The sequence below is a fragment of the Algoriphagus resistens genome, from assembly GCF_001442615.1.
Lineage (GTDB): Bacteria > Bacteroidota > Bacteroidia > Cytophagales > Cyclobacteriaceae > Algoriphagus > Algoriphagus resistens.
Genome location: NZ_LMXN01000007.1, coordinates 1 through 57671 on the forward strand (window position 1 = coordinate 1; position 57671 = coordinate 57671).

The 57671-nt window shown below is 41.2% G+C and carries 46 protein-coding genes (1 of these 46 running past the window's edge); 11 read left to right on the forward strand and 35 right to left on the reverse strand.

The window, feature by feature from the left end:
* Nucleotides 1-242 precede the first annotated feature (242 nt).
* The 5 genes from AS141_RS13620 to rpmH are packed head-to-tail and all read right to left on the reverse strand — an operon-like array spanning nucleotide 243 to nucleotide 3694.
* On the reverse strand, nucleotides 243-752 hold the full coding sequence (locus tag AS141_RS13620; protein ID WP_057938229.1) for a DUF2480 family protein: 510 nt from the start codon (nucleotides 750-752) through the stop codon (nucleotides 243-245).
* Nucleotides 749-1438 carry a tRNA (adenosine(37)-N6)-threonylcarbamoyltransferase complex dimerization subunit type 1 TsaB gene (tsaB, locus tag AS141_RS13625; protein ID WP_057938230.1) on the reverse strand — a complete coding sequence of 230 codons (690 nt, stop codon included), beginning with the start codon at nucleotides 1436-1438 and terminating at the stop codon, nucleotides 749-751. The genes AS141_RS13620 and tsaB overlap by 4 nt, the downstream gene beginning before the upstream one ends.
* A 5-nt stretch (nucleotides 1439-1443) precedes the next feature.
* A complete protein-coding gene (locus AS141_RS13630) occupies nucleotides 1444-3105 on the reverse strand; it encodes a S41 family peptidase (protein ID WP_057938231.1) in 1662 nt (553 codons plus the stop codon).
* Nucleotides 3098-3487: a ribonuclease P protein component gene (gene rnpA, locus AS141_RS13635; protein ID WP_057938232.1), complete on the reverse strand. Its 390-nt coding sequence runs from the start codon at nucleotides 3485-3487 to the stop codon at nucleotides 3098-3100. Before rnpA ends, AS141_RS13630 begins: the two co-directional genes overlap by 8 nt.
* Nucleotides 3488-3535: 48 nt before the next feature.
* Nucleotides 3536-3694: a 50S ribosomal protein L34 gene (gene rpmH / locus AS141_RS13640; RefSeq protein ID WP_057938233.1), complete on the reverse strand. Its 159-nt coding sequence runs from the start codon at nucleotides 3692-3694 to the stop codon at nucleotides 3536-3538.
* 139 nt (nucleotides 3695-3833) lie between these two features.
* Here rpmH and AS141_RS13645 point away from each other — a divergent pair, with 139 nt between their 5' ends.
* On the forward strand, nucleotides 3834-5480 hold the full coding sequence (locus AS141_RS13645) for a M61 family metallopeptidase (RefSeq protein ID WP_057938234.1): 1647 nt from the start codon (nucleotides 3834-3836) through the stop codon (nucleotides 5478-5480).
* A 55-nt stretch (nucleotides 5481-5535) separates the two neighbouring features.
* On the opposite strand, the gene AS141_RS13650 is transcribed toward AS141_RS13645, so the two are convergent.
* From AS141_RS13650 to rimO, 9 genes are all read right to left on the reverse strand, one after another.
* A complete protein-coding gene (locus AS141_RS13650; protein ID WP_087149421.1) occupies nucleotides 5536-6261 on the reverse strand; it encodes a hypothetical protein in 726 nt (241 codons plus the stop codon).
* A gap of 6 nt (nucleotides 6262-6267) precedes the next feature.
* A complete protein-coding gene (locus AS141_RS13655; protein WP_057938235.1) occupies nucleotides 6268-8316 on the reverse strand; it encodes a M16 family metallopeptidase in 2049 nt (682 codons plus the stop codon).
* A gap of 27 nt (nucleotides 8317-8343) precedes the next feature.
* Entirely contained in the window at nucleotides 8344-9672 is a 1329-nt protein-coding gene (locus AS141_RS13660) for a M16 family metallopeptidase (RefSeq protein WP_057938236.1), read from the reverse strand.
* A gap of 201 nt (nucleotides 9673-9873) precedes the next feature.
* On the reverse strand, nucleotides 9874-10869 hold the full coding sequence (locus tag AS141_RS13665) for an adenosine kinase (RefSeq protein ID WP_057938237.1): 996 nt from the start codon (nucleotides 10867-10869) through the stop codon (nucleotides 9874-9876).
* Between the two features lie 244 nt (nucleotides 10870-11113).
* Nucleotides 11114-12277, reverse strand: coding sequence for a hypothetical protein (locus AS141_RS13670; protein WP_057938238.1), 1164 nt, complete (start codon nucleotides 12275-12277; stop codon nucleotides 11114-11116).
* 94 nt (nucleotides 12278-12371) lie between these two features.
* The gene (locus tag AS141_RS13675) at nucleotides 12372-13046 is read right to left on the reverse strand and encodes a LytR/AlgR family response regulator transcription factor (protein WP_057938239.1); all 675 of its coding nucleotides are present in this window, start codon (nucleotides 13044-13046) and stop codon (nucleotides 12372-12374) included.
* Nucleotides 13043-14044, reverse strand: a complete 1002-nt coding sequence (locus AS141_RS13680; RefSeq protein ID WP_057938240.1) for a sensor histidine kinase — start codon at nucleotides 14042-14044, stop codon at nucleotides 13043-13045. The genes AS141_RS13675 and AS141_RS13680 overlap by 4 nt, the downstream gene beginning before the upstream one ends.
* 8 nt (nucleotides 14045-14052) lie before the next feature.
* Nucleotides 14053-14658, reverse strand: coding sequence for a hypothetical protein (locus AS141_RS13685; RefSeq protein WP_057938241.1), 606 nt, complete (start codon nucleotides 14656-14658; stop codon nucleotides 14053-14055).
* A 223-nt stretch (nucleotides 14659-14881) separates the two neighbouring features.
* A complete protein-coding gene (rimO, locus tag AS141_RS13690; RefSeq protein WP_057938242.1) occupies nucleotides 14882-16195 on the reverse strand; it encodes a 30S ribosomal protein S12 methylthiotransferase RimO in 1314 nt (437 codons plus the stop codon).
* 310 nt (nucleotides 16196-16505) lie between these two features.
* On the opposite strand from rimO, the gene AS141_RS13695 reads away from it, so the two are divergent.
* Both AS141_RS13695 and AS141_RS13700 read left to right on the forward strand, forming a co-directional pair.
* The gene (locus tag AS141_RS13695; protein WP_057938243.1) at nucleotides 16506-18506 is read left to right on the forward strand and encodes an alpha-ketoacid dehydrogenase subunit alpha/beta; all 2001 of its coding nucleotides are present in this window, start codon (nucleotides 16506-16508) and stop codon (nucleotides 18504-18506) included.
* A 61-nt stretch (nucleotides 18507-18567) separates the two neighbouring features.
* Nucleotides 18568-19893 (forward strand): DUF5723 family protein, encoded by a 1326-nt coding sequence (locus AS141_RS13700; protein ID WP_057938244.1) that lies wholly within the window; start codon nucleotides 18568-18570, stop codon nucleotides 19891-19893.
* Between the two features lie 14 nt (nucleotides 19894-19907).
* On the opposite strand, the gene AS141_RS13705 is transcribed toward AS141_RS13700, so the two are convergent.
* Entirely contained in the window at nucleotides 19908-21068 is a 1161-nt protein-coding gene (locus AS141_RS13705) for a cellulase family glycosylhydrolase (RefSeq protein WP_057938245.1), read from the reverse strand.
* Nucleotides 21069-21216: 148 nt separating this feature from the next.
* Here AS141_RS13705 and AS141_RS13710 point away from each other — a divergent pair, with 148 nt between their 5' ends.
* Nucleotides 21217-21909, forward strand: a complete 693-nt coding sequence (locus AS141_RS13710; RefSeq protein ID WP_157243477.1) for a hypothetical protein — start codon at nucleotides 21217-21219, stop codon at nucleotides 21907-21909.
* Between the two features lie 16 nt (nucleotides 21910-21925).
* Here AS141_RS13710 and AS141_RS13715 read toward each other — a convergent pair whose 3' ends face one another.
* The 6 genes from AS141_RS13715 to AS141_RS13740 form a co-directional block, all read right to left on the reverse strand.
* A complete protein-coding gene (locus tag AS141_RS13715; RefSeq protein WP_057938247.1) occupies nucleotides 21926-23104 on the reverse strand; it encodes a hypothetical protein in 1179 nt (392 codons plus the stop codon).
* Between the two features lie 317 nt (nucleotides 23105-23421).
* Nucleotides 23422-23874 carry a hypothetical protein gene (locus AS141_RS13720; protein ID WP_057938248.1) on the reverse strand — a complete coding sequence of 151 codons (453 nt, stop codon included), beginning with the start codon at nucleotides 23872-23874 and terminating at the stop codon, nucleotides 23422-23424.
* 115 nt (nucleotides 23875-23989) lie between these two features.
* Nucleotides 23990-27169, reverse strand: a complete 3180-nt coding sequence (locus tag AS141_RS13725) for an efflux RND transporter permease subunit (protein ID WP_057938249.1) — start codon at nucleotides 27167-27169, stop codon at nucleotides 23990-23992.
* 1 nt (nucleotide 27170) lies between these two features.
* Complete coding sequence (locus tag AS141_RS13730; protein WP_057938250.1) at nucleotides 27171-30215, reverse strand: efflux RND transporter permease subunit; 3045 nt, start codon at nucleotides 30213-30215, stop codon at nucleotides 27171-27173.
* Between the two features lie 3 nt (nucleotides 30216-30218).
* Nucleotides 30219-31289 carry an efflux RND transporter periplasmic adaptor subunit gene (locus AS141_RS13735; protein WP_057938251.1) on the reverse strand — a complete coding sequence of 357 codons (1071 nt, stop codon included), beginning with the start codon at nucleotides 31287-31289 and terminating at the stop codon, nucleotides 30219-30221.
* 81 nt (nucleotides 31290-31370) lie between these two features.
* Nucleotides 31371-31976, reverse strand: coding sequence for a septal ring lytic transglycosylase RlpA family protein (locus tag AS141_RS13740; protein WP_232424918.1), 606 nt, complete (start codon nucleotides 31974-31976; stop codon nucleotides 31371-31373).
* A gap of 13 nt (nucleotides 31977-31989) precedes the next feature.
* Here AS141_RS13740 and AS141_RS13745 point away from each other — a divergent pair, with 13 nt between their 5' ends.
* On the forward strand, nucleotides 31990-33219 hold the full coding sequence (locus AS141_RS13745) for a metallophosphoesterase family protein (protein ID WP_198293551.1): 1230 nt from the start codon (nucleotides 31990-31992) through the stop codon (nucleotides 33217-33219).
* Nucleotides 33216-36245: an AAA family ATPase gene (locus tag AS141_RS13750; protein WP_057938253.1), complete on the forward strand. Its 3030-nt coding sequence runs from the start codon at nucleotides 33216-33218 to the stop codon at nucleotides 36243-36245. The genes AS141_RS13745 and AS141_RS13750 overlap by 4 nt, the downstream gene beginning before the upstream one ends.
* Before the next feature lie 186 nt (nucleotides 36246-36431).
* Here the strand turns inward: AS141_RS13750 and AS141_RS13755 are convergent, their stop codons facing one another.
* The 14 genes from AS141_RS13755 to AS141_RS13820 all read right to left on the reverse strand — a co-directional run bounded on the left by AS141_RS13755 (nucleotide 36432) and on the right by AS141_RS13820 (nucleotide 50760).
* A complete protein-coding gene (locus AS141_RS13755; RefSeq protein ID WP_057938254.1) occupies nucleotides 36432-37040 on the reverse strand; it encodes an alpha/beta hydrolase in 609 nt (202 codons plus the stop codon).
* Nucleotides 37033-37983: a ring-cleaving dioxygenase gene (locus tag AS141_RS13760; RefSeq protein ID WP_057938255.1), complete on the reverse strand. Its 951-nt coding sequence runs from the start codon at nucleotides 37981-37983 to the stop codon at nucleotides 37033-37035. The genes AS141_RS13755 and AS141_RS13760 overlap by 8 nt, the downstream gene beginning before the upstream one ends.
* Before the next feature lie 115 nt (nucleotides 37984-38098).
* The gene (locus tag AS141_RS13765; RefSeq protein ID WP_057938256.1) at nucleotides 38099-38626 is read right to left on the reverse strand and encodes a YceI family protein; all 528 of its coding nucleotides are present in this window, start codon (nucleotides 38624-38626) and stop codon (nucleotides 38099-38101) included.
* A gap of 73 nt (nucleotides 38627-38699) precedes the next feature.
* Complete coding sequence (locus tag AS141_RS13770) at nucleotides 38700-39152, reverse strand: MarR family winged helix-turn-helix transcriptional regulator (protein ID WP_057938257.1); 453 nt, start codon at nucleotides 39150-39152, stop codon at nucleotides 38700-38702.
* 127 nt (nucleotides 39153-39279) lie between these two features.
* On the reverse strand, nucleotides 39280-40080 hold the full coding sequence (locus tag AS141_RS13775; protein WP_057938258.1) for an alpha/beta fold hydrolase: 801 nt from the start codon (nucleotides 40078-40080) through the stop codon (nucleotides 39280-39282).
* A 74-nt stretch (nucleotides 40081-40154) separates the two neighbouring features.
* Nucleotides 40155-41744 (reverse strand): amidohydrolase family protein, encoded by a 1590-nt coding sequence (locus AS141_RS13780; RefSeq protein ID WP_057938259.1) that lies wholly within the window; start codon nucleotides 41742-41744, stop codon nucleotides 40155-40157.
* Nucleotides 41745-41878: 134 nt separating this feature from the next.
* Entirely contained in the window at nucleotides 41879-42694 is an 816-nt protein-coding gene (locus AS141_RS13785; protein ID WP_057938422.1) for an enoyl-ACP reductase FabI, read from the reverse strand.
* A gap of 84 nt (nucleotides 42695-42778) precedes the next feature.
* A complete protein-coding gene (gene recN, locus AS141_RS13790) occupies nucleotides 42779-44431 on the reverse strand; it encodes a DNA repair protein RecN (RefSeq protein WP_057938260.1) in 1653 nt (550 codons plus the stop codon).
* Between the two features lie 39 nt (nucleotides 44432-44470).
* Entirely contained in the window at nucleotides 44471-45373 is a 903-nt protein-coding gene (gene porD, locus AS141_RS13795) for a type IX secretion system protein PorD (protein ID WP_057938261.1), read from the reverse strand.
* Nucleotides 45374-45706: 333 nt separating this feature from the next.
* Entirely contained in the window at nucleotides 45707-46915 is a 1209-nt protein-coding gene (gene coaBC, locus AS141_RS13800) for a bifunctional phosphopantothenoylcysteine decarboxylase/phosphopantothenate--cysteine ligase CoaBC (protein WP_057938262.1), read from the reverse strand.
* Nucleotides 46916-46919: 4 nt separating this feature from the next.
* A complete protein-coding gene (locus tag AS141_RS13805; protein WP_057938263.1) occupies nucleotides 46920-47234 on the reverse strand; it encodes a DNA-directed RNA polymerase subunit omega in 315 nt (104 codons plus the stop codon).
* 20 nt (nucleotides 47235-47254) lie between these two features.
* A complete protein-coding gene (locus AS141_RS13810; protein ID WP_057938264.1) occupies nucleotides 47255-48160 on the reverse strand; it encodes an outer membrane protein assembly factor BamD in 906 nt (301 codons plus the stop codon).
* Nucleotides 48161-48234: 74 nt separating this feature from the next.
* Nucleotides 48235-48951 carry a T9SS type A sorting domain-containing protein gene (locus AS141_RS13815; protein WP_057938265.1) on the reverse strand — a complete coding sequence of 239 codons (717 nt, stop codon included), beginning with the start codon at nucleotides 48949-48951 and terminating at the stop codon, nucleotides 48235-48237.
* Between the two features lie 168 nt (nucleotides 48952-49119).
* Entirely contained in the window at nucleotides 49120-50760 is a 1641-nt protein-coding gene (locus tag AS141_RS13820; protein ID WP_057938266.1) for an OstA-like protein, read from the reverse strand.
* A gap of 48 nt (nucleotides 50761-50808) precedes the next feature.
* Here AS141_RS13820 and tilS point away from each other — a divergent pair, with 48 nt between their 5' ends.
* The 5 genes from tilS to AS141_RS13845 form a co-directional block, all read left to right on the forward strand.
* Complete coding sequence (tilS, locus tag AS141_RS13825; protein WP_057938267.1) at nucleotides 50809-52128, forward strand: tRNA lysidine(34) synthetase TilS; 1320 nt, start codon at nucleotides 50809-50811, stop codon at nucleotides 52126-52128.
* A gap of 3 nt (nucleotides 52129-52131) precedes the next feature.
* Nucleotides 52132-52647 carry a Crp/Fnr family transcriptional regulator gene (locus AS141_RS13830; RefSeq protein WP_057938268.1) on the forward strand — a complete coding sequence of 172 codons (516 nt, stop codon included), beginning with the start codon at nucleotides 52132-52134 and terminating at the stop codon, nucleotides 52645-52647.
* Nucleotides 52648-52795: 148 nt separating this feature from the next.
* Nucleotides 52796-53731: a malate dehydrogenase gene (gene mdh / locus AS141_RS13835; RefSeq protein ID WP_057938269.1), complete on the forward strand. Its 936-nt coding sequence runs from the start codon at nucleotides 52796-52798 to the stop codon at nucleotides 53729-53731.
* A 100-nt stretch (nucleotides 53732-53831) separates the two neighbouring features.
* Nucleotides 53832-56537, forward strand: a complete 2706-nt coding sequence (locus tag AS141_RS13840; protein WP_057938270.1) for a hypothetical protein — start codon at nucleotides 53832-53834, stop codon at nucleotides 56535-56537.
* A 68-nt stretch (nucleotides 56538-56605) separates the two neighbouring features.
* Nucleotides 56606-57671, forward strand: the 5' portion of a protein-coding gene (locus tag AS141_RS13845; protein ID WP_057938271.1) for a mechanosensitive ion channel family protein. Its footprint extends 590 nt past the window's final position; only the first 1066 of its 1656 coding nucleotides appear in the window; the start codon lies at nucleotides 56606-56608; its stop codon lies beyond the right edge, outside the window.

The following is a 57671-nucleotide window of genomic DNA, read 5'->3' on the forward strand; positions in this document are numbered from 1 at the left end:
CTTAACCTCTCTGCCTTTACCCCATCCTCAGACAGGTCCGCAAAGGTAGGCAGCATTGCTGACTTCCAAAAACCTAAGCAAAATTAATTCCTTTCAATACTCCTTTGGAGGTTTCCCTCCCGTTCCCACAACACCGTCTGCGTCGTTTGGGAGTGCAAATATCTACCTTTTTTATTTAGAGGCAATAGAGGAAACAAAGAAAATCGCAAAAAAGCAGAAGGATTTTCACAGTTCTTTAATTATCAGGACTTTTGTTTTTTATAGAGCGGCACAGTACTGCATGGTTCTCCATACATAATGGATTTTGCATGACTTTGTACCAAGGAAATTATTTTGCCGTAGGCGAATAATGGAATAGGAAAATCACTGCACCCCTTCACAACCACAGGTCTGTCTACAAACGATTCCAGATCTAACTCTTTCAAACACTGCTCGGAAATCATCACTTCAAGTTCTCTTAAATCTCCGATAGCATACCCCAGAGCAATAGAATCAAGATAAGTTGCTACCAACATAAAAGCCCAGTTCGGTACGATAGCATCTGCAGTGCAGCTAATCGCAACCCATTTATTTTCATATTGGCTCCAATCTATCTCCTTGAGTTTAGCGCGGAAATCCTTTTCACGTAAAACTAACTCCTGAAATAGAAAAGGCTTAAGATCAAAAACCATACGCTCTTCCCTGGGATAAATTTCCTCAAGGTTAATTGTAATAATAGGACTATTCGTAACTCTATTTACTATTTCACTCATAGCAACAACGGATTCTTTTTGGACTTAAGTGCTTTAAACTCTTTTAGGTAATTCGGGGCGAAATAAGCCAGATCAGCAAATTCCTTGTTCTGAAATTTTTCATAGGCTAATGCTCCGATATATTCGGCGGAGATTTCTACATCCAGAAATAGAGCATTGAGATGGTTAACCACTTCCGAAACTTTCTTCACTGCATCACCGACAAAGTAAACCTTACCCTTTTCTAATAATTCGGAATATGAATGTTCATCAATGATTTCTGAGTCAAGTTTTATAACAGAGTTCAAGTCCCGATCAAACACTTCACGATAAACCTCCATTCTACGTGCATCCAACATTGCTACAATCAAGCCAATGCCTTCTACCTGCCTCTTCGTTCCATAAGCAAGTGCCTTCAATGTACTGACAGCTATCAATGGTATATCTAAGGCAAATGCAAGCCCTTTGGCAACTGAAGCACCGATCCTTAATCCTGTATAGGATCCAGGACCCTCAGAAACAGCCACAACACTGATTTCCTTAATGGATAGCTTGCAATCTTTGAGAAGACAATCTATCATATCCATTAATTTCTCAGAATGAGCACCCGGAACGTCCAGAGATTTGCTATTCAGTAAAACGTCATCTTCATGAAGTGCAATGGAACAGACCGGAGTAGATGTCTCTAATGAAAGAATAATTGACATGTCCTTTATTTCGATGAAGCGGTAAGTACCGTTTTCATTTTAACCGGTTCCTTCAGATATTCTTTGGCTAGCATTACATCCTCATCATCCTGTAATCCTGATTCGATCATCCCTTCCTGGAAATAGTACCTTGATACAATTTCCTGTGAAAGAATTTTTTTGATTTCTTCTTTATTGCTCACCAAATCCTGCTCTTTACTATGATTCACTCTTTTCTCAAGAGAATCGATCTGTGCTTTGATTTCATCATAATAATCTACTTTCTCTGCATTTTTACGCATATCTTCAACAGACTTCTCCAAATAGGTAGTATAGTCATAATCCTTGCCTTCAAGCCATTTTACAAATTCATTGTAATCAGCATCAGAAATAGAAAAACTAGATGGACCAGCAATCTCCGAATGTTTATAGAAATATTCAGTGGCAAAATCAAACACGTGATTTCTTGCTACCAAACTATATGAAATAGGCGCATAAGATTTTTGCTCAACCACTTCATCAGGTTCAATCCCTGCACCATCCAATACTTTTCTCCCATTCTTAGTGTGAAACACTTTCCGTAGGGAGTCGGGCACAGTTACCAATTCATGGTTCTCTCTACTCTGTAAATAATCAATAGCTTGGATACAACGTCCACTTGGAATGTAATATTTGGCTGTAGTTACTTTCATTTGAGCATTGTATGTCAATGGCACCGTAGTCTGAACCAAGCCTTTTCCAAAAGATTTTCTGCCTATCAAAACAGCACGATCATAATCCTGTAGAGCACCTGCCACTATTTCAGCTGCTGAGGCACTATGCTCGTTAAGCAACACGACTATAGGAATATCCCTGTCAACCGGGGTCTTGGTAGTCTTATAAGTGTAATTCACATTTTCAAGCTTCCCGATTGTCTTTACCACCTCTCTTCCTTTTGGGACAAAAAGATTGACAATTTCCACAGCTTCATTCACCAATCCTCCGGGATTATCTCTCACATCCAGCACCAAGCGATCTATTCCCTGCCCCTTTAAATCAACCAAAGCGTTCCTAACCTCTGTGGAAGCATTGGTAGTAAACTCAGCCAGCTTAATATAGCCGATGTGCTCATCAAGTTTGCCGTAATAGGGGACATTCTTAATAGCAATTTTCTTTCGGATCACATCAAATTCCAGCGTATCCATATCTCTTTTTACCTGTAAATGAACAGGCGTATTCGCAGGGCCCTTTAATAGTGTAGACACATCGGAAGTCCCCATACCGGTAACATCTGTTGTATCTATTTTCAGGATATAATCAGCGATCTTTAAACCTACAGTCTGGGCAGGAAAGCCGGTATATGGCATAATCACCATACTACCCTCTCCCCGATTACCAATCAATGCTCCAATCCCTGCATATTCGCCGGTAGTCATCATACGATAATCATCAGAATCCTCCTCCGGAATGTAAGTAGTGTATGGATCTAATTCTTCTAGCATCGCATTAATACCGATAGAGACCAATTCATCTGGATCAATATCATCCACATAGTAGGAATCCAACTCTCTGATAAGGGTCGCGAAAATGTCAATATTCTTGGCTATAGCAAATAGCTTGTCATTTTTAGCTTTGAATGCAAAAAATCCTGTGAGTACAAAAGCCCCCAATACAAAGATCAGGAGGGATTTTTTCAATGATTTATTCATGCTGTTTTTGGTTTTCGCTTACGATATTGCCCAGTTTTTTTAAAGCCTGGATGAGTTTAGTTTCAATTACAGAGAATTCCATGAGCTCTGAACTTACATATATTAAGCCAATGGACATAGCAGGCGCAGAAGGTGGAAGCAACGCCTTGTTGAGTCTATAGGCTTCCCGCATTCTCCTTTTTACAAAATTACGTCCTACCGCCTTTTTGATTTTCTTCTTGGAAACGGAGAAAAGTACCTGAGAGGTTCCAGTACATCCATCCTTTTTAACAAAAAACTGGACTTTAAATGGGTACAAAAAAAAAGAGGAACCTTCGTTAAAAAGTTCCTTGATAAGTTTGTCGGCATGAAGCCGCTCACTTTTTGGGAGTCTGTAATTCATCACAAGGACTAAAATCGTACGTGAACATACGAAAAACAGTGCTAAGAATTACTTCTTCAATGTCTTTTCAGAAGAAACAGTCAACTTGTATCTTCCTTTTGCTCTTCTGGCTTTCAGTACCCTTCTACCGTTAGCAGAAGACATTCTTTCTTTAAAGCCGTGCTTATTTTTTCTTTTTCTACGAGAAGGTTGAAATGTTCTTTTCATGATCGAATATCTTTATCTAATTGCTTTCTGATTCTTTGTTCCCTGGGAATCACCCCCAAAAAGGACTGCAAAGATAAGTACCATTTCTTTAAATACAAACACGCAAAAAAACATTTGTTTGAATTCATGCAACTTCCATATGATCAAATACCTCATACAAGCTACTAATCCGCTGTCCCAATTCATCCAAATCACACTATACATCCCTGTAAGGCATCTTTCTCAGGTGAGACTCCAGCTCCCAGCATGGAGAGCAGGACGATACCAGCTTGCAAATTACGTTCAAAATATTCGAAACTTAAAGGTCTTAGCACCCTTCGGTAAGCAAATTCCAATAGGTAAACACACCAAAGATTTATGGGAATTCAGCCCTGATCATGTCGGTGAATATCAAGTACACTATGAATATTACTGTGCTAAGATGGATGCAGGTTCCTGCTGGGTGGATGATAAGCAGATTTACCTGAATTTCGTCAATTGCTGCCTTGAGGTAGAAGGCCAATCTGCGGAGAGAATCCTCGTGCAAGTAACCCACCCTTCCCACTTCCAGTCATGCACTACACTATTGACAGAAAACGATCAATATTTTGCCTCCAACTACCAGCAACTAGCAGATAGCAGTTTTCTAGCATCGCAAAAATTAACACATGAGACATTTGAGATCGATAAGGTCAAATTCCACCTGTGGTTTCAAGGTAAAATACTTTTTAACCTGGCCGAATTTAAAACAAAAGTCGAACAGTTTACCAAGAAGCAAATTAAAGCTTTTGGAGAATTCCCAGTGAATGAATATCATTTTATCTATCAACTACTACCCTACCCTCATTATCATGGAGTGGAGCATCAGCGCGGAACAGTGATCACTTTTGGCCCTGCCGATAGTCTGACGGGGCGAGAACACATGAATGAACTCATGGGAGTGAGTTGTCACGAACTCTACCATGCTTGGAATGTATGCCAGATCAGACCCAAGGAAATATTACCCTACGATTTTTCCAAAGAAGCCTATCATAAAGCGGGATGGATGGTAGAAGGTGTTACCACTTACATGGGAGATCTTTTCCTCTTGAGATCCGGATATTACTCACTCAAGGAATATTGCGAAACTTTTGAAAAAATACTCAACAGGGAATCTGTGAATTTTGGCTGGCAAAATCAATCTATCTTAGAATCCAGTTTTGATCTTTGGATCGATGGATATGTAGCTGGAATACCCGATAAAAAAGTGAGTATTTACACGCACGGAGCTTTGGTTGCTTTTTGTTTGGATGCAATGCTGTTAGATGAAATATCTTCTCTTCATCAGGTAATGAAGATCCTCTGGAAACGATTCGGAAAACCAAAAATAGGTTATACGCTCGAAGAAGTATGGCAAGCAGTACTTTCACAGACCGATCATCCAATTTATTTCAATCAATTTTACGAAGACTATATAGCTGGTACGGAAGATATTTTTCCAGTAGTGGAAAAACATCTTGGTACACTAGGCTTTGAACTGAATACCAAATCAAGAGCGGATCCCTTATCGTCTGATTTTGGTGTCATCACTCAAGAAGATGGGAAAATAACCAAAATCCATCCAGCAAGTGAAGCATACAATAAACTAATGGCGGGAGATATACTGAAGTCACAAGAACTAACTGCTAATCGACTCCGCTTATCAATCGATCGATTTGGAAGAGATATCCAAGTGGAGTTACAAACAACAAGCACGCTTTATTTTAAAGATTATTTCCTCATTGACAAAAAAAATAACCCCAAGCGAATGGACTGGATAGCCGGTTAAGGCCAAAAAGGGCTGTCTGGATAGACAGCCCTTCCTGCTTCAATTAAATTATTGGTTAATTGAACACAGAATCGTCCAAATCCTGATTTAGCTTAACGAAAGTAACCTTTGCTTCTAAAGGCATTGGCAACATAGCATTGGAAATAACCAATGTCATAGGCATCATCAATCCATCCACCTCCTTGTAATCTTTATAGGAAATTGTCCCTGCCGTATTGGACACTGTCTGCACCTTCAATCCAGTCTCAACACTGTAATACTCTGTAGTATTCGCATCTCCTCCAGATTCGAAGGTAAGCTTATGCGCTTCTTCTCCTTCTATCACTTCGGTTCCTTCATAGGTGGCAGTAATTCCTAGTTCGTCCAAAAACAATTCCTGAAAACCGTACATCTGATTTTTAAAGGCTCCAAGCTGCTGTTCTGTCAAGACTTGCTCCTGGCCCATTGCCATCACTTTGCCCGCTCCCTCTTTCACGACAGTTTTGGAGACCACATTTCCATTCATCTCAGTCACATTCAGCAACTTTTGATTTTCCTGATCTACTACGCTATGAATATCCAGATTCATTCCTTGGATCTCAGCAAGCATTTTCATTTCAATGTTACGGACAGACTTCATCTTAGTTTCCCCACCAATGGCTTTGACGTAGTTGTCGATCACTTCTTTCACAGAATTTTCCGTAACTACCTTAATTACCGATTCACTATCACTTGCTCTTGCATGGGACATAAATGGCATTGTCAACAGCCCTAAGGCTAATAGTATTCTGGTCTTCTTCATCGTGTATTAGTTAAAATCCTCTTCTGTCAATTCAGGATTAATTTCGAGATCTGTAATTTTTGCCTCAAGAGGTGCGGGAATCATCGCTGATTTAATCGTTTGGGTCATGGGAATCAAAACTCCATTCTTCTCTTGGTAATCGCTGTAGAATGTATCTCCTGAAACAGGATTTTCATTTTTGATCTTCAGGCCCGATTCCACTGAGTAATAATTATTGACAGATGATCCCAAAGGTGTAGCCACAATAATCTTATACGCAGGAGTACCCTCCACATCTTTAATACCGTCTAGCGTCAGCGTGTATCCCATGGTTTCATACTGCAATTCTGGAATAAAGAATGTCCCCAATTTCGCAGCGTCCACCTGTTCGTCTGTCATCGCCATGGATTGGCCCTGTACGCTGGCAGTACCTTTCCCGTCTTTTACTACCGAGGTCTGCATCACATTCCCCCCCACCAAAGTTTTCTGTGCAAAGCGCATATTGGCATCGTCATGGATCAATTCAATTGTCAGCTGCGTGCCCATCACTTCTGCCTGCATTTTTAGTTTTGCTGATTTGATTGCAGAAGCTTTATTCATGCCCCCGATGGCAGCAATGTAGTTACCTATCACTTTTGCTGAAGTCATTTCCGCATCCACCGCAGCCATTTCTTTGGCTGGAAATCCCATATTGTCATACATTTTGACTTCTCCAAACTGCGTCAACTTATCCTTGATCTCTACACCATTTCCGACTGCAGTAATGTAGAGTTTGTCAGGATCTATCAGATCATCAGCAGTTTGATTAATATCTTCGACGGTCAAAGCATTCATTTTCTGTAAATAAGTCTCGTAGTAATCCTTCGAAAGCCCATACCGTTCAATATTCAAGGCGAAATTCGCAATTGTTGCAGGGCTTTCCAGAGATCTTCCAAATGAGCCTGCAAGGTTTGATTTAGCCTTATCCAATTCTTCCTGAGTTACACCTTCATCTATTAACCTATTGATTTCATAAATGAATTCCACTATCGCCGAATCAGTCACCTCTGTTCGTACTGAAGCACTTGTGGAAAACTCCCCGATCAATTTGTCCGCAGAGAAAGAAGAATATGCACCATAGGTATAGCCTTTATCTTCGCGAAGATTCATGAACAGCCGAGAGGAAGATCCTCCACCAAATATTTGATTCAATACTCTACTAGAGATATAATCCTCGTCCCCAAGTGTCAGGTCAATAGGCTGAGCAATATCAATCACCGTTTGCACAGAAGAACTACGATCCACCAATCCAACTATATTTTTACTGGCTGGTGATGGAGAATCATAGGTAAACTTTGGTACATCTTCAGGTTTCCAATCGCTAAAATATGTATTCACCACTTCCTCAGCTTCTGACTTACTCATGTCTCCCACAATAGCTAAATAGGCAATATTTGGTTTGAAGAAAGTATTGTAATATTCTTTCACATCCTCCACAGTCACATTGCTAAGAGTAACCTCAGTTTCTACCTCACCATAAGGATGATCCTTGCCATATACCATGGCTCGGGTTAATCTACTAGAGATAGCATTAGGTTCATCCTTACTGGTAGCTAAAGCTGTGAGGGATTGCTTTTTCAATTTCTCCAATTCTTCCTCAGGAAAAACAGGATTATAAAGTACATCTGCCATTAAATCAAGGATTTTATCCTGATGCTTTTTTAGCGAAGAGGCAGAAATCGAGGTTGAAGATACCCCAAGACTAGCACCGATAAAATCCACTTCCTCATCTATCTGATCTTTGGTGCGTGTGGTAGTTCCAGCCATCATCATCTGACCTACATAGCCAGTTAATCCGGCTTTATCCCCTTCAAATAGGGGATCTCTTTCCAGTACAAGCGTAAAGGATACCCGCGGAAGTTTATCATTCTCTACCACAAAGACTTTCAGACCATTGTCAAGTGTAAATGTTTCAGCCTCACCAATTTTTATAATGGGTGCTGGCCCTGCTTTTGGAAACTGGCTTCTGTCCACCTGAGCAAAGCTCACGACAGACACCAAAAGGCTCAATACAAAGGCTATTGTTATTTTTTCCATGTCATTTCGATTGTTAAGGTGAATCAATTACTGAGCTGGTTCAGCTGGTTTTGGCAGATAATACAGGACGACCCGGCCATCTATTGTCAGATACTCTTTGGCTACACGCTGCAAATCAGCCTTCGTAACTTTGCTATAGGCCTCCAGTACTTTATTTACATAGCCAGCTCCGCCAAACATCACGTGAGCTTCGGCTAAATTCTCAGCTACGCCTGCCATAGAGGAATTACCACTTACAATATTATTCTCCATGATATTCTGAAGCTTCTCAAAATCTCTGTCAGAAATCCCTTCTGCTTGAACTTGCTTGATCAGTCGGTCTATTTCCGCTTCAAGATCTTGTGGCTCCACCCCCATATTAGTAATACCATACATGATAAAAATCCCTCCATCTTCCAATTCAAGAGGAATTGCCGCTACGGCAAGTGCCTTTTGCTGCTTATCAACCAGTTCCTTGGTCATCAAAGAAGAATTCCCTCCGGTTAAATAGGTGGAGAGCATAGACAGTGCGTAAGAATCAGCATCATTTTTTGGAGGAAGATTATACGCTTGAATCACTGCCGGAATCTGAATATTGTCATACACAATGTCTCTGACCTCGGCAGTCTTTTTTGGCTCTTTTATATCAGGTCTATAGATTGGCTTTGTTCCTTTTGGGATTTCTGAAAAATATTTTTTCACCCACTCTTCTGTCTGCTTATAATCTATATCTCCTGCGATCGTCAGTGTAGCATTGTTTGGCACATAGAAGTCTTTGTAAAATTGTTGGAATTCCTCGATAGATGCGGCGTTTAGATCTTCCAGCGATCCAATTGGAGCCCAACGGTAAGGATGTTCTGTGTATGCTCTTTTTAGCGTTTCGATCAGGATACTACCATAAGGCCGGTTGTCATAACTCTGACGCTTTTCCTCTTTTACAACTTCACGCTGGGTCTCCACTCCTATTTGGTCCACTTTCGAGTGAAGCATCCGCTCACTTTCCATATAAAGCGCCAACTCAAGCTCATTAGAAGGAAGCGATTCGTAGTAGTAGGTAATATCATTGGAAGTGTAGGCATTCAGAGTCCCTCCATGTGCTTGAATAATATTCATGTACTCACCGCGCTCAATATTCTCAGATCCTTCAAACATCAAGTGTTCAAAAAAGTGTGCAAAGCCAGTTCTGTTAGGCTGCTCATTTTTAGATCCCACGTGATAAAGAACTGAAGTCACCACAATCGGTGTGGTATTATCTTGATGCATGATCACATGCAGCCCATTGTCCAAGTCAAATTCCTTGAATTCAATTTTGGTCTGGGCAAAAGTCGGAATACTTAGCATCCCTGTCATCAATCCCAAAGCAGTAAGTTTTCTCATCATAGTTTATTGGATTTTATTCTGTTAGTTAAAATCATTTAGGTGGTCTACTAAAAAAAGTCCTTAAAAACCTATTCAGACTCTGCCGAATCATTTTATGCAATTTTACCCTAAAAAAATACTAATTATTGTAATCTAAAAATTTAGGATAAAATATTAATAAAAAATAAGGCTCTGAAAAATCAATTCCAGAGCCTTATGTTAGGGGTTTAGCTTCGCCAAAATGTCTTTCGCTTCATGCCACTGTAGCCTTGGACCAAATTGACCTACAATCTTTGAGCTCGCCATGGACGCAAGTTTCCCGCTAGAAGCATAACTGTGACCGTTGGTAATGCCGTACATAAAAGCTCCTGCAAACATATCACCTGCACCATTGGTATCTATCGCGGTAATTGCATAAGGCTCTATGTCTATGAACGTATCTCCATCATAGATTAAAGCGCCGTTTTTCCCTTGGGTAATCACAAAATGCTTTGCCAGTTTTTTCATTTCTTCCCGGGCTTCTGTCAGCGTATCTTTTCCGGTGAAAATCATTGCCTCTTCTTCATTTGCAAAAAGCAGATCCACACTAGCTCCAATTACTTCAGTCATTGGTTCTTTGAAGTACTTCACCATCGCAGGATCTGAGAATGTCAAAGCCACTTTCACACCGTTTTCCTCTGCCACTTCCTTTGCATGCTTCATTGCCTCTTTACCATTCTGCGAAGTGATCAGGTACCCTTCTATATATAGATATTTTGAATCTTTGATTGCAGCTTCGTTGACATCCGCACTAGAGTAGGTCTGCGTGATTCCCAAAAAAGTATTCATTGTTCGCTCTGCATCTTCTGTCACCATCACAAGGCATTTTCCCGTGATCCCTTCAGCCAAATTGGTTTCGCTGAGGTTATGTGAAACACCTGCATCTTTCATGTCATTCATATAAAAATGACCAAGTTCGTCATTGGCTACTTTGCAGGAATAATAGGCCTTGCCGCCAAACTGCGAAACCGCAATTACTGTATTTCCAGCCGATCCCCCGCACTGTTTTTTGGCCTGCTCTGTATTAATTACTTGCATTAGGGCATTTTGACGCTCTTCGTCCACCAGTGTCATCAGCCCTTTTTCGACAGCATTGTCAGCAAAAAACTGATCTGTTACCTTGAATTCAATATCTACTAAGGCATTTCCTATGCCCGTTACATCGTATTTTTTCATATGATTATATTTTGTCTTTTAAAGGCCATATGGAATCTCGCATGGGAGATAATCATCCCAGTGTGTGACGCTGGAGTCATGCTCGATTTCATCTGTTTATTTTTTGTTTCTCAGTGGTCATATGGAATCTCGCATGCATTATAATCATCCCAGTGTGTGACGCTTTCGTCATGCTCGATTTCATCTATATAATTGGAAAGTTAAAATGTTTAAAGGTTGTAAAGTGAAGTTAGACTAGACGAAATCAATCAAATATCCGATGCCGTTCAAAAGGCTTAGTCCGGTCAAATAAGTACCGATAGGTGTGATGAGTCTTATAAATCTCTGCCAAAAGCTGCTCACAAACCCGCATCATCTTGGGATTGAAATCCCCGATCCAATTCATCTCTATAGTTTTGTAAGGGAATGAAGGCTTGCCGCTCATTTTATCATAACTAAGGATCATGGCACTCTCTACTCCCTTCCCCTGATGCTCTGGCACTACACCAAACACCAGTCCGAGCATTTTATTAGGGGGTGAAAAGGTCTTATACCAAAGAAATTTGAGTTTACCGATCAAATCCATTTTTCCATTCACATGTTTGAAGAGCTGGTTGATTTCCGGAATCTGAATGAAAAACGAAACGGGTTCCCCTTTATAAAACCCAAAGTAAATCAGCTTTTCATCAATAATGGGGGCCATTTTGGCAAACATCATTTGGGCTTCCTTGAGTGCAAGAGATTTCCCCATATGACGTGCCCAGGCTTTATTATATACCGTCATAAAATATTCCGGTGCTTTTTCTTTAAGCTCTTTGCCTCTCAGGTAGTGAAAATCGTAATCGGGGTCATCCATAATTACCTTAGCACGAGCTTTCATTTTGTCATCAAAGCCTAGATTCTGCACAGGTCTGGCATAAGTGAATTGTTTAAAATAAATCTGAAAACCGTATTTTTCGAAGAAATCCTGGTAGTAGCCAAAGTTCCAGGGCATATTATAATTCGGCTCAGTAAAGCCGTCCACGAGCAACCCCCACCATTTGTCCCGCTCTCCGAAGTTGATCGGACCGTCCATGGCCTCCATACCTTCGCTTTCCAGCCAGGCTTTTGCTGTATCAAAAAGTAAAAAAGCAGCGGCTTGATCATTGATACACTCAAAGAAACCCAACCCGCCTGTCGGTTGTTTTTCTTTCATCTTTGGATTGATGAAAGCTGCCACACGACCTATGGTTTCTCCGGCTTCATTTTGCAGAAGCCAGCGTTTGGCCTTTGCCCCATTCCGAAAAAGCTTGTTGGTTTCTTTATGAAAAAGCCCCTCGATATCAGCATCAAGAGGCCTGATCCAATTTTTCTCGTTTTTATACAATCTTACTGCCATCTCAATAAACTCCTTCTGATGGGCAGATGTGACAACTTCTATCAACTTCATTCGGGTGATTTTAGATCGCTAAATTAGCTAGATGCAGGGAAACAGCAAAGATTAGCCTCTCAATGAAAAAGCTAATCTCTTTAGCTCTCACTTTTCAATTCAATTGCTTTAACAGACTCTCGCGATACCTCATGCCAATTGGGATCAGCTTGTTTCCAATTTTGGCTTGGTTTCCTTCGATAAATTCAACTTTAGATGTATTTATAATAAAAGACTTGTGTGTCCGCACGAAAAGCTCTTTTGGTAACTCTGCTTCCATTTTCTTCATTGTGGTGGTAATGATCAATACCTGATTTTCCAAATACACTTTGGCATAATCCCCAAAAGCTTCGAAAAATAAAATATCCTCAAAAGCTGTACGATACAACTTTTTATCCACCTTCAACATAATATGCTCAGGTGGTTCATGATGCACTTTTAGCCGCTCTTTGACTTTCTGAATAGCCTGCAAAAAACGGTCAAAAGGAATGGGTTTCATCAGATAATCCACAGCGTTTAGCTCAAATCCCTCCAAAGCAAATTCCGGATACGCCGTTGTGAAAATCACCTGTGGTCTATTTGCAAGAGTTTTATAAAAATTGATTCCGGAGACCTTTGGCAGATTGATATCCAAAAAGAGTAGATCCACAAGATCTGTCTCGATCCCTGCCATTGACTCCAGTGCATCTTTATACTCTCCAGACAAGATGAGATCTGGATGATCTGAAATAAACTGTCTCAAAACATCCCGGCTAAGTGGCTCATCATCTATGATTGCGCATCTTATCATATCAGGGTCAATTTAACTTGAAATTCCGTTTCAGTTTTTAGAATTTGAAAATTGTGAGTGGTTGGATAAATAAGCTCAAGCCTCCTTTTTACATTTTCCAGCCCAATGCCCCCATATTTTCCTTTTTCTATATCATCGATTTGTCCCAAGTTATTTTTGATCGTAAAGGAGATAGTTTTATCAACAATAAGTTGGATAACGATAAACGCTTGTTCGGAATCATTTTTCATCCCGTGCTTAAATGCATTTTCCACCAATGGAAATAACAACAGCGGAGCTATCATTACACCTTCAAGATTACCTTTCACTGTAAAGTCAACCCTGGAACCTTCCTCTAATCGCAGTTTTTGCAATTCTATGTAATTTTCAAGCATTTCAACTTCCTTTACCAAGGGTACTTTATCCTCTTCTACTTCATATAGCATGTATCGAAGCAAATTAGAAAGTTCCAGTACCGTCTCTGGAGTTTGGTCACTTTTGGCCAAAGCCTGAGAATAGATACTATTGAGACTATTAAATAAAAAATGGGGATTAATCTGGGTTTTCAGAGAATTGAGTTCGAGAGACAATTTATCTTTTTCCACTTGCTGAAGTATGTACCAGGATTGTGACAACTTGATAAGCGTAGTCAGGGTCAGATATATCACAAAAATAGTCACCAAGATCTCCCACTCTGTAAATGAAACCATGTAAAACTCCGAATCCATCAGTGGAAACACTACCTCAAAGGTAATTTCATGAACCACATACGTAAGTAGTAAAAGGAGAGGAACGCAGAGAAAATACAGGGGGTACTTGCTCTGATCGAGGAATTTGGGAATGAGAAATCTCAAATTGGCATATACCAGGAAGAACAGTGGAATATGAAAAAGTAAGGCATAAAATACATCTATAAACTTGAATACATTAGAAATAGAAAAATAACTCCCAATGGCATAAATTGACAGCATCCAAAAAATCGGATGCTGAAACCATTTTGAATTAATGAGCTTTACCATAAAAAATATTAGCTAGCCCTTTTATAAATCTCCGTATCTTCAAACACCGATTCGTCATCCGAATATCGATCTATGAATTTCTGGATTTCCTTCGGTTGGGCAGTAATCAGAATTGTACCATCCACATTTTCGTGCCTCAGTCGGATGAGATTGCTTTCGAAAAGCTTATTCAACTTTTCAAGATCAAAGGCAGTAAGTTCTAGTTGATCATTAGCGTACTTCAACTTAATGAAAGTATGGACGGGCAACATATTCGAATATAGGTTCTTAAGATAATAGTCCTCACTCGGGTAAGAATCTCTATCATTCGGATATAGATCGAGAAAAAAATCCTTTCCAATTTCAGCGATATGCCCAACAAAATCCTGTCTTTCACTACCTTCCATGATAACTACATGGTAGTTTTTCGCTTTGGTTAGGTCGGGGGATTCCCCATCTCCTGGGAAATTGATGAACTCTATATATTCTTCATGCCCTTCCCTATCCCAACGACCAATCAATTCTGGAATATATACAAGGGTATCCTCTGTGTAGATTGGGAATAATGAAAACACACAGGAATTCAATAGGACCACTAAAAGTCCAAATGCGAGAATTGATTTTGCTTTTTTCATAATTAGAATATTTGAGTTTTTGACAGGCTCAAATTGCCTAATAAACTAAGGTCGAGAAAAAAATCTCTACGAACGCAGCAAATCTCCAGACGAACAAAGGGATTTAGAGGTTTATCCTTATTCTGCTCTTCAAAATCCGGATCATAAAAAAAATGCCGCTTCTGGAAAAGCAGCATATCCCTATATAAGAGAATACTTCATCAGAAGCTTAACACAATACGTTTTATTCCTCCACCTCCCCATACAGATCAAACTCTGTGGCATCAGTTACTTTCACATTTACAAAATCCCCCACTCGGCAATAATGCTTTGCTGCATCGATCAGCACTTCGTTATCCACTTCAACAGAATCGTACTCCGTACGACCTACGAAGTGACCACCTTCTTTTTTATCAATGAGCACTTTGAAGGTCTTACCGATTTTCTCCTGATTCAGATCGTATGAAATCTGCTCCTGGATCTCCATCAAATTGTTAGCTCGTTCCTGCTTCACTTCCTGAGGAACGCTATCTTCCATTGTATAGGCATGGGTATTTTCTTCATGAGAATATGTAAACACTCCCAAACGCTCAAATTTCATCCGCTCCACGAAGTCAACCATCTCCTGATATTCCTTATCTCCTTCGCCGGGATGTCCTGCAATCAGCGTAGTACGGATAGCGATATCCGGTAAAATATCTCGAATGCTGTGGATTAAGTCTTCCTGTTTTTCACGGGTTGTTCCTCTACGCATCGCTTTCAGCACATCTGTCGAACCATGTTGCAAAGGAATATCCAGGTAATTGCAGATATTCTCCCGCTCCTTCATTACTTCGATCACATCCATTGGAAAACCTGTTGGATAGGCATAATGTAAGCGAATCCAGTCGATGCCATTCACATCCGAGAGCCTGCGCATCAACTCCGCAAGATTCCTTTTTTTGTAAATATCCAACCCATAATAAGTAGAATCCTGAGCGATCAGTAGCAATTCCTTGGTTCCGCCAGCAGCTTTATGCTCAGCTTCTTTCACCAATTCCTCAATCGGACGGGAAATGTGTCCTCCGCGCATAATAGGAATAGCGCAAAAAGAGCAAGGTCTATCACAGCCCTCAGAAATCTTCATATAAGCATAGTGGGAAGCGTGCGTCAATAGTCGCTCTCCCACCAACTCATGTTTGTAGTCTGCCTTGAATTTCTTCAAAATCGCAGGCAAATCCCTAGTTCCAAAAAATGCATCGACCTGGGGAATTTCCTTTTCCAGATCGTCTTTGTAGCGCTGTGAAAGACATCCCGTTACATAGACTTTGTCCACCAGCCCCTGCTCCTTTGCATCCACATACTGCAAGATGGTGTCAATTGACTCCTGCTTTGCATTGTCGATAAACCCACAAGTATTGATAATGATGATATTATTGTCATCCGAACCCGACTCGTGGCTAGCATTGATGCCATTCCCCCGAAGTTGGGTGAGCAGTACCTCTGAATCGACTAGATTCTTGGAGCATCCCATGGTAACAATATTGACTTTGTCTTTTTTTAACGTTCTCGCTTTCACAGTTTTCCTACTTTTTGAGGCTGCAAAGGTAGCGAAAAAAGAGGTAAATGGTGGTAATGTTTAAAAGTTGTAAGGTTGGGATCGGATACTTATAACTTATAACCTTCCCACTTAACACTTTGATAAAACAACCTTAACCTAAGACTTGCAGAGATGGGAATTCCTTTGCCTACTTTTGAGACGTACAGCAAACTTTTTAACTCCTTGCATTTATTTTTCGCCCCGATTCATTCGGGGCTCTTTTGCAAGGGGCTACAATCCTTTGGCTTTTTACTTCCTTCCTGTAACTTAGAATGGAAATCATCATTCCATGGAAATCCCTACCCAAACACTAGCTTTTGATCGCAAAAATCTATCTGACAAAAAACTCTTGGAGCTTTATGAATCGCTCCTGGTACCTCGAAGAATCGAAGAGAAAATGCTGATTTTATTGCGCCAAGGCAGGATTTCCAAGTGGTTTAGCGGCTGGGGTCAAGAAGCGATTTCTATCGGAGTAGTGAATGCCTTACAAGCTGATGAGTTCATTCTTCCTATGCATAGAAACTTGGGTATTTTTACAGGAAGGGGCATTCCTTTGGAGCGTCTTTTTGCTCAATTTCAGGGAAAAGCCTCTGGCTTCACCAAAGGCCGGGACCGTTCCTTTCACTTTGGATCTATCGAGCATCATGTGGTAGGAATGATATCACATCTCGGCCCCCAACTAGCCATCGCAGATGGTATTGCACTCGCTGAAAAGTTGGCTGAGGAAAAGAAGGTGACGGTGGTTTTCTCAGGAGATGGGGCTAGCTCGGAAGGGGATTTTCACGAAGGCTTGAATGTGGCTGCAGTATGGAAACTACCCGTGATATTCGTGGTGGAACATAACGGCTATGGTCTTTCTACCCCAAGCGAAGAGCAGTTTGCATTTAAGAATTTTACGGAAAAAGGTCCAGGATATGGAATGAAAGCCATTCGGATTCAGGGAAACAACGTACTGGAAGTCTATGATGCGATAAAAAATCTCGCAGATGACATCCGTCAAAATCCACGTCCGGTTCTCGTAGAAGCAATTACCTTTCGAATGCGCGGACACGAGGAAGCATCGGGTACGAAGTACATTCCCAAACAACTCATGGAAGATTGGAGCAAGCTCGATCCCGTAGAAAACTACGAGAGATATCTAGAAGGAATCGGCATACTGAGCAATGAAATAAAAGACCGTATTAATAAAAAAGTTAAAACTGCCATTAACAATGCCCTGGAAATTGCCTTCGTTGAAGAAACAATCACTCCTAACCTAGAAATCGAACTAGCAGATGTCTATGCCCCTTTTCACCAAGAAATAAAATTCCCATCAGAAAATGGCAGCAAATCTGAAAAGCGAATGGTCGATGCCATTTCGGATGCACTGAGACAATCCATGGAAAGGTATCCCAAATTAATCCTAATGGGACAAGACATTGGGGAATATGGGGGAGTTTTCAAAATCACGGATGGATTCAAAACTCAGTTCGGAGCAGATCGTGTGCGAAACACACCGCTTTGTGAAAGCGCTATCATAGGGACTGGATTAGGACTTTCTATCAAAGGCTATAAAGCAATGGTCGAAATGCAGTTTGCAGACTTCGCAACTATGGGATTTAACCAGATCGTAAATAACCTTGCCAAAATCCATTACCGTTGGGGACAGCATGCAGATGTGGTCATCCGGATGCCAACGGGTGCGGGTATGGCTGCCGGACCTTTTCACTCCCAGTCCAATGAAGCCTGGTTTTTTCATACACCAGGTCTGAAAATCGTATATCCTTCCAATCCTTATGACGCAAAAGGTTTACTGAATGCCGCGATCGAAGATCCAAATCCATATCTCTACTTTGAGCACAAAGGGATGTACCGCTCCGTCAGCGCAGAAATTCCCGATGAATATTACACCATCGAAATAGGTAAAGCTGCTTTGGTCTCCACTGGTAATCAGATTTCCATTATCACCTATGGAATGGGTGTCCACTGGGCTGTCAAAACTGTGGAGGAATTCGGCATTTCTGCTGAGATTCTGGACTTACGCTCTCTTTTGCCCTGGGATAAAGAAGCAGTCAGGAAAACAGTAAAAAAAACTGGCAAAGTGATCATTCTCCAAGAAGATTGTCTCAATGGAGGGATAGGTGCAGAGATATGCGCATGGATATCAGAGCACTGTTTTGAGCACTTAGATGCACCGGTGATGCGTGAAGGAAGTATTGATACACCCGTGCCATTTGCCTCTAATTTAGAGAAGCAATTTCTACCTATAGAGCGATTTAAAAAGAAGCTGACACTACTTTTGGAATACTAATTGTTTTTATTCAGCAAGGGCTAATAGTTCCATACTATTTCAATTCTTAAACCTAACCACCATGCCTAGTTTTTTATCTCGTAGATTCATCTACTTGGGAATTTTATTTCTTTTTGCCAGCGGTACACAGGCACAGACCTATGTCGGCAGTACAACAGATAATAGTGCAGGAGTGCATTCTTTACTGCTAAACCCAGCAAATGCTGTGGATTCAAAAATGAGATGGGACATAAATGTACTCTCTACCAGTGCATTTATAGGAAATGATTACCTAAGTGTCGATTTGAACAATTTAGATAGTTTCCGCAATGGTTTTGAGATTAAATCTGAGGGAAGTACAGACTCCTCCAACCACAATAATTTTTTTGGAAATGTAGATATTCTTGGCCCATCAGTCTTATTCAATCTAGATCAAAAAAACAGTTTTGCCTTCACTACCCGCGTACGGGCATTCTTCAATATCATCAACTTCGGTGGAGATCTATACGATCTAGTCAATAAAGACTATAATGAAATAACCAATTTCAGCCTGGATATGGAAGATGCCAGAGGTCTAGTCCATGCTTGGGCAGAGATCGGAGCTACATATGGAAAATTGATTCTAGACAATGAAACCCATGCGCTCAAGGGCGGAATTACATTGAAGTACTTAGCTGGGGCAGGAGGTATTTATGGGTCGAGCCAAGTTTTAAATGCTCAGTTTGAAAGCGAATCCAATCTTTTGACCACCTCAGGAGCATTACGATATGGTTATACTTCCGGATTTGACTCAGACGACATTTCCTTTTCAGATATCAGATCCGGATTTGGTACTGACATAGGGCTCGTCTATGAATACAAGGAGCAGAATGTCAATACGTACTACAATCCGTACAAGTTCAAAATAGGATTATCCGTTATGGATATTGGAGCTATTAATTATGATCATACCAACCGCAAGACCTATAACATGAATGCCACCATCGATGCTAAGGAATTTGAATTTAAAAATCTGGAGGAAGTATTGGATGATAACTATGAGAGGTCTGAAACATTAGATAAAACAAAAATGGGACTTCCAACATCCCTCCAGCTTTTTGCTGATTATAATATCAACGGAAAATTCTTCGTGAGCGCACAAGGTGCCATTTCTATTAAAAAGAATACCGAAAATCCAGTCAGCAATATTATCAATTCTGTCACGATCACCCCTCGGTTTGAGAAAAGGTGGATCAGTGTTTATAGCCCTTTTAGCATACGACAGTACGATTCAAGTTTAGCTTGGGGAATAGGAGTTAGAGCTGGCCCTGTGATTGTAGGTTCAGGTTCAATATTTACCAATTTAATATCCAATAATTCTAAAAGCACGGATGTGTATGTAGGCGTTAAAGTCCCACTTTACAAATGAGGTAATTCCCCATACTATAACTGGGCCCTGAGCAATTCCAAAAACTTCCGATCCAGCTTCTCTCCGTACCAATCTTCATATTCCACGTCTTTTCTTCCAGAATTCAATACTCCAAAACTTCCTGAAAATTCCCAGATCCCAAAGCCGATTCCATATTCTTTCAATACCGCCAAAACATCCCCAAACCAACTTAGGAACACCCCATGTGGAGTTTCATTGTATCCACCACATTCCCCACAGTGTACCCCTACTCCCTGATCTACCAATGCTTTCCATGGTGCATAGTATTCACGGATGTTGTCGATCCCCAATATGCTTTCTCCCTGGGTCAATGGCCAATCTACGGGCGGAACCGTCGAAGGATCCTTATATACCCATCCGGCTTTGTAATGTGAAATCGGGAATGGGTGATAGCCGCGACAGCTTTGTGCCAAATCCAGATCTGCCAGTTCCGGCATGGCAGTACCTCCTCCTCCATTTCCATCTGCGATGATCAATCTGGATTTTTTCACTGCCTTGATGGTATCCAAAGCTGCTTCGGCTACACGCCGATAATCCATCAGATCCACAGGACCACCGGGACTATATTGATCATTTGGATCGACACGCTGATAGGGTTCATTGATCAGGTCGAAGCTCAATTTCTTCTGAGAAATCCCTTTGTATCGGGTCGCCCACATTTCCCAATGTGCGCAGAATGCATCCTGGGCTTCCTTATCTTTCCAGAGATTATAAGGTTCTAGGAAACCGGCATTAATGCAGAATCCAGGTGCTCTGTGGAGATTCAAACTCACATGTAGACCCTGAGCTATACACCCTTCCACGAGCTCATCCACTTTTTCCAGACGGCTTTCATCAAAATTCAACACCTCATCCGGTCTAATCGGCCTGGATCGGTCTATGTCCAGATAGCTGGGGTAAGAAATAGGAATGCGCACAAAATCAAATCCCCAATCTGCAATCCACTGGATATATTCCGGCTTGGTGGGCCTGCCTCCGGTTGGATCATGCGAAAAGAAATCTAAAAGATTAAAACCTTTCCAGGCTGGCAACTTGTTTTTGGATTTGGCGACTTCTGCAAAAGCCTGTAGCGAGGTAGTGCCAGCCAGACTAAGTCCTGCACCGAGCAAAGCAGATTTCTTTATAAAATCCCTGCGGGAATCTAAGGTACTCATGGGTTTATTTAGGTTTGAAGGACTCAAGATACGAAAGCCGTTCGAATCAGGCAGGTATATCAAGGTAAATAACCTTGTCTAATATGATTTTGTCAAACGACTAAACAAAGTCCTATAGGTATCCCGTATGCTATACAAATTACTAACCATGCGAAAACCTATACTTCTCCTTCTTTTTTTCATTTCATCAACTCCTCTCTTCGCACAGTTCTTTATTGCTGGAGGACATCTCAACGGTGGGCTGCCAGTATCGAGACTTAAACAAGAAGTAGATAAATTGTTTTTCCCAACTATATCTGGAATAGTATTATATGAATTCCACGGGCAACCCTTTCAGGTTGGTCTGGAATTGAGCTACGGTGTTTATGGCACCAAAGTAGAGGTGCGAGACGATCTTTATCCTGGCTTTTCGGAGGAGTATAGGATCAGGCGCAACAACAACTATACTTCTGGAATGACTGTGTTCCGCTTCCTGCCTTCTGTAAACAGCAAGATCACACCTTTCGTTGAGATACAAGCAGGAGCAAATTTTCTTTACTCAAGATTTAAAATACGACCATCCTTTTTTGAAGAACCCGTTGAAGTAGCCTCAGACATGAAGGATTGGGCATTTAGCTACAAAGTTGGCGGAGGTTTCCAATTTCCGCTTCCAGCGATAGACGGCGGTAAATTGGAATTAAGACTTAACTATCAAAACAGCGGAACAATGCGGTTTCTTACCAAACACGATGTTAACTTTTTACCAGATAAAGGCGATGGGGAATTTGAGTATAATCCCCGTCAAAGTCCGCTTCAGTTGATCACTGCTTCTGTGGGGATAGTGATTTATGATGCTTTTTGATTAAAAACATAAGATGTCACTCCTCCACCAACCTGATCTTATAAAACAAATTATAATCCCGCTCCAATTCCCCGTCTGCCGCTTTAACGATTAACGTGCCGTCAGGAAGCCCCAGGTTTACATTACCTTCTATAGGTAACTTATTCGAGATCCCAATCTGCTGATCTCCTTTTACGATGATGTACCGTGGTTTTCTATACTTCTCCTGTGCCTTTACCCACCCTGGATCTTGACGGTAGTTCTCTCCCTTGGATCTAAACTCATGGTAAACATCCTCAGGAATCGCTTCATAAAATATCGCCAACTGATATTCTCCAAAGGTCTTTAAATCGCTAAAGGAAGGATAAAGTAGGTTTTCGCGGGAGGGATCCGGGATTTTCTGATTACGCACAGGATGCGATAAAGAAACTGCTTTTTCATTGATTAATGAATTCCCATCCAAATTATATAGAAAAAGCTGATCACCAATTGGTGGTAAAACTGCAGCCTTTTTTCTTTCAATATCAAATGCCAAAAAAGGAAAACTCTGCCCTATCCAACGGTTAGTATTTCGGGGGACCCAATCTAAAGGATATAAACTCAGATAGTTGATCGAATCCTGACTGGAATCATACAAAAAACCTGTCTTCACTTGACTATAAAAACCTCCTCCAATTTTGTCAGGATCCATATCTCCTGGATTATATGAATTTACTTCTTCTCCCAGAATAAAGTCCTTTCCATCTTCGGTCCAAGGCGTGAATGTCTGCCTATAAAAGGAAATAAAAATACCAGCACCAAAGCCAATACCAGGGCCATTTATCCTCTCTAATTTTTCAAAATGCCTATCAAAAACATGGAAATCCTTTGTTGCGAACATTTCTTTAAAAATAAAACGATCCTTCCCCCAAAACCTTCCTTCAAGAGCTAACTGAATTTGATTTGGCCCTTCACCTATCAATTCGACTTCATTAATCAATCCCCCTTTTCCATCTACTAATAAAACTTTATTTCCTTTACGTTCCTTAATGAGATATTGATCAAGCTCATTTTGATAATCCAAAATCACTACTTCTTCCAACACATCCACCACAATAGAATCATAGACCTCAAATTGAAGTTCTTTGACAGGGTTATAGGTTTCAGTTTCTTTCTCGCTACAGGAAAAAAGTAACGTGGTAAAAAGCGTGGTAAAAATTAAACGGGATTTCTTCATGGTAAAGCACTAAGGTTTTCAGGTTAGTCGCCAAAAGCAGTATTTATAGGACAAGTACTATGAGATAAAATGAATCATCCCTGAAAATTTGGATTTTAGATTTGCAGGGATGGTTCAATAAGTTTGCGGAAAAGGGATACAGGGGTCAAATCTTTACATAAATACCCCAGCTACTCCTAACCTTAGCAATAGGAGAAAGCTATTCTGGTATTATTAAAATCTTCTGTAACCATCGCCAGCGAGGCTTTTGCTTCATCGCTGAGATTGAACTTTTCGCTGTTTATCACCAAATAAGGCGATGGCTGGGTTTTACGCTCCTATTTATAAAATGCAAAAGCATTTAGTGGATATCGATTAGAGTTTAGGAGCTCTCCAGACCTGGAGAAGGTATGAAGATCCTTAGAGTTCCCCATTCGGGAAGTCACGTTCAAAACCTCCCCGAGCAACTTAAAATTTGATATTCCTGGAACCTGGCCCGGTGCCTCACCGATTTCCGCGATAATCCCCAAGTGTTTTCCTGCACTAGAAAAATGATGTATCCCTTTCCCACGATCGGTATTCATTGCAAAGAACCCTTCCTTATCATACCTGACTCTGAGATACTCACCCAATAACTCACTAGAATCAGACTCAAGCGGTGTTGCTTTTTCGATCAGCAAATCAGCTGAAACTCTGCTAACATTTTCAAAATCGACAACCTTACTGAACGGCTGTTCCTTTTTGCTGCAGTCAATCAATGCTAAAACTGCAATTACAACTACTGTTCTCATAATCTTGAATTTAGATTATCATAGTTTTATAATGAATCAGCGAAGTAGCGGGAGAGCCAAGCTTTCAGTATTGGAGATTTCTTCCTCTCAGCTAAAGTCGTTTATTTACTCTTAGTTAGTTGCGTGGTCTGAAAAAAAGCCACTTTCGTTTACGACTTGGCTTTTTCGCTTCAGAAACATCTTTCTCTTCAACAACAACCCCTTTTTTCCAAAGTAACACCGGCAGCACCCAAAACACCCCGATCATACTGAATATCAATCCACCAATCGTTCCTATCGCAAGTGAGAACCAGAAAACTTCATTTTGGCCTTCTATGATAAATGGTATTAATCCAAAACACGTAGACATAATGGTAAGCAAAATCGGAACGGCTTTTCCAGCTACTGACTTCAACACATTTCGGTTGTAAAGCCCCTGAGAACGATTATTCAGGTCGTTTACAATAAAAATCCCGGCATTCACTGCCAAGCCTCCCAGCATCACAAAGGCTGAATAGCCGCCCTGATCAAAGTAAAAGTCAAAGAGTGAAAAAATCAGAAACAACCCAATGAAACTTATCGGGATAATCGCAATGATATAAACCGGCTGCTTAAGGTTCTCAAACAACACCGAGCAAATCATAAAGACAGCAATAATCAGCAGCCCCAACAAAGCGTATTGGCGCTTCTCCTGATCGTAGTTCCAGCTATAAGAATCCCGCTTTGCTTCATATCCTATCGGCATAGTCTGCTTCATCTCATCAAGCACTTCATCGAGATATTCGCCTCCGAACTTCGCTGAACCCATGTATTCAAAAGCCACTATTCGGATGTATTGTCTGTTTTCTTTGTGAAGGGAGTTAGTGGTGGTCTCTTTGGTCATCGTACCGTAATCAGAGATTTTGTAAATTTTATTTTCTCCACCGATGAGCCCTTTTTGTTCCATATCAAATTTGCTGAAATCACCAGACTTACGTTCACGGATCATCAATCCATAGTTTTTATCCTCCAGCGTCAGGAAGGTCGATGCATTTTGCGGTTTGGACATATCCTGTAAGGCAGTCAGCACTTCGAACTGGTTGGTGTGGCCAAGTGCCATTTTATTCTGATCCAAGCGAAGCACATACTCCTCTGTTTTCTGCTCTCCGTAACCTGCCCTTTCATTGGTTTTAACTTCCTGGATCCGCTTATGCACCAGAAGTTTCTCCGCTAAGATATTCGCCTGTCGCTCCAGTTCATCAAAATTATATCCCATCATCTTCACCCGGTAACTTGGGATCTGATCACTACTGCCCCCGGTATAAAACCCTTGGCCTACTCCATAAATATTCCATTGAGCTCCACTCCAATCGGTTGATTTCACGGAAAGTTTTCCTTTCAGCTGATACGGCAAAGCACCGTTTTCATAAGCTTCCTTGAATGTAATGTCTATTCTTGCACTTTGTCCATTATTTACCGAGGTGACAAATTGGTCTATTCCCTCCACGTCCTTGAGGTAGCTCTCAAACTCACGCATGATAAAATCCATCTGCTCCAGTGTGTTCCCAAAGGGCAAGCGACAGTAAACAAAAAGCCTTGTTTGAGTAGCCTCCCGATAGCCTCCTTTTTCATATACCCCCCGGGCAAACATACGCATAGATCCTCCCAATGCTTTGTCCACATACGGGCGGATCTCTTCCTGATAGAAGGTGTTCCCTACTGTCTTGTTATACCATTCATGGTCTTCCCACTTGGCGGGGAGATAAAAGATTGGCAGTCCAAAAAGAAGGATTAAGAATGTGAGAAATGTTTTTCTGTATTTCGCTGTCCAGGCAATTCCTCTTTCATAACCTCGCAAAGCTTTTACACGCTTGCGTAGTTTTGGAATGGTCAATCTCCTTCCTTTTGTCACCGATTCTTTAAACATCACCTGGTAAATTGCCGGAGTAAAGACTAAGGCAATCAACAGTGAAATCCCCAGCATCACTGATACTACTATGGAAAATTCGGTCAGGTTTCTTCGTTGTTCTTCTGGTAGGAAAAAGACAATCATAAGCGCCGCGATGGTCGTGAGCGATGCTGCCAAAAGCGCCAAAAAAACCCGTCGGTTTTTGTGCTTATGAAGATGGTCTATCATAATGATCGCATTGTCAACGATCAGTCCGAAACTTATCGTCAATCCTGCCAAGGAATACATGTGAATATCCACTCTAAGGAAATATAATACGATGGCACATAAACTCAGATTAACTAAAATCCCCAGAAAAAGAATGCTCAGGTACTTCAGATTTCTATTAATCAGAAATATGAACACCACCAAAATCAGGATAGAAAGCGCGGATCTTTTGTAGATTTTATCCAACTCCTTTTCTAAGAATTCGGTATCATCTCTTTCCAGTCGTACCTCAAAACCCGCAGGTAGAAATTTGGCAGCATCTTGAATCGCCAGCTTTAACTTTTGCGCTAGCAAGACTTTATTCACTCCATCCCGATTGTAAACCGAAAGTGTAACAGAGTTATTTCCATTGATTCTGAAATACCTGGTTGGTTCTGCCTCCTCAAGTGTCAAATTAGCCACATCCCGAAGTCGGATTTCCATCCCATCCATCTCACTTACCACCACATTTTCAAGTTGGTCTTTCTCCTGCAGCGAACGATCTACTTGGACGAAGAGTGTTTTTCCTTCAAAGTTCATCACCGAACCCGGAAATGTCAATCCAAATGCACTCCTGATAGCACTTCCCAACTGACTCCTAGTGATACCAAAAGCCTGCATTTTTTGAATATCATAGGTCACGAAAAGCTGGAGATCATTCGCTCCAAGAACATTCACTTCCTCCACCTCCTCATACCGCGTCAGGGCAGGTTTCAGAATATCTTCAGCAATCTTCTTGATTTCAAAAGAGGCAAATGGCCCATTTACACTATAAGTCAAAATTGCGGTCTTTTGATCTGCTCTAGCCTGAGATGTCTGGGTCACACTAGGATATCCCACCCGTGGATCCATCTGGGGGTAAATCTGGCGGATCATGGCAGAAATCTCAAATTTTTTCATCTCCATATCTGCCTTCTTGTCAAAAGTCAAATTGATCTCCCCTCTATCATAACTGGAGGTCGATGTTATCTCCTTTAGTTCTGAAAGTCTTGAAAACGCGCCCTCTAATGGAGAAGTCGCGAGTTTTTCTACTATTTCAGGAGATGCATTCGGGATACTGTATCCTATGGACAAAACCGACGAACGCTCTTTGGGAATCAAATCCACAGAAAGCATAGGTATCACTGCCAGCCCAAGAATGGACACGACCACGAATACAATCAGAATCCTGAATGGTGTCATATTAAGCCGTTTTCAAAGATTTCTTGGAGACAGTAAACCAATAAGCCAACGGCACAAAATACAAGGCTGTAAGGGTGCCGATAGTCAAGCCTCCAATCACCGCAAATACCAAGGGACGCTGCAAATCCGCCCCCAAACCACTGCTAAATACAATCGGGATCAGCGCCAAAATCGTCGTAATCGAAGTCATTAAAATGGGTTTGAGGCGGATCTGCCCAGCCTTATGAAGAGCCATTTCCAGAGCCTCAGCGGCTGAAATAGTATCCGATTCTACATAAGTGGAACGAAGGCGGTTGATCGTATCGATCTTCAAAATCGCATCATTGACCATGATTCCCAGCATCACCACCAGTCCTATCGCTGACATCACGTTCAGGGAAGCTCCGCAGATCCAAAGCACCAAGAACGCCCCGCCTACCCCCAGAGGGAGAGTGAATACTACAATCAGCGGCTGGATAAAACTCTCAAACTGGGCTGCCAAAATGAAATACAACAGCAATACTGAAATCATCAAAATAACGATCAGTTGACGGATATTTTCCTTGTCTTTAAAATACTGACCAACTAGGGTAACTCCCAAGTTTTTATCCTGACCCCAACGAAAATATGAGGCTGAGTTTTCATCTGGATCGTCCTTAGTAACATTCAGCGATTGGTAAATACCTCCCTTATCCGCCGTCACATATTTGTAATGGTCTTCATATCCGTATTCCACAAATTCGCCCAGAATGTAGGAAGTAGTATCCGAAACAATAACTCTGGTATTTCGCAGTAAATCTTCAAATCGTTCATTTGGTTCTTTTAGGCGAATGGGGGTGATCTCTCCAAACCGTCTTATATCTGTAATTGTGAAACTGCCAAAAAGCCTCTCAATCTGATCTTGAACCGCATCTACAGGAATCTGATACGTAGCCATTTTATCCGCCCGTAGTGTAAAAACAACTGAGGCTTCTTTCTGTAATCCAGGGCCACGCTCCCATTCCTGAGTTGGGAATTGGCTTAGCCAAGGATCCATTTTGTTTTCCGGAATGGGCCTTTTTGCTCCCAGATCCTTCCATCTTACTTCGTAAAATGGCATATTGGAACTGAAAAGCTGATCAAAAGCATTTGGCGCATCCCCAAGAGTAAAAGATGCCTCAGGATAATTTTTCATAAGGTTCGCTTTCAGCTCTTTTATTGCAACTTCTTTCGCTTCCAAAGTTGGGAAAAGAAAATAAAGTAAAGACTGCTGGATAGAATTCTCTCCATCGAAAAGCAAAAACTGCTTCACTCCTACATCTGCTTCAGCCTGCTCATAGCTTCCTTCCATACTTTTCAGGAGTGCGAGCACACGATCCCTGTTTTCAGATGCAGAAATGGGTTCACTCCAATCGATATCAAGCGTAGCATCCAATTTTTCAATTTCCGGCAAACCTGATGTTTTTAGCAAAAGACTGATGCCTAGACCAAGCGGAATGAGTGCTAAAAACACTAGCATTGCTAGCCTTCTATTTCCAATTACCTTATTGTATCCGAATTCATACATGCTTAAAACTTTGCCAAAAAACTTTCCCTCTCCATCATCATATGCTTTTTTACTCCGCGAAAACATCAGGAAATAAAGCATGGGAAGAAGTATAAATGCCACAGCTAGAGAAACTGACAAAATAGCTGTCACAGCCACAGCCTGGTCGAAGAACAGTGCCCCGGATATCCCACTCAAAAAAACCAGTGGCACAAACACCGCCAGCGTAGTAAGCACGGAGCTGATCAAAGCACCCATCACCTCGTCCACTCCTTGGACACAAGCTTCGAACAGTGGCAAACCGTTCCCCATCTTTCTTGTGATATTGTCCAGCACAATGATGGCATTATCGATCAGCATCCCAATCCCGAGCGCCAAACCTGAAAGGGATATTATATTGATGGAAAGGTCAAAAAAGTAAAAAATCAAGAAGCTGATCAGCAAGGAAGATGGCAGACTCACTCCAATGATCAGGGGAAGTCTGTAATCTTTCATAAAAAGAAAGAGTACTGCAAAAGCGAAAACACCACCGAATAGTAGAGATGTTTCTAAATTGGAAATCGCAGCATTCAGAAGATTTGACTGATCTTGGGTAATCTCAAAACCCACCTGCGGATAATCTGTTTTAAACAATTCTATGGCCTCTTTGAGGGACGGAATCAGCTCGTTCATCTTGGCTGAAGCTTGCTTATGAACAGTTACGACCAGGCTTTCCTGAGTTCCGAAAAGGTGATATCCAAGTGTCTCCTGCGTTTCATACCCCACCTCAGCAAGTTTACCCAATGGGATAATTACTCCAGAGGAAGCCGCTACCGGCAAGCTCTCTATGTCCGCAGGAGTATCTACTCTGGTGGCTAACCGAAGGTAATAACGGAATTGGCCGTCTTTCACGGAGATCCCCGGCAGCTCAGAGTTACCGGATTGAATCGCCGAGATTACATTCTGCTGTGTCATTCCAAGTGCAGACAATGCTTCCGCATTTGGCTTCACCGTGATAATGCGCTCCTTTTTGCCATTGATATCTACAAGAGAAACACCTGGTAATTGCTCTATTCGTTTCTTTAGGACATTTTCTGCTAAAAGACTTACCTCTACATCATCAACGCCCTCTTTAGGCACCACTTGTACCCTGGCAACAGGAATATCAGAAGTATTTATCCGAATGACCTCGGGACGATCTAGATTCTGGGGAAGATCATTTATCATCCTGTCTATTTTCTCATTGACATCAATGTAGGCTAATTCCATCTTGGTATTATAGCTGAATGTCAATCGGATTGTGCCAACTTCAGAACCAGCTTTGGAATCCATTTCCTCCAGACCATTCAATGTAATCAACCCTTCGCGGATTGGACTCAGTGCATTTTGCTCTATTGCTTCTGGAGAAGCATTTGGATATTTAACTTTCACCACAATCTGTGGCACATCGATCGGGGGCAAAAGCGAAATAGGCAGCGTTTTCAGGACGATGAAGGCAAATACTATCAATGCCATAAAAGTCATAAACACTGCAATAGGCCGGGCCAGTAAAAATCTAACCATGGCTTATTCTTTTACGATTTGAACCGGGGCTTGATGCGCAAGTTGAAGGTTATTGGAGGTGATTACCGTGCTGTTCTCCTCAATACCATCTAGAATCTCCACTTCTTCTCCATTGTCTTTTCCCACTTCCACATAGTTCCATTTGGATTCCTTATTTTCTATAGTAAAGACCACCGCCCGGCCTGATCGAAAAACAAGCGCATCTTTTGGCACGACCAGACTATTGTTTTGGGGGGCACGGATCACAGCTCGGGCGTTCATTCCCGGAAGGAGGTTTTTATTCGCAGGTAAGGAGATAGACACCTGAACCAATCCGCTCTCATCTACTTTTGGATTGATGCCCGTGACCTTACCGCTCAATGCGGTCTGGGTTTTAGAAACCGGGTAAACTTCTGCTTTTTGATTAATTGAAATAAGGCTGATCTCAGATTCCAATACTTTTACTTTCAGGATAAACTCTTGGGTCCCCAAGATTTGACAAAGCTCTTGGTTGGCACTCACCAGGCTACCGGCCTTAAACTTGAGATCTGCTACTTGACCTGATATTGGAGCCTTTACAACGCTTCTGTCAAAACTTAACTGAGCCTCTCTGAGATCAACTTCTGCGAGGAAGACCCCATTCGTGGCTTTAAGCTGGTCTTCTACTATTGCCTTTTGCTCTATACTATCAGAAGCAAATAATTTAGGAAAGCCATATTTGGCAGATTCATATAGCGCATTGGCATTGCGCAGTCCGATCTTGGCCTTCTCTAATTTAAAAGCCGGCTCTGTCGCATCCAATCTGGCGATGACATCACCTTTGTTTACAAATTGCCCCTCACGTACATTTACTTCCAATAGATACCCAGCCTGCTCGATAACTGTCATCACCTCTGCTCCTGCTTCCAATTTTCCCGGAGCACTGATCAGATAATCAAAGCTTTTGCGCTCAGCCGTGGCAATATTCACCTCAGTAGCGGCGACTTCATTTCTAAAGGATTCTGTGGGAGCTTCTTCGACCTTTTCCTTATCTTTCTCACAGGCAGAAAATAGGACTAATAAAAAACCGAAAAGTAAATGAGTAGAGTTTTTCATTGAAATAGTAGTTTCAACTATTAAGAAACTAACTAATTCTTCAATCTCAAAATCTTTATTGTATAAAGGATGTTAATGATTCTAAAAAAAAGGAATTCTTGTATCTATTTCTGCCTTAGGCGGAACTATAACTTTTTCCACCCGTCTCAGCCGCATTGTGGAAGGCGGATCGTCCCCAAAATACTCTATAAGTCGATCTATTTCTCCGGGATTTTCCACTTCAATCCTCACTGTGGTGATTCCATCATGAAGAAGTCCTAGTTTCACCCCCGCGGCTCGCGACAAATCCACGATCCTCCTCGAGTTTTTAGGAAGCCTGTCATTCACTCTAACCCAGACCGACTCGCCCGTATCTTCGCGAGAGACCTTTATTCGGGTATTGAATGGTAATGTTTTATGTGCAGCAGTGAGGCTATCCATGTGGAAAATCTCTCCATTTGACGTCTTCCTCAAATGAAATCTTCGCCCATAGAAGCTTGCTACTCCTTCCTGAATAAACAAAGCATCTGGAGCCATTATTGGTTGAGATTGCTCGGACACGAGCGAGGCAACGAAAATAAGGAGCCAATTCCACATAGGATAATCTGGATTATTGCCTGTCTTTTCAATAAAGATGCCAATTAATGACAATTGTATTAAATGGCTTGCAGCAAGTACTTCGCTGAAGTAACTTGGTTTTTCATCCATTTTTAGACGACACATGATCAAAATCCTCCACACTGCAGACTGGCATTTGGGAAAAAGACTTCAGGAGTATTCCAGACTGGAAGAACAAAAACGGGTTTTAGAAGAAATCAGGCAAATCGCTGACCGGGAGAAGGTAGACTTAATTCTATTGGCTGGGGATATTTTTGACACTTTTAACCCCAGTCATGAAGCGGTGGAATTGCTTTATAAATCACTTCGCAGACTGACAAATGGAGGGAGGAGGCCTATTATAGCGATTTCAGGAAATCATGATAGTACGCAGTTTGTCGAAGCCCCGGATCCATTGGCCCGGGAGATGGGCATCTTTTTCTATGGAAAATACGATACCCTCATCCCATTGGGAAACCTGGATAATGGAATAGAAATCACACAAGCGGATTCTGGTTTTGTGGAATTGAAATTGCCTCAAATAGACTTTCCGGTCCGAATTATTTTGGCTCCATACGCCAATGAAGTTTCGATGAAAACTTATCTGGGTGAAGGAGATCGCGAGGAGGAGTTCCGCAATCTGATGGGAGCAAACTGGAAGAAAATAGCAAACCAGTATTGCGATGAACAAGGAGTCAATCTCTTTGCCGGCCATTTCTTCTTTATGAAGGAAGGTGAAAAACCTGAGCCCGAACCAGAATCCGAACGTCCTATCCTGCACGTGGGCGGAACTCAGGCACTATTCACCAAAAATATTCCTTCGCAGATCCAATATGCAGCTTTGGGACATTTGCATCGCTATCATTGGTTGAGTCACGAGCATTGCCCAGTGGTGTATTCCAGCTCTCCCCTCGCCTACTCTTTCAGTGAAGCTGACCAGGAGAAGAAGGTAGTAATCATCGAAGCCGAACCCGGCAAGCCTGTAAATTATAAGGCTATTGGCTTGAAAGAAGGTAGACCGCTCTATCGGAAAACGTTTGATAACCTTCCGCAAACCCTTGTTTGGTTGGAAGAGAACCCCTATTGCTTTGTAGAATTAACATATGTGACGGAAAGCAGTATTGAGGCAGCCACAAGAAAAGCAATAATGAAAGCACACGACGGTATCGTAAATTTGATTCCACAGATAAAAAACCCTTTGGGTCGCGAAAATCAGAGTTTGCAGGTCGAAGATCTGGAAAAAGATATGGAAAGTCTCTTTAAACTATTCTACGAAAGCGAAAAAGGCCAGAAACCAAACGAGGAATTACTCACAATTTTCAAAGAAATCACCAGCCAAAACGACCACGCATGATTCCGGTTAGACTTGAGATTCAGGGATTGTATTCCTACAAAGAAAAACAGACAATAGCATTTGACAAGCTCACAGCAGCCGGACTGTTTGGGATTTTTGGTGCGGTGGGAAGTGGTAAATCATCAATTTTGGAAGGGGTTCTTTTGGCACTTTATGGAAGCACTGAGCGACTTTCTGACCGCGGGGAAAAGAACAGCATGGTCAATTTGCAGAGTGATCAGTTGCTGTTAAACTTCGAATTCAGTTCCGGACTGAATAACGCAAAAACCTATTTGGCGCGCTATTGCGCCAAAAGAAATTCTAAGAACTTTGACGATATCCGGCCAGCAGAACACACGTTTTATGAAAAAGTGGATGGAAAGTGGGAACCGATAACAGCACGGGCTGAAGAGATCGTCGGCATGCGAAAGGAGCATTTCAAGCAGACGGTGATTATTCCTCAGGGGAAATTCCGGGAGTTTATTGACCAAAAACCGCTCGATCAAGCCAAAATGATGAAGGAGCTTTTCGGACTGGAGCGCTTTGATCTTTCTTTCAAAACCGGCATTCTCCTCAAATCCGTCAAAGAGCAAAAAATCCGTTTGGAGACTCAGTTGCAAGGCTTGGAAGAATATTCAGAAGAAATCCTGCAAGACAAGCAAGGTCTATTTTCTGAATTGAAAACCCATGCAAATGAGGCTTCCCTTAAGCTCAAAAACGCGGAAGTAGAATTCAAAACCCAAGAGAACATCCGGGAGAAAAACCAACAATTGCTCAAGTTTAGAGCCGAAAGGGAAGATCTGAATCTTCTGAAACCGGAAATCGAGAAACAACGGGAACTACATTCTGAGTTTCTCAAAGCCAAAACTTACCTCAAACCGGTATGGGAACAGATACGGGATACAAAAGCTGATTTTGAAAAATATAAGGTCAGAGTCATCGACTGTGAACGATTTAAAATTGAGTTTGCCAGAGAAGTTGCAGATTTGGAAAAGGAAGAAGAGGAGCTTAAAAAAAAGAATCAGGAAAGGCCCCAGCGTGAGGAGAAAATCCGTGACCTTAAGAAAGTTGTAGAAATCCAGAAGCTCGAAATCCAGAGAGAGGAAGCAGATTCGACTTTAAGTAATTTCAAACCCACTATAGAAGTTAAAAAACAATCCCAAAAAGTACTGGAAACAAAGATTACTGAACTGGAAAATGAAATTGAGAAAATCAGCGCCACAGATAGTTCGGCCTTGGCTAATCTGATCAGTTCCTCAAAAGACTGGAAACAACTGGAGTCTCAATTGGATAAAACTCAATTGGAAGCAAAAGAATTAACCATAGAAGCAGCTAATGTCAAAGGACAGATTCAAGCACTGGCAACCAGTATTCCAGAAGGTGAGGAATCATTTGAAACTTGGTTAGAATCCCAGAAAACCGCAATACAAGAATTGGAAAAGCAGCGGGACACCTTGATTCAAAAACAAGGTCTTGCTGCGCATGTTCACTTATTACATCAGGGTGAAGCCTGTCCACTTTGCGGAGCTCTAGAACATCCAACCCCCCTTGAAAGCGATGGAGAAAGTGATCTGGAGAAAAAAAACACACGAATACAAGAGGCCAAACTAATTCTAGAAAACATTCAAACCTCTAGATCATCACGAAACGAATTAGTCTTCCATCTGGAAAATCACCAAAAAAAACTACATTCGACCAATCTCGAAATTCAGGAACTCCAGCAAAGGTTAGCTGAATTAAAAGCCAATCTGGCAGAATATGAGATAAATTCCCAGACCAGCTTACTGGAAAAAATCCAGGCGATAGAACAAAGTAGTCAGATCAGAGAAAAAATACTTCAAGAAATAAAGACACTTCGTAAAAACTGGGAAGCCAGTCGGATAGAAATCGATCAATTCGAGAAAGAAATACTACAAGCGCAGTTGAAACTTCAATCAATCCTGTCCAACATTTCCTCCAAAAAAGAAGAGATCAGAGATATGGCTTTTTGTAAAGCATATTTCCACCAAACTCCTCAAGCTATTCAAGCTACCATTGAAGGTGTTGAGGCAAATATAGAAAAAGCCCTACTGGCGCTGGACGGAAAGCAAAAACACCTTCAGATTAAACGAGGAGAGCAGATCAGAAATCTGACAGATATCGATAATTTCACCCAGCTTCGAGACCAAAGCTCTACAAAACTCCAGAACCTAAATTCGGAATATGATTCGTTGAAAACCAAGTATGGATTTATGGATGAAGATCGATTGATCCATTTATTCCACCACTCGATTGATGCCGAGAAAATGGCCCGTGAGATCTCCCAGTTTGACCAGAAACTAGCCATCGCCGAAAACAGGATTCAGGAATTGGAGGGAGAAAATGGCGTTGCCGAGTTTCAGGAGCAAGCATTTCAGGAGCTTTCTTCCCAATTCAACGAGTTGAAAATCAAGGCTGAATCTTTCCAAAACCAGGTTCTTTTACTAGACAAGGAAATTCAGGAAATCCTCACTAAACTTTCGGAAAAGAAGGTTTTGATGAAAGAATTTGCCAAACTGGAGATCAGAGAAAGCTACCTCAAGGAACTTGACACTATGTTCCGGGGCAGTGGATTTGTGAAGTTCGTAAGCTCCATTTATCTCAAGGAACTATGCAATACTGCGAATGTACGCTTTATGAAATTTTGTAAAAACCAGCTCAGCCTTGACATCGACGACAATAATACGTTCTGGGTGATTGACTACCTCAATGGAGGCAAAAAGCGTCTGCTGAAAACACTATCTGGAGGACAAACTTTCCAAGCCTCGCTTTGTCTTGCCCTGGCTTTGGCAGAAAAGGTAAAAGCACTCAATCAGGCTGATCAAAGCTTTTTCTTTATGGATGAAGGATTCGGGGCTTTGGACAAAAATGCGCTTCGGGTGGTTTTTGAAACACTCAAGTCCCTTCGTCATGAAAATCGGATTGTCGGAATCATCAGTCATGTGGAGGATTTGCAGCAGGAAATCGGTGTCTTCGCAAATGTGGAACTCGATCCTGAGCGAGGATCCCAAGTGAGTTATTCCTTCTAATAGAAAAAAATAACCTGCAGAGTAAATCAATAGAAGTTCTCGTATTTATTTTATAATCAGCTATTTACAAGATGATTTTTAGAGGGATTTTGATAGAAAAATCAGCAAAGAATATTTCATAATTGAAATGGGACAAAAAAATCCTCTGACAACTGCCAGAGGATTTTTTGAATTAAGAAAACCTATTTACAATATATTTTCGTTTACCCAATCGATTTCCTCCTTTCGGATTGTATGATTAGAATCTTTGAAAATCAATAATTTCACTTTTGCACCCATCCTGCTCAGTAGGGTTTCTGATTCTTTTATTCGATCAAGAGGTACGTGAATGTCTCTTTCGCTACTTCCTATAAAGATTGGCGTGCCTGAAAAATCTCCTGCGTATTTTTCAGGCATCAGTTGCTCACCTATCAAACCTCCTGTAAATGCAATCACACCGCCCAGCTTTTGCGCATGTTGTGCAGCAAATTCAAGACTCAAACACGCTCCCTGGGAGAAACCGATCAGTACAGTATTCTCGGAGGAAATACCTGCTTCAACAACTTGATTCCATGCATCTTTTACGGTCTCTAAGGATAAAGCCAACGCCGTTCGATTTGCTTCATCTGGAGCCATGAAACTGTAGGGATACCATGTACCTCCGGCTGCCTCTGGGGCCAAAAGCGCATACTCATCCAGCTGGAGGTATTGCGCCAGGGAAAGAATACTTTCCGCACTTGCTCCTCTTCCATGGATCAATATCGCAGCCTTTTTCGCATCGGCTAAAGAAGTACCTGCCCTTTTTATATTAGTCATATGCTTCTACATTTAACTTGACTGGAGTCAAACTCTCTTCTAGTTTTTCCCGGTTTGGCTCTGCCCATTCTGGCAATTTGATCAACTCGCCCAAATGTGCTTCGTCCTCATCAATGGCAAAACCGGGTTCGTCTGTTGCTACTTCAAATAACACGCCGCCCGGTTCACGGAAATAAATCGAGGTGAAGTAATTGCGATCCTTCACTTCAGTAACCTGATATCCATTTCGAATCAAGATTTCCTGAACTTGAAGTTGTGACGCTGCATTCTCTGTTCTGAAAGCGATATGATGCACCGTCCCGGCACTTTGTGATCCTCGGTTTCCCGATTTATCAATTACTATGTCCACTATATCTCCAGGCTTTCCTTCAGTGCCATACCTATATCTGCCATTTTCCTCTCCGATAAAACGGTAATCCATATGCTCAGTCAACAACTTCTCGGTCAACTCTTTGTCGCGGAGATTTAAAGTAGCTCCATAGAATCCTTTGACGGAATACCCGGCGGGCACTTGCCCATAAGACCAGCCAGTTCTGTCATCCCGATCATTGGCAACCAGCTCAATACCCATGCTGTCATGATCCTCAAACCGGATCAGTCTGTCACCAAAACGTGCCAACACATCAGACACGGGAATTCCATATTTTTTCAAACGCGCTCTCCAATAGTCCAAAGACTCTGAAGGGATAGAGAATGCTGTGTAAGTTACTTCTCCAGCTCCTTTCACGCCTTTACGGGCTCCAGTAAAAGGAAAAGTAGTAAATACTGTCCCTGGTCTTCCCAATTCATCCCCAAAATAGAAATGATAGACTCCGGGCGCATCAAAGTTAATTGTCTTTTTCACCAGCCTCAATCCAAGAATTCCGGTGTAGAAATCAATATTTGCCTGAGGATTTCCAGCTATCGCAGTGATATGGTGGATTCCAGTGATTAATGGTTTCATAGTTGTTGGGGGAGAAAATGGTTGAACAGAAAGTATATCCTATGAGATCTAACTCTCTAAGCTATTCTAAATTGACAAACCTTCAAGGTCATTTAGACCTCAAAGGTTAAGTGACTTAAGCTTGCTTAACAAGCTGAACGCTCAAGATCAAGCGAACCTGATCACTCACTACTACACTGCCAGCTTCAGTGACTGCTGACCAGGAAAGACCAAAGTCTTTTCTGTTGATTTTGCCTTCAATTTCAAATCCTGCTTTGGTCTGTCCATAAGGGTCTCCGGCTACACCTCCAAAATCAACGTCCAGCTCCACTTTTTTAGTGGCATCTCTCAGCGTCAGATCACCGACTAATTTATAACCTCCTCCATCTTTGAGGATATTTCCGGCAAAAGTCAATTTAGGATGATTTTCTGCGTCAAAGAAATCAGCCGACTTCAGGTGATTATCCCTATCTTTTTGATTGGTATCGATGCTATTGATATCTGCTGAGAAATTCACAGACGCTCCTTCGAAATCATCAGAAGAACTCTCTGCAGCTCCTTCGAATTCTTTGAAATATCCGGTCACTGTAGAAATAACCAAGTGCTTTACTTTGAATGAAACTTCAGAGTGTGTAGGGTCGATAATCCATTTTGTAGTGCTCATAATTTTTGTTGTTTAAGTTAACTATTTGTTTGTATCGAAATCTAATGTTTATACACGTATTAATTTAAATTTTTTATCCCCTTAATTTATCAAGAAGATTATTCAAAACAATTGCCTCATCAACAGTGAGATTAACCACTTTGTTGTTAAAGCCCTCCATACTTTTCTGCAAATCATCCAGTATCTGAAGTCCCTTTTCAGTTATGATTATGTCAACCTGTCTTCTGTCACTGGGACATTCCCTTCTTTCCAACAGATGTTTTGCTTTTAACTTATCCACCAATCGGCTCGCATTGGACATTTTATTCAACATCCTGTCCTGAATAGACGAAACTGTGATAGGCGTTCCATTTTGTCCTCTTAGGATACGGAGCACATTGTATTGCTCTGGAGAAAGATCATAAGGTTTCAGGATACCATTCTGAGCAGATACAAGATAGCTGTGCGTATAGAGTAAGTTGACGACCAACTTATTGTATGGGTCTTTGAATTCCTTCTGCTTGATTGCTTCTTCTAGACTTCCCATATCTTTTGTTTTTGTATTTAATGTATATACATGTAAATATAGAAAAAGGTTTCATTTAATGGAATATTTAATGGAAAAAAACAGAAAGACCTCCATTGAGGCCTTTAGCGATCAAGAATAAAAGAAGTCAACTCTTTTCAATTAACCAATCTCCTAATAGACGGTTAATTTCCTTGGGTTTTTCTATGCAGCTACTATGACCTGCCCCAGGAATCCGGTGCAACTTCGATTTGGGGATTCCCATTTGGATAAATTTCGCCTTTACCGGGGCAGTGGCAACATCCTCGTCACCCACTATAATCATAGTAGGGCAAATTATTCTTCCAATCTCGCTTTCAATACCCTTTCTATATATTACTCCATCCACTGCTTTGGAAATACTCTTTTTATTTGACTTTAATTCTGTTTTCCAAAATTCTATTTTCTCAGAATTTAGGGGATCATTCAGCCAGCTTTCGGCAAACATGATTTTCATGACTTTACTTGCTACTGGCGGAAAAATACCCAGCCATTTGACAATTCCGTTCAGGGTCTTGTATTTTGGTAAATTTTCCACAGGCTCAGAATTCGCAGAAGTTTCCATCAGCACCAAGCTTTTGATCAATTCTGGAAATCGGGAAGCAAGTCTCATTCCTATAAAACCTCCCATTGAAAGCCCTGCAAAGTGTACAGGACCAACACATAGTTCTTTGATCAATTCCGCGGCATCCTCAGACAGCGTATCCATATCAAATGGACCTACTACCTCACTTTGACCCTGCCCTCTATGATCATATGCGATCACGCGAAACCGGGGTTGAAGAAATTCGATTTGATCACCAAACATCTTATGACTCCAAAGCAAGCCATGGGAAAAGACAATCGTTTCCTCCCCATTTCCTTGATCCGTGTAGAAAATATCAACTCCGTTTACATTGATTTGGGGCATACTAAATGGTGTTAGTGAGCAATCCTCCAATTTGGTCTATTGGCGTGGTGCTCTAGTTATAATTCTAATACTGTTTACCAATCCAACCCAGGCTGCGTGATAACATATCCTTGTTCTGCCTTTTGCCTATCCACTATCACTTTCACATCTTCCAAAAGTTTCTTTGCATCATAAATTATACCATCCTTCACCGTATATTTTACTCCGCCCACTCGAATTGGTTTGTTATTCTCATCAATTCTGATAGCCCCAGTTCCGTAGAGCACTTTTAGATTTTGCAATGGATTCTCCTCCAGAATCACAAAATCTGCCAGTTTGCCAACTTCTACAGTACCGATCTCATTTTGCATTCCTAGTAATTCCGCACCATAGAGTGTAGCAGATCGAAGAACTTCCAACGGATGAAAGCCCGCTTCTCTAAGCAGTTCCAGTTCACGGATATATGCAAATCCATAGAGCTGATATATAAATCCAGAATCAGATCCTGCTGTCACTCTTCCCCCTTTGTTTTTGTATTCATTCACAAAAGCCATCCAAAGCCTGTAATTTTCTTTCCACAGGATTTCCTCCTCCGTGGTCCAGTCAAACCAGTATGAACCGTGTGATTGACGATTTGGCGCATAAAATTCCCAAAGGGAAGGGAGTGTATAAACGTCATGCCACTCTGCGGTCCTCGCACGCATCATATCCCGATTCGCTTCATAGATATTAAAGGTCGGATCGAGTGTAAAATCCAATTCAAGCAATTTATCCATCACTTTAGTCCAATGCTCAGAACCTGGTGTGGCAGCTTGCTTCCAAAGTTTTCCAGCTTCTGCGAAACGATGCTGTTCATTTTGATAATTGTAATCCAACCTAAAATCCTGAATCGTCTGATCTTCGAAAAGAGCTTCTGGCAACCCATACCAATGTTCCATAGAAGTCAAGCCCGCTTCGGCAGAATTCAACACATTCCACCGCGCCACGTTCAATTGCTGATGATGCATGGCTGAGCGGAGCCCAATTTTTTTATTTTCGGAGATCGCAGCCTTCATCACTTCAGGATTTGCACCAAAAAATTTAATCCCATCAGCTCCCTTTTTCGCATTTTCATTTACCCAGGCTTTTGCCTGATCTGCGGTGGTAATAGGCGCTTTGGCTCCTTGCCCAAAACTGGTATATGCCAAAATCCGAGGTGCTGTAATCTCATTAGCTGCAGATCTTTTCTTTTGATCCAGCACCCAGTCCAGTCCATTGCCAGCCGAAGGATCCCTAATCGTCGTGATACCGTGAGCCAGCCAAAGTTTAAACACATACTCCGCAGGTGTCCCCTGCCCTCGCCCACCGATATGCCCATGAGAATCTACAAATCCCGGAAGTAGGTAGTGTCCTTCCAACTCATAGACTTTATCATCTGGGCCTGCTTTTGGTCTACGATTTTCATCGATCGTCATTCCTGGATAACCTACTATCTGAATTTGAGAGATTCTATTTTTCTCCACAACAATATCCACCGGCCCCACAGGCGGAGCGCCTGTTCCATCGATGAGAACTACTCCTCTCAAAATCAACCGCTCATACTGCCCGTCTCCTTCATTTCTGTCTGGAGCAGGTTCTATTTGGGAAAATGATGGAAAGGAAAGATATAAGCCAACAAGGATAAGAAGTAAATGTCTTTTAAGCATAGAAAGCAGTTTAGTTTAGCTCAATAAGTTAAGCCAAAAAGTCACAGCAAAAAATATAAAACCAACGAACTGTACCCACAAAAAAGCCCTATGGAGTTTCCAAAGGGCTTTTTTGAAGTATGTTTACTAGGTAATTACAGATCCTTAAACTTCTCCATGATATCTTCTGAAATTCCGGTAAAGGAATATCCTCCATCATGATATAGGTTTTGCATGGTAACCAATCTAGTGTAGTCAGAGAACATTGTTACAATGTATTCCGCACAGGCTTCTGCTGAGGCATTCCCAAGAGGAGAAAGGGATTCTGCAAAATTGTAAAACGAATCAAATCCTCCAATCCCAGAACCAGCTGTAGTCTTAGTAGGGGACTGGGAAATTGTATTAACTCTTACTTTTTTCAATTTACCGAATCTATAGCCATACCCACGCGCAATGCTCTCAAGCAAAGCTTTCGCATCAGCCATATCTGTGTAAAAAGGAAAAACTTGCTGAGCTGCGATATAAGAAAGACCAATAATTGATCCCCACTCATTCATAACATCTTGCTTTTCTGCCACTTGCATCATCTTGTGAAAAGAGATCGCAGACACATCATAAGACTTCATCACCCAATCGTAGTTTAGATCACCATAAGACCTTCCTTTTCTGATGTTTGGGGACATTCCTATGGAGTGCAATAGAAAGTCAAAATTTCCTCCAAGATATTCTTTGGCTTCAGTGTAGAGTTTTTCGATATCTTCTGTGCTAGTAGCATCCGCGGGAATCACAATGGTATCACATTCCTTTGCAAGTTCATTGATAGCGCCCATACGCATGGCAATTGGCGCATTCGTCAATACAAATCTTGCTCCTTGTTCTTTCGCTTTAAGCGCTGTTTTCCATGCAATTGAGTTCTCATCGAGAGCACCGGTAATAATTCCGAGTTTTCCTTTCAGCAAATTTTCTGGCATATAGCTAGGGGTTATTTTCAAAAATATTGCCCAAAAATAGGAAAAAATAATCATTCAAGCCCTCAAATAGATGTAATGCAACAATTAGCGCCGGAGTAATTCCTTGGCACTTTCTATCGCTGATGCAGAGGGAGAAGCTCCCGCAATCATTTTGGCAAGCTCCAACACCCGCTCATCTTGATCAAGTAGTTTGATTTTACTTACAGTTTTTTCAGTAGAATTATCTTTGTAAACAAAATAATGAAGATCGCCCTGGCCTGCCACCTGTGGTAAATGAGTTATACAAATCACTTGATGTTTGAGCGAAATATCCTTCATCATTCCAACCATCTTCAAAGCCACTTCCCCAGAAATACCCGTATCTATCTCATCAAAAATCAACGTAGGCATGGCCATTTTATCCGCCATCAAATATTTAATAGCAAAAAGTAATCTGGAAAACTCCCCTCCTGAAGCCACTTTTTTCAATGGCTGCGGGGAAGATCCTTTATTTGCAGAAAACAGCAACTCAATTTCGTCCATTCCATTTGCAGAAGGTTCAATGGGTTTGTGTTCCATTACAACTTTGGAATTCTCCATACCCAGACCGGCCAAAAGCTCTTCCAGAGAACTCTGAAACCCTTGAAAACTCTCCAGCCTTTTTATGCGAAGAGCTTTTCCTAAATCGGCAACCTGCATCCTGCTTTTCTCCAATTCCAGTTTTGCCGTTGCTAGCGTTTCATCCAAATTCTGAACCTGAAATACCTTATCCGCCAGCTCCCTTTCCAGTTCCATCAATTCTTCTATAGATGCTACCCCATGTTTTTTCTGCAGTTGATAAATCCTGCTCAATCTATCTCTGATCTCATCCAATCGCTCAAAATCAACTTCTACCCGGGTCTCTTCATCGCCAAGTGTCTCTTCTATATCTTTTAATTCGATGTTCACGGCTTGAAAACGCTCTTTCAATGTTGAAAACACATGCGCCAAGCGCTCCAGAGATTGCATCCCATGCTGGATCTGAGACATTCCTTGTAAAATTCCGAATTGCTCATCCTGGAAAAGATTCAACATTTCGTTGATCTTCAGCTTGATTTCTTCCGCATTCTCAAGAATTTCCTGAGTAGATTCCAGTTCCGCTTGCTCGTTTTCCTTCAATCCCAGCGTACTCAATTCTTCTAATTGAAATTGATTGAAATCTGCTTCCTTTTGCAATTCAACAGCTTTTTTATTGAGTTCGTTAAAGGCCTTTTGAGCTTTTTGAAAGGCCTTATATGCTGCCTTATAGTGTTCAACTTCTTCCTGAGCTTGAGAAAATGCATCAATCAAACTCAGCTGGTAGCTTCCTTCTCCTAATTGTAGCGTATCATGCTGGGAATGCACATCCATCAAAAAACTCCCCAACGTCTTCAAAACGTCCAATAGTACAGGTGTATCATTTACAAACGACCGGGATTTCCCTGTAGAGCTGATCTCTCTGCGTATAATACAAGTGGGCTCAAAATCTAGCTCTTTTCGATCAAAAAACTCCTCTAAACCATAACTCGCCACTTCAAACACGCCTTCGATAACGCACTTTTTATCCTCATGAAGTAAGACCTTCGTATCAGCTCTGTTCCCTAGAAGCAGACCTACAGCACCAAGCATAATGGATTTTCCAGCGCCAGTCTCGCCGGTAATCATACTGAGTCCTGGACTAGGCTGCATATGCAGTTGGTCGATCAGAGCATAATTAGAAATGCAAAGAGATTTGAGCATTGGTAAAGTGTTCGTTAGGGCAAAACTAAAAAATCGAGCTTAGCTTTTCAGCAGCTCATTGTACTTTCTCGCATTATTTGGATCAACTTCCAAAAGTAGTTCGACTATTTCTGTTCGAATCTCAAGGGAAGCATTTTTCATAATTGAAGTTATTTCATCACTTTTGGCATCCATAAAAGAAATCACAAATATACCATTAGGCTGAGTTTTATTAGCTTCTGCCAAAATCCGAATTGCTTCTAGGATATTAGCATATGCCTCTTTTGGACGAATCTGAAGAATATCCAACCCTTGGCGATGATACAAATAATAGGCATCCCGGATCACAGAAAAGACCGAAGACGTATAGATATCGTTATTTAAAGCATAGCGGTTCCGTCGATCAGAGGTGCTTTGTGTCCAGCCAGGCCTACCTGATTGCTGGGCATTATTTACTATATCATTTGCTGCAGCAAAGAATTCGCTACCACCGCGGCTTTCAAAAGAATCATAATCCAATCCCAAAGAGATATGAGCGTAGAATGCCAACAGAGAGCTAATATTATTCAGGTACGTAAACCGGTTGAATTCCAGTGGTTGTGATTCTATATAATCAAAACTCCAATTCCTATCTGCAAAGTTAAAAACCAAACTTTCGTAATTAGTCCCATAAACAGGCCTGACGGTCTGAATCTGAACCGTAGCATTATAAGTCCCTACCTGTGGCACATCATTAATCGTAATAAGCAGGTTCCCTTTGATTCGTTCCTCGGGACGAAATTCATCGGTAGTCCACGATCGCCCGTTAAGAAATTGCTCAAAACTGGTTTTCATCTGGTTAAAAACGTCTGTATTCTGGATTCTCGCGCGGTCGCTATTGATAATTACGGTAAAATTCAACTCCTGAGAAAACCCAAGGAATGAATAGCAAAAAAAGAGTGTCAAAAGAATTCCTTTTATCATACGTTTATTTTTTGTTTATCAGCTGTCATATGGAATCTCGTATGCATTATAATCATCCCAGTGTGTGACGCTGGAGTCATGCTCGATTTCATTGATTATAATTGTTTTAAAATGGTCAGATGGAATCTTTGACGATTAAAATAATCATTGCACTGTGTGTTTTAATGATGATTTTAATCGTGTCGATTTCATATGTTTAATTTTATTTTTCAGCTAACATTTAGCAAGTCCCGAGCTTGATTCGGGAAAATCTCTAATTGAATAATCATCCGGCAGTTCGTCGCACATGACATGCACGAATTTATATTCTTAAAAATACGGAAATAAAAAGGCTCAAACCCAAACTGGGATATTTTTGATTTGATCTATTATCAGATTAGCAATTTGCTTTTTGGGAGCAATCTCAGATTGAACGGTCAATCCTGATCTATGAAAAATATGCACTTTATTCGTATCAAACTGAAATCCAGCCCCCTGATCCTTCATTGAATTGAGGACGATCATGTCAAAATTCTTCTCAGAAAGCTTACGTTGGGCATTCTCCTCTTCCTTCTCAGTCTCCAGAGCAAAGCCAATATGCACTTGGTTTTGCTTTTTCTTACTTCCTAATTTTGCAGCGATATCTACATTTTTTACCAAATTAATCGAAAGAGTCGCATCCTTTTTTTTAATTTTCTCCGGAGAAACTTCCGCAGGAGCATAATCTGCTACAGCTGCCGCAAAAACACAAATATCCATTTGTTCATGGATTTCAACAGCTGCCTGATACATTTCACTAGCAGATTTCACATCCTTCCAACGAAAATTAACCTTAGGGACTTTTAATGAAATCGGGCCGGAAATCACAAACACTTCGGCACCCCGCGAAAGAAAGGCATTTGCCAAAGCAAGCCCCATTTTGCCACTGGAATGATTACTTACATACCTCACAGGGTCAATTGCCTCTTGCGTAGGCCCCATAGTTATCATCACTTTCTTTCCACTGAAATCAGACTTTACCGCAAAAAACTGTTCCACCTTCAACAAAATATGTTCCGGCTCCATCATTCTGCCCCGACCAGATAATCCACTGGCCAATTCCCCTGATTCGGCATCAAGGACTACATTCCCGAAGGTCTCTAATTTCTCAATGTTTGAAAGTACCGAAGGATGCTGATACATGTCCAGGTCCATCGCCGGAGCTAGCATCACAGTACATCTTGCAGACAAGTAGCTAGCAGAAAGTAAATTATCACATATGCCATTGGCGAATTTCGCCAAGGTATTTGCACTGGCTGGTGCAACTAAAAATAAATCTGCCCAAAGCCCCAATTCTACATGATTATTCCAAATTCCGGTTTTGTCATGCTGAAACTGACTTAAAACCGGCCTTTTGGAAAGTGTTGCCAAGGTGAGCGGTGTGATAAAATCAAAAGCAGAAGTGCTCATAATGACCTGCACTTCTGCTCCTGCTTTAATTAATAGACGGGTAAGAACAGCTGACTTGTAAGCAGCAATGCTTCCTGTCACGCCCAATATGATTTTCTTACCCTTGAGGCTCATAAATTTATTCGCCGGCTGGTTCTTCAGGAAGTCTGCTGTATACTTTACCTTCCATGAATTCTTCCATAGCCAATGTGCTTGGCTTCGGCATTCTTTCGTAGAACTTGGAGATTTCGATCTGCTCTTTGTTTTCAAATACTTCTTCCAAATTATCGACTGTAGAAGCGAATTCAGAAAGCTTGATGTTTAACTCCTCCTTCAACGTATTTGAGATTTGTTTTGCTCTCTGACCGACTACATGAAGAGACGTATAAATATTGCCTGTTTTGTCAGCGATTTTATCGAGATCTCTTGTAATGATGGATGGATTAACTGCCATATTCTTAGTTGATTATAATTCTATTTTATTTCTACTTTTTCTATTGCTTTATTCTCTAATGCTTGCGCTTTTTGTTCAGCTAAACGTTCATTATAGTCCTTTAGGTCAATAGAATGAGATTCCAATTCTTCTTTTGCTTTCTCTTCTATCTCTTTCACTTTTCCTGTATAGGCACTGGTTGGATACCTGCGATAAAATGTGCTTGCAAAACCCAACGCATCTTCCAATCTTTCCTTCTTTTTCAAGAAAGTGCTGTTTTCAGCATATCCCGTGCTCACCTCTACAAGCTTGTAGGCAAGCTCTTCGTTATGCTTGCTCTCAGGATAATTCTTCATGAAGTTCTGAAAGTTTATTATGCATGCACGATAAAAATCACCTGGATACAGGCCATCCTTCAGTCGGTAATACATAGATGATTCCATGTACGCTTTTTCTTCAAATCTACCTTGCAAGTCAACAAGCATATCCATTGCCCGCTCATAGCTAGCTGAAGCAGGAAATTTGGTAACAAATTGCTGAATAGCAGCTACGGCTTCCCGAGAGCTTTGCTGATCCAAATTAGCATCCGGAGAGTCAAGGTAAAGGGAATAGGCATTCATAAACAATGCTTCTTCCGCCAATGGACTTCTATTATATGTCCGGTAGAAATTACTAAAATAACCGGCAGCCTCAATATATCTCTTCGTCTTGAAATGGCAATTGGCATAATTATAATCTGCCAATTCCGCCTTTTCACTCCCTCTGATCACAGGCAATACCTTATCGTAAAGGATGATAGCCTTATTGTATTCACCTTCCTGATAATATTTGTTTGCCCCCGCATATAACTCCTCCCAGTTCGTGCTTTTCTCAAGCTTGTTGAACGGACCACAGGCACCGGCAACTACTAGTATAATAATCAGTAATAGAATGGATTGTACGCGCATGTTCATTTTCAAGACCGCAAATATACGGGTTAATTATTCGGATTCAAATGGATGATTGTTGGATATAGCAACTCTTACTTCTTGACAACGAGCTTCTTGGTTACAATATTTTTATTGTCCAAGAAAAGTGTGTAGAAATAAATCCCTGGATTGAAATCAGACACATCAATTGCTAACGTGTTTCTTTCTGGTGTAAGTTCATAATCTGCTATGGGATTCCCGATAAAACTATTAATAGCAATTCTTGCCTTGACAGATTGGTTTTTGAAGTTATAATCAAATTGAGCCGTTCTCACACTGGGATTTGGATACACATCGCTAAGTACAATATCCTCATAGTCAAACTCATCTACTTTGACTGCAGAATCTTCGACTTCATACCTGGCTTCGACGAGAAACTGATCTCTAAGGTTGCTTTCATTTACAAATGACAAGTCAAAGGACCCCCTTGTTTCAGCTATTCCCATATCAAACTCCAAATACAGATCTGTCAACAGCTCGCCCGGCTCCAATGTCAATTTAATTTTTGCAAGATCTTTTTTTGGATCATAGCACTCGTCCCCAATGCATATCCTTACTCTTTGAGAAGAACCAATATTGCCCCGGAGGCTTTTTAGTAGATATGTTTTTACTTTATCAGTTTCGTTTTGAAGAATGACTGTCTTACGTTGTTTAGAGCCCAAGTCCCCGCGAAACTCCAGCCCATCACTTAACACACGTATCTGTTGCGCTTCCCCAACAACGGGAATCAATAGCCAAAGCCATGTAAAAAAAATGAGTAATCGTTTCATGTAAAATTTCTATCGATACGCCTTCTGTGTTGTAACTCTCTTCAATATACGCACAAAATTAAGCCAATGGCTATGTATTTAGAGAAAAAAGCGGTTAAAATCTGTTAACCCTTATAAAATTTTTTCATACGAAACACGTTGCCTACTGATTTCATCTTCAAGAAATAGTTATGGACTCTTTTTTTCTGGTTTCCATCCGCGTTTTTCCAGTGATTTTAAGATCTCTTCATCGGTTGGCAAAACCAATTCTATCACCGGATCATTAAACAAATTTTCTGCTTCCGGATCGATTTCTTCGGGCTTTCTCCAAGCATTTATATCAGCCAATGTAGGTCTTTCTTCGAATCTCCAATTGAATCCTTCTAATCTGGAATTCTCTTCAGTGATGAGTTGAAAAGGTGTGAATTTCCCGTCAGGTTTGATACCATAGGTCACGCGCTGAATTACCCCCTCTTTAAATCGGAGTTTGATGTTAGCACTCAGCGTTTTATTTATCCCTTGAGAAATGGTATCTGCCTGCAACGCAAAATATAGCGACTCTCCATTTCCGTCAATATCAATCTTATCCATTTGACCATCTTCAAAATAGCCAATCATTGTCCTACCCTTCATCTGGTTGAAATTACTTATTGTATCCTGCGTGATCACAAACACTTTATCCTTCATGAAAACGCGGTCGAGTTCTTCATTCGCAATGTAAAAGACCATACTGTCAGCTGTAATTTGGCTTTTTTGATTCCACATCACTGGGTCTTTGAAAAGCTGTATGGATGAATCTGAATAATTATAAACCAACGAGTCGGCTGCACCGGACATATCCGATTTCACCAGCTTAACGGTCCTAAAAGCCAACAAATATTTCATAGAATCCGCTTCTCCATCCTGTGATATCAAAGAGTCCGAAGCCATATAAAGCGTATCCTTCTCAAAGTACTTTCTTACCAAAGCATTTCCGTGGACCAGACTATATTTTCGCTCATCCCAATATTCGCCTACATCACCAAAGATTTCTACTTGCCGTTCTTTATTGAGCACACTCACCTCTTCTTTCCCTTCATAATAGGCTTCCAACTCACTATAATACAATTCTCTGGCCTTTATTCTGCTCGTTTCAGTCTCTACAATCCCCTCATAAAACCTGAATTTTTTTGCCTGTGTATCATAGAAACTCCCGTTTTGTGCATCGAGCGTATTCCCGTCTTTTGAAATCAAATTTGTCAACCCCTTTGTTTCCGCAGTTTTGGGGATTGTCATGTAAACCAAATCATTGGTTTTCATAGTGTAATCCGGATTGACCAGCACCACATCCTTTTGAAATGTGATCCGTTCAATATTCACCTCATATTTGCCACGCTCACTTGTGAGAACATTTACTGAATCGACTACTTTTCCATCGTTAAAATAGTATGCGATATTGCCAGCACGGTCATAATCCAGGTATTCTGTGGTAAGGGTAGTTTTTTGGTTTGTAAACACCACATTATTTCTAAGCTTTGCCATTTTGGTGTTCCCATCGTATTCAGCATAAGTGCTGGTAGTCTGTACAGGATCTTCCTGATCTATAATTCTCACATTCCCAAAAAGCCTAGCCTTATTTTCATCCCTAAAAAAAAGTGCAGAATCACAGTAAATCAACGTTTTCTGATGCTTCATCTGTACAGACCCCAGCAAGCGATCAACACCTTTTGCCCCAGTCTGTTCATCTGCACTTTTAATCTCCAAAACGGACTTTTCCTGTGCCAGAGCTGAGGCAGAAACCACCCAAAAAGACAATAGGAAAAAAGAAATACGAAATAAGGCTGAAGTCATAGTAGCACGAATGTGGGCAAAATTAGCAGAAAATGATATTTTTGATCAATGGTTGAAGCTTTTATCCGGCATATCCGGGACAAATCAATTTTAGATCCATCCAAAACCTACTTATTGGCGAGCAGCGGTGGAATCGACAGCATGTGTTTAGGCAATCTTCTTACCAAAGCAGAAATCCCTTTTGAAATAGCCCATGTCAATTTTGGATTACGCGCAGCGGAAAGTGATGCAGATGAAGATTTTCTCCGCAAATGGGCGGAAAGTTTACCTAAACCATTCCATGTCTACCGTGCAGAGACCGGCAAATTCGCAGCTGAGCGAAATATCTCTACGCAAATGGCAGCAAGAGAGATTCGTTATCAGTGGTTTGAAAAGATAAGGTCAGAAAGAAATTTAGCAGGAATTATTCTAGCTCATCACGAAGATGATCAGATAGAGACTATTTTTCTGAACTTGCTGCGAGGCACCGGTATTGAAGGGATTTATGGAATGGCTGAGCGCAAAGGCTGGCTAATCAGACCGATGTTGGCTTTTGGCAGAAAAGAAATCCACGAATATGTCCTGGAGAACAACATAGAATGGAGAGAAGACAGCTCCAATAAAACGACTGACTACAAACGCAATAAGATCCGGCATATCAGTTTGCCGGCACTTTACAAGGTAGCCGATGATGCTAAATCGAACTTACTGAACAGCTTCGCTAGACTAAAAGACACCGGAAAGGCTTTCACCTCATTGTTTGAAAACTGGAAAAATGAAAAAATCAAGGAAGCAGACCGGTTACAGATTCTTGCTACTGCTGATATCGTAAAGACCGGTGGTGCGGCATCGCTTCTGTACTTTTGGCTTCGTCCATACGGCTTCAATTCCGATCAGGCACAAGTTATTTTGGAAAGCTGCCGGTCAGGCGAGTCCGGAAAGCTATTCGAAAGCCCAAGTCATTTACTCAATATTGACCGGGATCAGCTTATTCTGGCTGCAATACCCCAATCGTTTGACTCTATAACAATTTCTGAAAATGATATTGAATTTGTTTTGCCTGAAGGCAGGTATGAAATCCTAAAGCTGCAGGGTAAAGAAGACCTGGACAAAAGCCGTCAAAATGCTATGCTTGATCTAGAGCGGCTTAGTTTTCCATTAGAAATCAGAACTTGGCAGGAAGGAGACAGATTCACGCCTCTGGGAATGAAAAACGCAAAGAAAATCTCAGACTTTTTAATAGATCTAAAAGTTCCTATAGTGAAAAAACATGCCGTGAAAGTAGTACTTTCAGAAGGCCAAATAGCCTGGGTGATTGGTTATAGAATTGCTGACTGGGCAAAATCTACAGCTGCTACAAGAAGGTTACTTTATCTAAAAAAACGATAAGAAATGCGTAATCCATTTTCTAAAACATACACTGATACTGAGGAACAAATGTTCAACTTTCTTGGACAGATTAAATTCTTTGAAAACTTGAAAGATAAGGAAATGGCTCGGTTTATTCCTGCCATGCACCACAGGAAGTATGTAAAGGACGAAGTGGTCTTCTTCAGCAAGGACCCCAGTCAGGCGCTTTACCTAGTCAAAAATGGAGACATCAGTCTCACCATTGATGTCAAAGATAATTTTGAGACTATTCTTGAAATAAAAAGAGGCCAGGCTTTTGGAGAAAACTCCTTACTTGAAAATGCGAAAAGAACATATACTGCATTGGTTGTTTCTGATGATGCTGAATTAATTGTAATCCCATACTTTGCAATGCAGGAAATTTTTGACAGTAACCCAAAGATCAAAGCAAAAATGATGACTTCATTGGCGGAATATTACAATCAAAATAATCAGCGTCTTTTCCGCTCCTACAGAGAATCTTTTGGCTTCTTCAGCCTTCGTCAAATGTTTGAATAAGCTCGTTCAACCAGCGTTTTTCGTATTTGTCAAAAAACCTAAATTACTTCCAAACTATTCTGGGGTCTGTTTCGAATCCTAGGCATTGTTTAATATCTTAGCGCCGCTTTTTAACACAAAATATTCATATATAAAATTTATAGATCTAATGAGCAAAGTAACCGTAGTAGGAGCTGGTAACGTAGGTGCAACTTGTGCTGATGTATTAGCTTATCGCGAAATCGCCGAGGAAATTGTATTAATTGACATCAAAGAAGGCGTAGCTGAGGGAAAAGCACTTGACATCTTCCAGAAAGCACCTATTAATCAATACGATAGCCGAACTATAGGAAGCACAAATGATTATAGCAAAACCGCAAATTCAGACGTTGTAGTAATCACTTCAGGTCTTCCCCGTAAGCCAGGTATGACTCGTGACGATCTGATCGAAACCAACGCTGGTATCGTGAAGTCCGTAACTGAGAATGTCATCAAGCACTCTCCGAATGCAATCATCATCGTGGTTTCCAATCCACTGGATGTAATGACTTATCAAGCCCATATCACTGCGGATATTTCTAGAAATAAAGTAATCGGTATGGCTGGTATTCTGGATACGGCACGTTACAGAGCGTTTCTTGCTGAGGAACTAAATGTATCTCCAAAAGAAATTCAGGCAATCCTCATGGGAGGTCATGGTGATACCATGGTTCCTCTTCCCCGCTATACCACAGTAGCAGGTATCCCGGTGACTGAGCTGGTTGCCAAAGATAAGCTTGATGCGATCATCGAAAGAACTAAGTTTGGAGGTGGAGAGCTAGTGAAGCTGATGGGTACTTCTGCCTGGTATGCTCCAGGGTCAGCAGCAGCTCAAATGGTAGAAGCGATCTTGAAGAACCAAAGAAGAGTATTTCCGGTGTGCATCAAACTTGAAGGTGAATATGGAATCGACGATTGCTACCTTGGTGTACCGGTAATTCTAGGCAAAAACGGTGTAGAGAAAGTATTGGAGCTAGATCTGAATGCCGAAGAAAAAGCACTTCTTGAGACTTCCAGAGGCCATGTTAAAGAAGTAATGGAAGTATTGAACAAACTGGGCAAATAATCCCGGTACTTTTATATAGCAGACCTTGGATTCTCTTGCTTTTGTGGGGGTTTCTTAGGTCTGATTTTTGTAATATGCCATCTGAATCATCCTTGAGCCTGTGAAGATCTGGAAAAGCCTACTTACTCTTGTCACCACTATACTCCTTGCCGGAGTCGGCTTTTGGATCTACAAATCCTACTTTTCATCCCGCCAAGTAAACAGTCTAGAAGTAATCAGTCAAAATGCAGTTTTTGTTTTCGAGACATTCGAGGGTGCTGCTCAGTGGAATACTTTAGTCAATGATCCTGTTTGGGATATTCTAAAAACCTTTCCGGCATTTCAAAGATTAGCTGATCAACTGATCACGCTAGACAGTCTTAATGGAGGATCTGGCGAAATCGCACAATCTATTAACGGACAACAAGCTACGGTCAGCCTTCATTCTACTGGCTCTGAGACGTTTGATTTACTTTTTACCGTAAATCTCAATCCCTCGACAGCAACAGATTTCATAGACGAAATCAAATCCCGAATTCCTTCAGGATCAAGATTCCAAACCCGAAAATACTCTGATAAAGATGTGTTGGAATATTACGACTCCGAAAACAACAGACTTTGGAGTATCTCATTACTTGGAGATCTGGCAGTACTGTCTTCTTCCTCCTTCTTAGTGGAAGAGGCTATCCGCTTCTACGCAAACGAAGGCCAGCCTAGCTATTATTCCCTGGTAAAATCAATACCATATAATTCAGAAGTGCAGGGAAGACTCCTTCTGGCAGGCAAAGGAATAGCCAGTTTGCTGAAGGGAGTCGGTGGACAACGAGAAAGCAATACAATTTCCGCCTTGGAAATCATGCAAGGAGTGGTGGCGATGGATTTAATTCTGGAAGAAAACCAACTGGTCTTCAAAGGGCCTGTGATCTATGAAGAGGATGTTGATTTTACACCTTCTATCCAGGCCAATCTTGCTGCTATCGAAGAGGCTATCTCCAATCGCACGCTTGCCCTCACTCAAATCAATCTCAAAAGCATATACGAAACCCAAAAAATCGTAAACCGGGCATTTACAGCTAGGGCAACTTTTAGCGGAGATATCCAGCGCAAGATCTTAGACAAGGGTTTTCTGGACAGTTTTACCGGAGAATTGTATTTACTTGATCTGGAAAATTCAGGCGGGGCAGAAAAAAATCTAGCACTGCTAGCACGGACTAGGGATGCCGCACTGGCTATTCAGCAACTTAAGGAATTTCAAGAAAACGAAAGCGACGAGGGGTCTGATTTCTATTTAGGTCATGAGATTCTCTACCTATCCGAGGAAGATTTCCCTGCGCATTTATTTGAAGGCAAATTCCCGGGATTTGGGCAGACTTTTATCACTGCTGAGAATGAAGTTCTGATTTTGACAAATTCCCAGCAGGGAATGAAGCTCATTTTGGAGGACATTAATTCTGGGAACACCTGGGGTAAATCGCCTAGAGCGCCTAAAGCCAAAAAAGACTTGCTTCCAACTTCAGGGTTTAGCCGCATCTTTTTGACAGACCTAGTTTGGGATCTTTGGACTAAAAAATCCAATCCATCCTGGAGTTCCTTCCTTCAGAAATATTCCGAAGCTTTCAAGTCTTTCCCATGGGTCTCCTTCAGGATAAACCAACTCCAAGACAGAACTGAAGCCACATTGACTTTCCCCTATGACGGAACATCCAAGCCGAAGATAGAGACCACAGATGCAATCTCTCTGCAGCCAAGTAATCGAATTTCATTTGCCCAACGATTGATTTACGGTCCTAAAGCTATCATCAATTACCAGGACAATACGGAAGATTTGCTCGTGCAAGACCAAAGCAATGTCCTGCATCTGATCAATTCGGCAGGTCAGGAAGTTTATTCGGTAGCTTTATCAGGACCGATAATCTCAGATGTATTTCAAATTGATTACTATAAAAACGGAAAACTTCAATTGTTGCTAGCCACTGAAAACCGAATCTATGGGATTGATAGACTTGGTAATTCCCTACCAGGATATCCCTTTGATGTGAACAGCGAAAGTATCATCCAGCTAAACCTCGTGGATTACAGTAATACTAAAGACTATCGATATTTCATCAGTACAGCTGAAGGTAATCTGTATCTGATAGATAAAACCGGAGAAAAGTTAGAAGGATGGGATCCTAATCCCATTGGGGCTAAAACTATCGGCCCGCCTGCACATCACAGAGTACCCGGCAAGGGGGACTATATGGTAGCTTTGACAGAAAACGGAAGGCTTCAACTTTTCAACAGAAGGGGAGAAAGTCAATCCGGCTCTTCAGTCAAACTCGGAGAATCTTTCAACTCCGGCTTGATGGCTTACAGAAATCCAAAATCACGATCCACACAGCTTGTCGGCATTACAAAAAATGGAGAGGTCATTCACTCAAATTTTAACGGTGAAATCGGATATAGAAACCAATTGATCAAAAATGATCGAGATAGTGAATTCGTACTTGTCCCAGATCAAAAGCAAAACGATTTTATCCTTATCTCCCGCCAGTTTAATGAAGTAAGTGTGCTAGATCGAACAGAAAGAACACTTTTCAGCACTCGCGTGTCTGATGAAAATCTTATATACCAATATTTTGATTTTGGCTCCAATAGACAATTATTCGCTATAACAGATCTTAACCAAGGATTTGGCTATCTCTATGATCTCAAAGGAAACCTACAAACCACTATGCCGCTGGAAAGCACCGGTCCGATCCAGATCACTTATCAGTCGTCTCTCGACCAATATTTGATCAGGACCGTGAATGGCTCCACACTTATCGAATTCCAATTGGCAGAGTAGGCATATGGGTATTTTCTTTGGCTTAGCCTGACGATTGGCTAACTTGCGAAAAATCACCGATACGACTAATGCTGAAAAAGTACTTCCTGCTACTCTATCTACTTCTTTGGGTTAGCACACACACTTTTGCCCAACTGATTTCAGACAATCAGGATATTTATGAAGTAGGCAACTCCATTAATCTGACCTCTCCCTATCACACCACACTTTCTTTTTTTTATAACCTTGAAGAAGGTCATTATAATCCGGAAAATGCGGCTAAGACACTTGACCTTTCTGATGTTAAGGATCAAAATGGCCAGCGTTTAGCAGTAAAACTGAAGCAGATTTTTGAAGGAAAGGGAATATTAATTCGAACAAACGAAATACCAAACGAACAAAACTACTCAGACAGCACCTCCACATCGAAGGAAAACATCTACTATTTTGATAAAAAGAAGCTACCAGGAATTTTTCTTCAGAAAACTGGAAACAGTTGGAAATATTCAGCTTTCAGCGTCAGCCAGATAGATGAACTTCACTCGGAAACTTATCCCTATGGCACTGCAAAACTGCTTAATATTCTTCCAAAAATTGGGAATCAAGAATATTTAGGACTCCATTTGTGGCAATTGGTGGGTCTGTTTATCCTTCTGTTGCTGGTTTTCCTTTCGCATTGGATTTTCACCTTAGTGGTGGACAAACTAATGCTCTATCTTTTCAAGCGTTATGGCTACGGGAAAGTCGGAGAAGATTATATCCTGCCAGTGGCAAGAGTGGTCAGTCTCTACTTGATAGTGGTTTTACTCTCACTTTTTATACGGGTACTCCAGCTTCCTATTGAGATTTGGTCTTGGATTCTAATCATGTTACGTACACTCAAGCCATTCCTGATTACCATCATTTTCTACAAATTGGCTGATATAGTAGCGGCTTACTTTACTAAACTAGCCACTAAAACCGAGTCTACCCTAGACGATCAACTGGTTCCCTTGATGCGCAAAACGCTTAAGGCATTTGTGATTGTGATAGGGACGTTGTTTATCCTACGAGATGGTTTAAACCTTGATATTATCCCATTCCTGACAGGTCTTTCCATTGGGGGTGTTGCGATTGCCTTAGCGGCACAGGATACGATCAAAAATTTCTTCGGTT

What these genes read in the sequence shown, in the direction of transcription:
- AS141_RS13675 (WP_057938239.1), bottom strand. Translation starts at nt 13,046, where the DNA reads ATGATAAGATGCGCAATCATAGATGATGAGCCACTTAGCCGGGATGTT.
- AS141_RS13750 (WP_057938253.1), top strand. Translation starts at nt 33,216, where the DNA reads ATGATTCCGGTTAGACTTGAGATTCAGGGATTGTATTCCTACAAAGAA.
- coaBC (WP_057938262.1), bottom strand. Translation starts at nt 46,915, where the DNA reads ATGAGCCTCAAGGGTAAGAAAATCATATTGGGCGTGACAGGAAGCATT.
- AS141_RS13660 (WP_057938236.1), bottom strand. Translation starts at nt 9,672, where the DNA reads ATGAGAAAACTTACTGCTTTGGGATTGATGACAGGGATGCTAAGTATT.
- tsaB (WP_057938230.1), bottom strand. Translation starts at nt 1,438, where the DNA reads ATGTCAATTATTCTTTCATTAGAGACATCTACTCCGGTCTGTTCCATT.
- AS141_RS13805 (WP_057938263.1), bottom strand. Translation starts at nt 47,234, where the DNA reads ATGGCAGTTAATCCATCCATCATTACAAGAGATCTCGATAAAATCGCT.
- AS141_RS13765 (WP_057938256.1), bottom strand. Translation starts at nt 38,626, where the DNA reads ATGAGCACTACAAAATGGATTATCGACCCTACACACTCTGAAGTTTCA.
- AS141_RS13820 (WP_057938266.1), bottom strand. Translation starts at nt 50,760, where the DNA reads ATGACTTCAGCCTTATTTCGTATTTCTTTTTTCCTATTGTCTTTTTGG.
- AS141_RS13705 (WP_057938245.1), bottom strand. Translation starts at nt 21,068, where the DNA reads ATGAGTACCTTAGATTCCCGCAGGGATTTTATAAAGAAATCTGCTTTG.
- AS141_RS13630 (WP_057938231.1), bottom strand. Translation starts at nt 3,105, where the DNA reads ATGAATAAATCATTGAAAAAATCCCTCCTGATCTTTGTATTGGGGGCT.
- AS141_RS13655 (WP_057938235.1), bottom strand. Translation starts at nt 8,316, where the DNA reads ATGGAAAAAATAACAATAGCCTTTGTATTGAGCCTTTTGGTGTCTGTC.
- AS141_RS13670 (WP_057938238.1), bottom strand. Translation starts at nt 12,277, where the DNA reads ATGAAGTTGATAGAAGTTGTCACATCTGCCCATCAGAAGGAGTTTATT.
- recN (WP_057938260.1), bottom strand. Translation starts at nt 44,431, where the DNA reads ATGCTCAAATCTCTTTGCATTTCTAATTATGCTCTGATCGACCAACTG.
- AS141_RS13780 (WP_057938259.1), bottom strand. Translation starts at nt 41,744, where the DNA reads ATGCTTAAAAGACATTTACTTCTTATCCTTGTTGGCTTATATCTTTCC.
- AS141_RS13725 (WP_057938249.1), bottom strand. Translation starts at nt 27,169, where the DNA reads ATGACACCATTCAGGATTCTGATTGTATTCGTGGTCGTGTCCATTCTT.
- AS141_RS13745 (WP_198293551.1), top strand. Translation starts at nt 31,990, where the DNA reads ATGATCAAAATCCTCCACACTGCAGACTGGCATTTGGGAAAAAGACTT.
- AS141_RS13685 (WP_057938241.1), bottom strand. Translation starts at nt 14,658, where the DNA reads ATGAAAAAAGCAAAATCAATTCTCGCATTTGGACTTTTAGTGGTCCTA.
- AS141_RS13650 (WP_087149421.1), bottom strand. Translation starts at nt 6,261, where the DNA reads ATGAAGAAGACCAGAATACTATTAGCCTTAGGGCTGTTGACAATGCCA.
- AS141_RS13775 (WP_057938258.1), bottom strand. Translation starts at nt 40,080, where the DNA reads ATGCCCCAAATCAATGTAAACGGAGTTGATATTTTCTACACGGATCAA.
- AS141_RS13785 (WP_057938422.1), bottom strand. Translation starts at nt 42,694, where the DNA reads ATGCCAGAAAATTTGCTGAAAGGAAAACTCGGAATTATTACCGGTGCT.
- AS141_RS13645 (WP_057938234.1), top strand. Translation starts at nt 3,834, where the DNA reads ATGATCAAATACCTCATACAAGCTACTAATCCGCTGTCCCAATTCATC.
- AS141_RS13770 (WP_057938257.1), bottom strand. Translation starts at nt 39,152, where the DNA reads ATGGGAAGTCTAGAAGAAGCAATCAAGCAGAAGGAATTCAAAGACCCA.
- AS141_RS13695 (WP_057938243.1), top strand. Translation starts at nt 16,506, where the DNA reads ATGGAAATCCCTACCCAAACACTAGCTTTTGATCGCAAAAATCTATCT.
- AS141_RS13755 (WP_057938254.1), bottom strand. Translation starts at nt 37,040, where the DNA reads ATGACTAATATAAAAAGGGCAGGTACTTCTTTAGCCGATGCGAAAAAG.
- AS141_RS13815 (WP_057938265.1), bottom strand. Translation starts at nt 48,951, where the DNA reads ATGAAACGATTACTCATTTTTTTTACATGGCTTTGGCTATTGATTCCC.
- rnpA (WP_057938232.1), bottom strand. Translation starts at nt 3,487, where the DNA reads ATGAATTACAGACTCCCAAAAAGTGAGCGGCTTCATGCCGACAAACTT.
- AS141_RS13715 (WP_057938247.1), bottom strand. Translation starts at nt 23,104, where the DNA reads ATGAAGAAATCCCGTTTAATTTTTACCACGCTTTTTACCACGTTACTT.
- AS141_RS13735 (WP_057938251.1), bottom strand. Translation starts at nt 31,289, where the DNA reads ATGAAAAACTCTACTCATTTACTTTTCGGTTTTTTATTAGTCCTATTT.
- AS141_RS13710 (WP_157243477.1), top strand. Translation starts at nt 21,217, where the DNA reads ATGCGAAAACCTATACTTCTCCTTCTTTTTTTCATTTCATCAACTCCT.
- AS141_RS13665 (WP_057938237.1), bottom strand. Translation starts at nt 10,869, where the DNA reads ATGAAAAAATACGATGTAACGGGCATAGGAAATGCCTTAGTAGATATT.
- AS141_RS13740 (WP_232424918.1), bottom strand. Translation starts at nt 31,976, where the DNA reads ATGGATGAAAAACCAAGTTACTTCAGCGAAGTACTTGCTGCAAGCCAT.
- mdh (WP_057938269.1), top strand. Translation starts at nt 52,796, where the DNA reads ATGAGCAAAGTAACCGTAGTAGGAGCTGGTAACGTAGGTGCAACTTGT.
- rpmH (WP_057938233.1), bottom strand. Translation starts at nt 3,694, where the DNA reads ATGAAAAGAACATTTCAACCTTCTCGTAGAAAAAGAAAAAATAAGCAC.
- AS141_RS13730 (WP_057938250.1), bottom strand. Translation starts at nt 30,215, where the DNA reads ATGGTTAGATTTTTACTGGCCCGGCCTATTGCAGTGTTTATGACTTTT.
- AS141_RS13620 (WP_057938229.1), bottom strand. Translation starts at nt 752, where the DNA reads ATGAGTGAAATAGTAAATAGAGTTACGAATAGTCCTATTATTACAATT.
- AS141_RS13760 (WP_057938255.1), bottom strand. Translation starts at nt 37,983, where the DNA reads ATGAAACCATTAATCACTGGAATCCACCATATCACTGCGATAGCTGGA.
- porD (WP_057938261.1), bottom strand. Translation starts at nt 45,373, where the DNA reads ATGATAAAAGGAATTCTTTTGACACTCTTTTTTTGCTATTCATTCCTT.
- AS141_RS13810 (WP_057938264.1), bottom strand. Translation starts at nt 48,160, where the DNA reads ATGCGCGTACAATCCATTCTATTACTGATTATTATACTAGTAGTTGCC.
- AS141_RS13680 (WP_057938240.1), bottom strand. Translation starts at nt 14,044, where the DNA reads ATGGTAAAGCTCATTAATTCAAAATGGTTTCAGCATCCGATTTTTTGG.
- tilS (WP_057938267.1), top strand. Translation starts at nt 50,809, where the DNA reads ATGGTTGAAGCTTTTATCCGGCATATCCGGGACAAATCAATTTTAGAT.
- AS141_RS13700 (WP_057938244.1), top strand. Translation starts at nt 18,568, where the DNA reads ATGCCTAGTTTTTTATCTCGTAGATTCATCTACTTGGGAATTTTATTT.
- AS141_RS13720 (WP_057938248.1), bottom strand. Translation starts at nt 23,874, where the DNA reads ATGAGAACAGTAGTTGTAATTGCAGTTTTAGCATTGATTGACTGCAGC.
- AS141_RS13830 (WP_057938268.1), top strand. Translation starts at nt 52,132, where the DNA reads ATGCGTAATCCATTTTCTAAAACATACACTGATACTGAGGAACAAATG.